The sequence below is a fragment of the Pseudomonas sp. 13B_2.1_Bac1 genome, from assembly GCF_025466155.1.
GTDB lineage: Bacteria > Pseudomonadota > Gammaproteobacteria > Pseudomonadales > Pseudomonadaceae > Aquipseudomonas > Aquipseudomonas aylmerensis.
In genome coordinates, this window is record NZ_JANLOH010000007.1 from 1 (window position 1) to 52,054 (window position 52,054).

Annotated in this window: 43 protein-coding genes; 24 read left to right on the forward strand and 19 right to left on the reverse strand. The window is 61.5% G+C overall.

Translation table 11 applies throughout. The features are described from left to right. Positions 1–77 precede the first annotated feature (77 nt). The 12 genes from NTD80_RS01770 to NTD80_RS01825 form a co-directional block, all read right to left on the reverse strand. Entirely contained in the window at positions 78–851 is a 774-nt protein-coding gene (locus NTD80_RS01770; RefSeq protein ID WP_262131890.1) for a 3-hydroxybutyrate dehydrogenase, read from the reverse strand. Positions 852–858: 7 nt separating this feature from the next. Then, positions 859–2,250 (reverse strand): GntP family permease, encoded by a 1,392-nt coding sequence (locus NTD80_RS01775; RefSeq protein ID WP_065907757.1) that lies wholly within the window; start codon positions 2,248–2,250, stop codon positions 859–861. A gap of 285 nt (positions 2,251–2,535) precedes the next feature. Further along, entirely contained in the window at positions 2,536–3,942 is a 1,407-nt protein-coding gene (locus NTD80_RS01780; protein ID WP_262131892.1) for a sigma-54 interaction domain-containing protein, read from the reverse strand. Between the two features lie 138 nt (positions 3,943–4,080). Further along, positions 4,081–5,652 (reverse strand): ABC transporter ATP-binding protein, encoded by a 1,572-nt coding sequence (locus tag NTD80_RS01785; RefSeq protein ID WP_262131893.1) that lies wholly within the window; start codon positions 5,650–5,652, stop codon positions 4,081–4,083. Positions 5,653–5,662: 10 nt separating this feature from the next. Further along, positions 5,663–6,685: an ABC transporter permease gene (locus NTD80_RS01790; protein WP_065907762.1), complete on the reverse strand. Its 1,023-nt coding sequence runs from the start codon at positions 6,683–6,685 to the stop codon at positions 5,663–5,665. Further along, entirely contained in the window at positions 6,685–7,746 is a 1,062-nt protein-coding gene (locus NTD80_RS01795; RefSeq protein ID WP_106803584.1) for a microcin C ABC transporter permease YejB, read from the reverse strand. Before NTD80_RS01795 ends, NTD80_RS01790 begins: the two co-directional genes overlap by 1 nt. Continuing rightward, on the reverse strand, positions 7,746–9,605 hold the full coding sequence (locus NTD80_RS01800; RefSeq protein ID WP_262131894.1) for an extracellular solute-binding protein: 1,860 nt from the start codon (positions 9,603–9,605) through the stop codon (positions 7,746–7,748). Before NTD80_RS01800 ends, NTD80_RS01795 begins: the two co-directional genes overlap by 1 nt. Before the next feature lie 130 nt (positions 9,606–9,735). Next, entirely contained in the window at positions 9,736–10,017 is a 282-nt protein-coding gene (locus tag NTD80_RS01805; RefSeq protein WP_065887453.1) for a peptidylprolyl isomerase, read from the reverse strand. Between the two features lie 87 nt (positions 10,018–10,104). Further along, positions 10,105–10,950, reverse strand: a complete 846-nt coding sequence (locus NTD80_RS01810; protein ID WP_262131896.1) for a helix-turn-helix domain-containing protein — start codon at positions 10,948–10,950, stop codon at positions 10,105–10,107. Between the two features lie 65 nt (positions 10,951–11,015). After that, a complete protein-coding gene (locus NTD80_RS01815; protein WP_262131898.1) occupies positions 11,016–12,434 on the reverse strand; it encodes an aminotransferase in 1,419 nt (472 codons plus the stop codon). Between the two features lie 25 nt (positions 12,435–12,459). Next, positions 12,460–13,560 (reverse strand): polyamine ABC transporter substrate-binding protein, encoded by a 1,101-nt coding sequence (locus tag NTD80_RS01820; RefSeq protein WP_262131899.1) that lies wholly within the window; start codon positions 13,558–13,560, stop codon positions 12,460–12,462. Between the two features lie 104 nt (positions 13,561–13,664). Next, positions 13,665–14,159, reverse strand: coding sequence for a DUF1543 domain-containing protein (locus NTD80_RS01825; RefSeq protein ID WP_065907782.1), 495 nt, complete (start codon positions 14,157–14,159; stop codon positions 13,665–13,667). 106 nt (positions 14,160–14,265) lie between these two features. Between NTD80_RS01825 and NTD80_RS01830 the strand changes: the two genes are divergently transcribed. Further along, positions 14,266–15,087 (forward strand): aldo/keto reductase, encoded by an 822-nt coding sequence (locus tag NTD80_RS01830; RefSeq protein WP_065907784.1) that lies wholly within the window; start codon positions 14,266–14,268, stop codon positions 15,085–15,087. Between the two features lie 52 nt (positions 15,088–15,139). Here NTD80_RS01830 and NTD80_RS01835 read toward each other — a convergent pair whose 3' ends face one another. Then, positions 15,140–15,655: an Hcp family type VI secretion system effector gene (locus NTD80_RS01835; protein WP_106803590.1), complete on the reverse strand. Its 516-nt coding sequence runs from the start codon at positions 15,653–15,655 to the stop codon at positions 15,140–15,142. 477 nt (positions 15,656–16,132) lie between these two features. Between NTD80_RS01835 and tssA the strand changes: the two genes are divergently transcribed. The 16 genes from tssA to NTD80_RS01915 are packed head-to-tail and all read left to right on the forward strand — an operon-like array spanning position 16,133 to position 35,828. Continuing rightward, positions 16,133–17,686, forward strand: a complete 1,554-nt coding sequence (gene tssA, locus NTD80_RS01840) for a type VI secretion system protein TssA (protein WP_262131935.1) — start codon at positions 16,133–16,135, stop codon at positions 17,684–17,686. A gap of 32 nt (positions 17,687–17,718) precedes the next feature. Then, the gene (gene tssB, locus NTD80_RS01845; RefSeq protein WP_262131901.1) at positions 17,719–18,216 is read left to right on the forward strand and encodes a type VI secretion system contractile sheath small subunit; all 498 of its coding nucleotides are present in this window, start codon (positions 17,719–17,721) and stop codon (positions 18,214–18,216) included. 28 nt (positions 18,217–18,244) lie between these two features. Then, positions 18,245–19,720 (forward strand): type VI secretion system contractile sheath large subunit, encoded by a 1,476-nt coding sequence (tssC, locus tag NTD80_RS01850; protein ID WP_262131903.1) that lies wholly within the window; start codon positions 18,245–18,247, stop codon positions 19,718–19,720. A gap of 14 nt (positions 19,721–19,734) precedes the next feature. Continuing rightward, on the forward strand, positions 19,735–20,136 hold the full coding sequence (gene tssE / locus NTD80_RS01855) for a type VI secretion system baseplate subunit TssE (protein WP_262131904.1): 402 nt from the start codon (positions 19,735–19,737) through the stop codon (positions 20,134–20,136). Beyond that, complete coding sequence (tssF, locus tag NTD80_RS01860) at positions 20,126–21,913, forward strand: type VI secretion system baseplate subunit TssF (protein ID WP_262131905.1); 1,788 nt, start codon at positions 20,126–20,128, stop codon at positions 21,911–21,913. The genes tssE and tssF overlap by 11 nt, the downstream gene beginning before the upstream one ends. Continuing rightward, positions 21,877–22,884 carry a type VI secretion system baseplate subunit TssG gene (gene tssG / locus NTD80_RS01865; RefSeq protein ID WP_262131906.1) on the forward strand — a complete coding sequence of 336 codons (1,008 nt, stop codon included), beginning with the start codon at positions 21,877–21,879 and terminating at the stop codon, positions 22,882–22,884. The genes tssF and tssG overlap by 37 nt, the downstream gene beginning before the upstream one ends. 12 nt (positions 22,885–22,896) lie before the next feature. Next, positions 22,897–25,329 carry an AAA family ATPase gene (locus tag NTD80_RS01870; RefSeq protein WP_262131907.1) on the forward strand — a complete coding sequence of 811 codons (2,433 nt, stop codon included), beginning with the start codon at positions 22,897–22,899 and terminating at the stop codon, positions 25,327–25,329. Beyond that, positions 25,326–26,858, forward strand: coding sequence for a sigma 54-interacting transcriptional regulator (locus NTD80_RS01875; RefSeq protein WP_262131908.1), 1,533 nt, complete (start codon positions 25,326–25,328; stop codon positions 26,856–26,858). Before NTD80_RS01870 ends, NTD80_RS01875 begins: the two co-directional genes overlap by 4 nt. A 41-nt stretch (positions 26,859–26,899) precedes the next feature. Continuing rightward, positions 26,900–27,031 (forward strand): type VI secretion protein, encoded by a 132-nt coding sequence (locus NTD80_RS01880; protein ID WP_120448844.1) that lies wholly within the window; start codon positions 26,900–26,902, stop codon positions 27,029–27,031. Between the two features lie 16 nt (positions 27,032–27,047). Then, a complete protein-coding gene (gene tagH, locus NTD80_RS01885; RefSeq protein WP_262131910.1) occupies positions 27,048–28,217 on the forward strand; it encodes a type VI secretion system-associated FHA domain protein TagH in 1,170 nt (389 codons plus the stop codon). 5 nt (positions 28,218–28,222) lie between these two features. Beyond that, positions 28,223–28,702 (forward strand): type VI secretion system lipoprotein TssJ, encoded by a 480-nt coding sequence (gene tssJ, locus NTD80_RS01890; protein ID WP_262131911.1) that lies wholly within the window; start codon positions 28,223–28,225, stop codon positions 28,700–28,702. 1 nt (position 28,703) lies between these two features. Next, entirely contained in the window at positions 28,704–30,032 is a 1,329-nt protein-coding gene (gene tssK, locus NTD80_RS01895) for a type VI secretion system baseplate subunit TssK (protein WP_262131913.1), read from the forward strand. 5 nt (positions 30,033–30,037) lie between these two features. Continuing rightward, positions 30,038–30,901 carry a type IVB secretion system protein IcmH/DotU gene (icmH, locus tag NTD80_RS01900; RefSeq protein WP_262131914.1) on the forward strand — a complete coding sequence of 288 codons (864 nt, stop codon included), beginning with the start codon at positions 30,038–30,040 and terminating at the stop codon, positions 30,899–30,901. A 15-nt stretch (positions 30,902–30,916) separates the two neighbouring features. Then, on the forward strand, positions 30,917–34,279 hold the full coding sequence (tssM, locus tag NTD80_RS01905) for a type VI secretion system membrane subunit TssM (RefSeq protein ID WP_262131915.1): 3,363 nt from the start codon (positions 30,917–30,919) through the stop codon (positions 34,277–34,279). After that, positions 34,276–34,989: a PP2C family protein-serine/threonine phosphatase gene (locus tag NTD80_RS01910; RefSeq protein WP_262131916.1), complete on the forward strand. Its 714-nt coding sequence runs from the start codon at positions 34,276–34,278 to the stop codon at positions 34,987–34,989. Before tssM ends, NTD80_RS01910 begins: the two co-directional genes overlap by 4 nt. Further along, positions 34,986–35,828, forward strand: coding sequence for a serine/threonine-protein kinase (locus tag NTD80_RS01915; RefSeq protein WP_262131919.1), 843 nt, complete (start codon positions 34,986–34,988; stop codon positions 35,826–35,828). Before NTD80_RS01910 ends, NTD80_RS01915 begins: the two co-directional genes overlap by 4 nt. 1 nt (position 35,829) lies before the next feature. On the opposite strand, the gene NTD80_RS01920 is transcribed toward NTD80_RS01915, so the two are convergent. The 3 genes from NTD80_RS01920 to NTD80_RS01930 form a co-directional block, all read right to left on the reverse strand. Beyond that, positions 35,830–36,165, reverse strand: coding sequence for a DUF6388 family protein (locus tag NTD80_RS01920; RefSeq protein ID WP_262131921.1), 336 nt, complete (start codon positions 36,163–36,165; stop codon positions 35,830–35,832). A gap of 28 nt (positions 36,166–36,193) precedes the next feature. Beyond that, positions 36,194–36,439 carry a hypothetical protein gene (locus NTD80_RS01925; RefSeq protein WP_262131922.1) on the reverse strand — a complete coding sequence of 82 codons (246 nt, stop codon included), beginning with the start codon at positions 36,437–36,439 and terminating at the stop codon, positions 36,194–36,196. A gap of 94 nt (positions 36,440–36,533) precedes the next feature. After that, positions 36,534–37,853 carry a serine hydrolase domain-containing protein gene (locus NTD80_RS01930; RefSeq protein ID WP_262131924.1) on the reverse strand — a complete coding sequence of 440 codons (1,320 nt, stop codon included), beginning with the start codon at positions 37,851–37,853 and terminating at the stop codon, positions 36,534–36,536. A gap of 247 nt (positions 37,854–38,100) precedes the next feature. On the opposite strand from NTD80_RS01930, the gene NTD80_RS01935 reads away from it, so the two are divergent. Then, entirely contained in the window at positions 38,101–40,176 is a 2,076-nt protein-coding gene (locus NTD80_RS01935; RefSeq protein WP_262131926.1) for an EAL domain-containing protein, read from the forward strand. Here the strand turns inward: NTD80_RS01935 and NTD80_RS01940 are convergent. From NTD80_RS01940 to NTD80_RS01950, 3 genes are read right to left on the reverse strand one after another with little or no spacing between them, the layout of a single operon-like run. Then, entirely contained in the window at positions 40,173–41,006 is an 834-nt protein-coding gene (locus tag NTD80_RS01940; RefSeq protein ID WP_262131928.1) for a metal-dependent hydrolase, read from the reverse strand. The genes NTD80_RS01935 and NTD80_RS01940 overlap by 4 nt on opposite strands. Before the next feature lie 15 nt (positions 41,007–41,021). Continuing rightward, positions 41,022–41,912: an SDR family NAD(P)-dependent oxidoreductase gene (locus NTD80_RS01945; RefSeq protein WP_262131929.1), complete on the reverse strand. Its 891-nt coding sequence runs from the start codon at positions 41,910–41,912 to the stop codon at positions 41,022–41,024. After that, positions 41,909–43,447 (reverse strand): flavin-containing monooxygenase, encoded by a 1,539-nt coding sequence (locus NTD80_RS01950; RefSeq protein WP_262131930.1) that lies wholly within the window; start codon positions 43,445–43,447, stop codon positions 41,909–41,911. Before NTD80_RS01950 ends, NTD80_RS01945 begins: the two co-directional genes overlap by 4 nt. A 275-nt stretch (positions 43,448–43,722) precedes the next feature. On the opposite strand from NTD80_RS01950, the gene NTD80_RS01955 reads away from it, so the two are divergent. The 6 genes from NTD80_RS01955 to NTD80_RS01980 all read left to right on the forward strand — a co-directional run bounded on the left by NTD80_RS01955 (position 43,723) and on the right by NTD80_RS01980 (position 51,961). Beyond that, positions 43,723–44,721 (forward strand): alpha/beta fold hydrolase, encoded by a 999-nt coding sequence (locus NTD80_RS01955; RefSeq protein ID WP_106803608.1) that lies wholly within the window; start codon positions 43,723–43,725, stop codon positions 44,719–44,721. 306 nt (positions 44,722–45,027) lie between these two features. Continuing rightward, a complete protein-coding gene (locus NTD80_RS01960) occupies positions 45,028–46,308 on the forward strand; it encodes an alkane 1-monooxygenase (RefSeq protein WP_262131931.1) in 1,281 nt (426 codons plus the stop codon). A gap of 133 nt (positions 46,309–46,441) precedes the next feature. Next, positions 46,442–46,936, forward strand: coding sequence for an alkane oxidation protein activator PraA (gene praA / locus NTD80_RS01965; protein ID WP_065907845.1), 495 nt, complete (start codon positions 46,442–46,444; stop codon positions 46,934–46,936). Between the two features lie 124 nt (positions 46,937–47,060). Further along, the gene (praB, locus tag NTD80_RS01970; protein ID WP_213553919.1) at positions 47,061–47,588 is read left to right on the forward strand and encodes an alkane oxidation protein activator PraB; all 528 of its coding nucleotides are present in this window, start codon (positions 47,061–47,063) and stop codon (positions 47,586–47,588) included. Positions 47,589–47,714: 126 nt separating this feature from the next. Next, complete coding sequence (locus NTD80_RS01975) at positions 47,715–49,154, forward strand: outer membrane protein transport protein (RefSeq protein WP_262131933.1); 1,440 nt, start codon at positions 47,715–47,717, stop codon at positions 49,152–49,154. Between the two features lie 281 nt (positions 49,155–49,435). Beyond that, entirely contained in the window at positions 49,436–51,961 is a 2,526-nt protein-coding gene (locus tag NTD80_RS01980) for an acyl-CoA dehydrogenase (protein ID WP_262131934.1), read from the forward strand. Positions 51,962–52,054 lie beyond the last annotated feature (93 nt).

A 52,054-nucleotide genomic window follows, 5' to 3' on the forward strand; every position in this document is an offset into this window, starting at 1 on the left:
ATAGCGTTAACGGCCAACCCCCACCCCCCCCCACCCCCGCTGCCACATTTGGACCTGTGTTTGGCGCATCGGACGGGTTACTGGGCCAGCCAGCCACCGTCGATGTTCCAGGCGGCCCCGCGGACCTGGGCACCCGCCTCACTGCACAGGAACAGCACCAGCTCACCCAGTTGTGGCGGCGTGACAAACTCCAGCGACGGCTGTTTCTCCGCGAGCAGATCATGCTGTGCCTGCTGCGGGTCGACGCCATTGGCGGCGCGGTCATCGATCTGCTTCTGCACCAGTGGCGTCAGCACCCAGCCCGGGCAAATCGCGTTGCAGGTCACGTTGCTGGTGGCGGTTTCCAGGCCGACCACCTTGGTCAGGCCGATCACGCCATGCTTGGCCGCGACATACGCGGCCTTGCCCACCGAACCGACCTGGCCGTGCACCGAGGCGATGTTGACGATGCGCCCCCAGCCCTTGGCCTTCATGCCCGGCAAGCTCAGGCGCGTGCTGTGGAACACCGAGGACAGGTTGATCGCGATGATCGAGTCCCAGCGTTCCGCCGGAAAATCTTCCACGGCCGCCACATGCTGGATGCCGGCGTTGTTGACCAGGATGTCCACGCCGCCGAACTCACGTTCGGCGTAGGTGATCATGTCGGCGATCTGCGCCGGGTCGCTGACGTCCGCCGGGTGATGGCCGACCTTGCCGCCGAACGCCTGTACCTGGGCAATCACCGCGCTGGCGTCGCCGAAACCGTTGAGGATCAGGTTGGCGCCGGCCTTGGCCAGGCTCAGTGCGATGCCCAGGCCGATGCCGCTGGTGGAGCCGGTAACCAGGGCGGTCTTGCCGTTCAATGTCGTCATGAAAACCTCACACAATGCCGGTGGCGTAGAAAGTACCGATCACCACGAACACCGCGAGGGTCTTGATGATCGTGATGCCGAAAATGTCCTTGTAGGCTTCGCGGTGGGTCAGGCCGGTGACGGCCAGCAGCGTGATCACCGCGCCGTTGTGGGGCAGGGTGTCCATGCCGCCGCTGGCCATGGCCGCGACCCGGTGCAGCACTTCAAGGGGGATATTGGCCGCATGCGCCGCCGAAATAAAGCTCTCGGACATGGCCGCCAGGGCGATGCTCATGCCGCCCGAGGCCGAACCGGTGATGCCGGCCAGCAAGGTCACGGTAATTGCTTCGTTGACCAGCGGGTTGGGAATGCCCTTGAGCCAGTCCGCGAGCACCAGAAAACCTGGCAACGAAGCGATCACCGCGCCGAAGCCGTATTCCGACGCGGTGTTCATCGCAGCCAGCAGCGCACCGCTGACCGCACTTTTACTGCCTTCGGCAAGCTTGCTCTTGATCGCCGACCAGCCAAACACCAGCACCATCAGGATCCCCACCAGCAAGGCCGCCTGCACCGCCCAGATCGCGGTGAGCTTGGCGATTTCGGTGGTCACCGGCGCACTCATGCCCGGCAGGCTGAGGCTGTGGGTCTTGCCGTACCACTGGGGGATCCAGTGGGTGAACAGCAGGTTCATCACGCCGACCAGGATCAGCGGCGACAGCGCGATCCACGGGTTCGGCAGGCTGAGGTTGTCGGCGGTTTCCGGCTCGTTGCGCAACTCGGTGCCGTAGCCTTCACCGGCGCGCTGGGCCTTGTTGCGTTGGCGCGCGAGGTACAGCATGCCGGTGCAGAACACGAAGATCGTGCCGATCAACCCCAGCCACGGCGCGGCCCAGGCGGTGGTATTGAAGAAGGTGCTGGGGATGATGTTCTGGATCTGCGGTGTGCCGGGCAGCGCGTCCATGGTGAACGAGAACGCGCCGAGGGCGATGGTCGCCGGGATCAGGCGCTTGGGGATATTGCTCTGGCGAAACATCTCCGCGGCAAACGGGTACACCGCAAACACCACCACAAACAGCGACACGCCGCCGTAGGTAAGCAGGGCACACACCAGCACGATCACCAGCATCGCCTGGCGGGTGCCGAGCAAGCGGATCGCCGCCGCCACGATGGAGCGCGAAAAGCCCGACAGCTCGATCAGCTTGCCGAATACCGCCCCGAGCAGGAACACCGGAAAATACAGTTTGATGAAGCCGACCATTTTCTCCATGAACACCCCGGTAAACGCGGGGGCAACGGCAGAAGGATCGGTGAGCAGGACAGCGCCGAGCGCGGCGATGGGGGCAAACAGGATAACGCTATAGCCACGGTAGGCAGCCAGCATCAGCAGCGCGAGGGCTGCCAGGGCAATGATCACACTCATGGTGTGTCTCCATCGGATTGTTATTTTTGTGGGTGTTGTGGTGGGGAAGGGCTATAGCGAGATGTGTGCCAAATATTTAACTAATTGAAATATAAGAATATTTTGTGTTTTGGCTAAACGTCTCGTGAAATTTATCTCTATTTTGAGACTGCGGGAGATCCCCTGTGGGAGCGGGCTTGCCCGCGAAAGCGTCGCGCCAGTGAGTTTACAAGGCACTGACACACCGCTATCGCGGGCAAGCCCGCTCCTACACTAAGGTGTCTTTGTTTGTGGAATGATGTCTCTCTATTGAGACTGGGCAATGCCCAACGCCACCATCTTCTTGTACAGCGTCGACCTGCCGAGCCCCAGCCGCTGCGCCGCGTCCACCACATTGCCTTCACACGCCGCAAGCGCCGCCCCAATCACCTGCCGATCAAAGCGCTCGCGTGCTGCGCTGAATGTTTCACCGGCTACCGCCGCCACTGCGCTGCGCTCGACCGGGGTAAAGGTGCCGATCGCCGCACGAATTTCCTCGGCATCCAACACCAGGTCATCACTCAACAACGCCGCGCGCTCCAGCACATTGCGCAGCTCGCGGATATTTCCCGGCCACGCATGCTGCGCCAACAACCCCAGGGCTTCACGGTCGAGTTCGTGCTGGCTGCGCAGCTCCTCCAGGATCGCCTCGCTCAGCGCCGGAATATCCTCCAGGCGTTCACGCAGTGGCGGCACCTGGATCGGCAGCACGTTCAGCCGGTAATACAGGTCTGCCCGAAACTCCCCGCGCTTGATCGCTGCTTCGAGGTCCATCGACGTCGCGGCGATCACCCGCACATCGCTGTGCAGCATCTCGTTGGAGCCGACCGGTTCGAATTCCTTTTCCTGCAGCACCCGCAGCAGCTTGCTTTGCAGCGGCAGTGGCATGTCGCCGATTTCATCGAGGAACAGCGTGCCGCCCTGGGCAATCTGGAATTTGCCGGGACGGCCCTTGCGGTCGGCGCCGGTAAACGCGCCGGGCGCAGTGCCGAAGAACTCAGCCTCGAGCAAATCATGCGGAATCGCCGCGCTGTTGATGCTGACAAACGCCTTGTGCGCCCGCGGCGAGGCGCCGTGGATCGCTTGCGCCAGCAGCTCCTTGCCGGTGCCGGTTTCGCCGAGCAGTAACACTGGCGACTCGGCACTCGCACTGCGCCGGGCGCGGCGCTTGACTTCAAGGCTGGCTGCGCTGGTGCCGATAAAATGCGCGAAGTTGTACTTGCTCTGGCGTTTGCGCAGCAATGAACGGGTCGAGGCCAGCTCCTGCTGCATGCTCAGGTAGCGTTCGATCAGCGGCGACAGGTTGCGCAGCTCATCGAACAGCGCAAAACCAATGGCGCCGATTACCGCGCCGGCATCGTCGTGAATGGGCAGGCGCATCACCACCAGCGGGCCTTTGGGCGTGTCTTGGATATCCAGCAGGATCGGCTGGTCATTGCGCACCACCTGGCGCAACAGGCTGTTGGAAATCACCTGTTCACACGGCTGGCCGATGGCTTCATCGGCGCTGTTCAGGCCGAAACGCTTGGCGTAGCGCTCGTTCATCCAGACGATATTCGCGTCACGGTCGACAATCACCGTGCCTTCGCTGGACTGCTCGATAATCTCGAACAACGACTGGATCGCCAGGCCACGAACCTGTTGGTAGTCCTTGAGGTTTTCGTTGATGTTCATGCTCACGCCGTCAACACAAATGGGGGATGGGCGCGATCCTGTGGCAGCGGACTTGCCCGCGAAGGCGGCGTGCCAGCCAGTAAATCCGGCACCGATACAGCGCTTTCGCGAGCGAGCCCGCTCCCACAGGAGGCGCGTTTACAAGGGAATATGCGCCGCCGCCAGCAGCTCTTTGGTGTAGGGATGCTGCGGCGCGTCGAAAACCGCATGGCTCGCGCCACGCTCCACCACCTTGCCGTCCTTCACCACGATCATGTCATGCGCCATGGCGCGCACCACGGCCAGGTCATGGCTGATGAACAGGTAGGTCAGGCCATACTTTTCCTGCAGTTCGCGCAGCAGCGCGACCACTTGTTTCTGCACCGTGCGATCGAGCGCGGAGGTCGGCTCGTCGAGCAACATCAGCGCCGGCTTGAGCACCAGCGCGCGGGCGATGGCAATGCGTTGGCGCTGCCCGCCGGAGAACTCATGCGGGTAGCGGTGGCGGCTGGCAGGGTCGAGGCCCACGTCCTTGAGCACCTGGATCACTTGCGCGTCACGCTCGGCGAGGCTGCACGGCGCATGCACTTCCAGGCCTTCGCTGATGATCTGCTGCACCGACATGCGTGGACTGAGGCTGCCGTAAGGGTCCTGGAACACCACCTGCATCTGCTTGCGCCACGGGCGCATCTGCTGGTGGTTGAGCGGATCGAGGGCGGCCCCCTGGAAGCGGATGCTGCCGGTGGAGTCCAGCAGGCGCAGGATCGCCTGGCCGAGGGTGGATTTGCCCGAGCCCGACTCGCCGACAATCCCCAGGGTCTTGCCGCGCTGCACGCTGAGGCTGATGCCGTCCACTGCACGCAGGTAAGTCTTACGCCGAAACAGCCCGCCCGTGAGGGGGAATTGCACGGTCAGGTCGTCGACCTGCAACACTGTCTCGCGCGCATCGCTGCACAGCGGTTCGCCGGCCGGCTCCGCATCCAGCAGCAGACGGCTGTAAGGGTGCTGCGGCGCGGTGAACAGGGTCTGGCAGTCGGCCTGCTCGACGATTTCTCCGGCGCGCATCACGCAGACGCGCTGGGCAATGCTGCGCACCAGGTTGAGGTCGTGACTGATCAGCAGCAGCGACATGCCCAGGCGCTGCTGCAACGACTTGAGCAGCAGCAGGATCTTGCGCTGCACGGTAACGTCGAGGGCGGTGGTAGGCTCGTCGGCGATCAGCAACTCTGGCTCGCAGGCCAGGGCCATGGCGATCATCACCCGCTGGCGCTGGCCGCCGGAGAGCTGATGCGGGTAGGCCTTGAGGCGCTCCTGGGGTTTCTGGATGCCGACCAGCTCGAGCAACTCCAGAATGCGCGCCTGCGCCGCCTTGCCGCCCAGGCCCTTGTGCAACAGCAGGGTTTCGCCGATCTGCTTTTCGATGCTGTGCAGCGGATTCAGCGAGGTCATCGGCTCCTGGAAAATCATCGCAATGCGGTTGCCACGCAATTTCTGCAGGGTGGCGGCCGAGGCGCCGACCAGTTCCTGGCCGCGATACTTCACCGAGCCGGTGGTTGCAGTACCGGCCTCGGGCAGCAATTGCAGGATCGAATGGGCCGTCACCGACTTGCCCGAGCCAGACTCGCCGACCAGCGCCAGGCACTCGCCGGGGCGCACATCCAGGCACAGGTTGCGTACCACGGTCTGGCCGCTGAAGGCGACGCTGAGGTCGCGGATCTCGATCAGGTTCATACGCAGTTACTCATGAGCGGGGGTCGAAGGCGTCACGCAACGCCTCGCCGATAAAGACCAGCAGCGACAGGATCAGCGCCAAGGTGAAAAACGCAGTCAGGCCCAGCCAGGGCGCCTGCAGGTTCTGCTTGCCCTGGGCGATCAGTTCCCCCAGCGACGCGCTGCCCGCCGGCATGCCGAAGCCGAGGAAATCCAGGGCGCTCAAGGTGGAAATCGCCCCGGTCAGAATAAACGGCAGGTAGCTCAAGGTGGCGGTCATGGCGTTGGGCAGGATATGCCGGCGAATGATCTTGCCGTCGCCCAAGCCCAAGGCCCGCGCCGCCTTGACGTACTCCAGGTTGCGGCCGCGCAGGAACTCGGCGCGCACCACGTCCACCAGGGCCAGCCAGGAGAACAGCGCCATGATCCCCAGCAGCCACCAGAAGTTGGGCTCGACAAAGCCCGACAGAATGATCAGCAGATACAGCACCGGCAGCCCGGACCACACCTCCAGGATGCGCTGGCCAAGCAAGTCCACCCAGCCGCCGTAGTATCCCTGCAATGCACCGGCGGCGATGCCGATGGCGGCACTGATCGCGGTGAGCGCCAGGGCAAACAGGATCGACACCCGCGCGCCGAAGATCACCCGCGCCAGCACGTCCCGCGACTGATCGTCGGTGCCCAGCCAGTTCACCGCCGAGGGCGGGCTGGGGGCAGGGCGGGTCAGTTCGTAGTTGGGGGTGTCCTCGCTGAACGCAATCGGCGGGAACAGCATCCAGCCACCGTCCTGCTTGATCAGCTGTTGCACGTAGTCACTGCGGTAATCGGCCTGGAACGGCAGTTGCCCGCCGAACTGCTGTTCGGTGTAGCGCTTGAACACCGGGAAATACAGTTCGTTCTTGAAGCTGAGCACCAGGGGCTTGTCATTGGCGATCAACTCGCCGCCCAGGGTCAGGATGAACAGGCCGATGAACAACCACAGTGACCACCAGCCACGACGGTTCTTCTTGAAGCGTTCGAAACGCCGACGGGCCACCGGAGACAGATTAAGCATCAGGCGTTCCTCGCGGCGAAGTCGATACGCGGGTCCACCAGCGTGTAGCAGAGGTCGCCGATGAGTTTTATCAGCAGGCCAAACAGGGTGAAGATAAACAGTGAGCCAAACACCACCGGGTAGTCACGCGACACGGCGGCTTCGTAGCTCATGCGCCCGAGCCCATCGAGGGAGAAGATCACCTCGATCAGCAGCGAACCGGCAAAAAAAACGCTGATAAACGCCTGGGGAATCCCCGAAATCACCAGCAGCATGGCATTGCGGAACACATGGCCGTACAGCACTCGCCGTTCGCTCAAGCCCTTGGCGCGCGCGGTGACCACGTACTGGCGGGTGATTTCGTTGAGAAACGAGTTTTTGGTGAGGATGGTCAAGGTGGCGAACCCGCCGATCACCAGGGCGCTGACCGGTAACACCAGGTGCCAGAAGTAGTCGGCGATCTTGCCGACTGTGCTCAGCTCTTCGAAATTCTCCGAGACCAGCCCGCGTACCGGGAACCAGTTCAGCGACGTGCCGCCGGCGAACACCACGATCAGGAACATCGCGAACAGGAACGCCGGCATCGCGTAACCGATCACGATGGCGGTGCTGCTCCACACATCAAAGCTGCTGCCATGGCGCACCGCCTTGCGAATTCCCAGGGGGATCGACACCAGGTAGGTGATCAGCGTGGCCCACAGCCCGAGAGATACGGTGACCGGCATTTTCTCCAGGATCAGGTCGGTCACCGTGGCGCCGCGAAAGAAGCTGTTGCCGAAATCCAGCTTGGCGTAGCTCTTGAGCATCAGCCACAGGCGTTCCGGCGCGGGTTTGTCGAAGCCGTACTGTTTTTCGATGTCCTTGATCAGTTTCGGGTCCAGGCCACGACTGGCGCGGGAGCCGCTGCTGATGCCCTCGCCGGATGAACCGCCGATTGCGCCGCCGCCGATGCCTTGCAGGTGGGCGATGGCTTGTTCCACCGGGCCGCCTGGCGCGGCCTGCACGATGACGAAATTGACCAGCAGGATAATCACCAGCGTCGGGATGATCAGCAGCAGGCGCCGCACGATATAGGCAAACATCAGCGCGTCCCTCCGCGTTTTTTCAGCTCGGCGTCCATTTGCTCATTGGTCAGCGGCGTCGGGCTGATCTCCCACCAGGTTTCCAGGGCTTCGTCGTTCTGCGCCTCGATGGCCGGGCGACCGAACCGGTTCCACCACGCGGCGGACGTGCCGGGCGGGTAGTAATTGGGGATCCACAGGTAATTCCATTGCAGCACGCGGTCCAGGGCATGGGCGTAGTTGAGCATCTGCGCCTGGGTATCGGCCTTGACCAGGCCCTTGATCAGCGTGTCGACGGCCGGGTCCTTGAGCACCATGTAGTTGTTGGCGCCCGAATCAAACGCGGCCGCAGAACCGAAGTAGTTGTACAGCTCCATGCCGGGCGATGTCGTCACCGGGAAGCCGGTCACGATCATGTCGTAGTCGCGCGCCATCAGCCGGTTCACGTATTGCGAGGAGTCGATGCGGCGAATATTCAAGGTGATGCCGATCTGCGCGAGGTTGCGTTTATACGGCAACAGCAAACGCTCGACGCCGTTCTGGGCATTCAGGAAGGTGAATTCCAGCGGCTCGCCCGCGGCGTTGACCAGCTTGTCGCCCTGCGGTTTCCAACCGGCCTCTTCAAGCAGGGCCAGGGCTTGCAGTTGCTTGTCGCGGATCATGCCGCTGCCGTCGGTGACCGGCGCCTTGAACACCTGGGTGAACACCTCGTCCGGCACCTGGCCGCGCAAGGGTTCGAGAATTGCCAGTTCCTCCGGGGTCGGCAACTGGGTCGCGGCCAATGGGCTGTTGGAGAAGTAGCTCTGCTGGCGGATGTACATATTGCGCATCATCTGCCGGTTGGCCCATTCGAAATCCCACAGCATCGCCAGCGCCTGGCGCACACGGCGGTCCTTGAACATCGGTTTTTGCACGTTGAACACATAACCCTGGGACGGCTGCGGCATTGCTTTGGCCAAGTGCGCGCGTTGCAGGCGGCCATCGTCGAGTGCCGGGCCGTTGTAGCCGATGGAGTAACCGGTAGCGGAGAACTCACGGTTGAAATCGTAGGCGCCGCCGCGCAGTACCTGGCGGGCCACTTCGGTGTCGCCGAAGTATTCCAGGCTCAGATGATCGAAGTTGTACAGGCCACGGCTGACGGGCAGGTCCTTGCCCCACCAGTCCGGGTCGCGGGTAAAGGTAATGGTGTTGCCCGAATCGATCTTGCTGACCTTGTACGGGCCGCTGCCCAGCGGGGCTTCGTAGCCGCCGCCGTTGGCGAAGTCGCGGGTTTTCCACCAGTGCTCGGGGAACACCGGCAGGGTGGCGATATCCAGCGGCAGCGTGCGGTTCTCGTTGCTGGAAAAATCGAAGCGCACCTGGCGCGGGCCTTCGACCTCGACGTGCTTGACGTCGGCGAACAGCGTGCGAAAGCGCAGGCTGCCCTGGGTCATCAGCAGGTCGAAGCTGTAGCGCACGTCTTCGGCGGTGATCGGCTTGCCATCGGCAAAACGCGCCTTGGGGTTGAGGTAGAAACGCAGCGACAGGCCGTCGTCGGCGCGTTCCATCTTCTCGGCCACCAGGCCATACACCGTGTAGGGTTCATCCAAGGAGCGCTGGGCGAGGGGGGCATACAGCCAGCCGTCGACCTGGGACACGCCGATGCCTTTGTCGATATACGGCAACACGTGGTCGAAACGCCCGATTTCCAGGGCCGAGCGCCGCAGCGTGCCGCCCTTGGGCGCATTCGGGTTGGCGTAGTCGAAATGGGTAAAGCCGGCAGAATATTTGGCCGGTTCGCCGTACACCGTCAGGTAGGTTTGCGGGGCCGCGATCACGGCCGTGCTGGCCATCAGCAAGGCCAGGGTGGAACTCAGCAGAGATGAAAAAGCCAATCGCATTGTCAGCCTTGAACGCCGGGTGAAGAAGATTAGGGATTTGTACGCTAACGGCATCAACGTCGCCAGTCACCACATGCACAACGGCCCACCAAAAGGCGGGCCGTTGTTTGTAGCATCAGCGCAGACTGGATCAGTCCTGGCGGCTGGTCACTTCCAGCAGGTGGTAGCCAAACTGGGTTTTCACCGGGCCTTGCACGGTGTTGACCGGGGCGCTGAACACGACGCTGTCGAATTCCTTGACCATCTGGCCTGGACCGAACGAACCCAGGTCACCGCCTTGGCGGCTGGATGGGCAGCTGGAGTTGGCTTTGGCAACTTCTGCGAAATCAGCGCCGCCTTCGATTTGGGCCTTGAGTTCGTTGCACTTGTCTTCAGTGGAAACGAGGATGTGACGGGCGGTGGCTTTGGCCATGGGGATTAACTCCTTGAGTAAAAACGGTGAGCGTACCGGATTCAGGCGGTTATTTCCTGGCAAAGTTCCCGGTAAATGCCCAGTGGCTCACGCGCGTGCCATGGCGCCGCTGCGGGTCAACCATTCGATAAACAACGCAAACAGCTCGGCCTGGGAATTGATCGCGAGCTTGGTGTACAGGTTCTTGCGGTGCATGCGCACGGTTTCCGGCGAGATCCCCAGCACCTGGGCCGTGGATTTCACCGAGTGGCCGCGCAGGATCAAGTGCGCGATCTCGCGCTCGCGCACGGTCAGCACGCCACTGGCAAACCCCATGAACGCCGCCTCGATTTGCTGGTGCGCCTGGGTCTGGGTAAACCCTTCATCACGGATCACCTTGGCCAGGCCCCCGGTGGTGCCAAAGCGGCGCAGCAATTCGCGGACCATGGCCTGGGTGGCCTGCTGCAACGCCAGTTGCGCGTCGCTGAACTGCCCGGCGCTGAGGCCCTGGAACATGCACAGCGAGATCTTGCTCTGTGGCCCCAGGTCGACAATGTAGTAACTCTCCTGAGCACCGCCGCTGCGCAGGTAGTAGGTCTTGTAGTACTCGCTGTTGAAAAAATCGTCCGGGGCGATCTGGGCCAAGTGATAGAAGCCCTCGGCCAGGCCCTTGTCGACTGCCAGGCAGAACGGGTCCAGCAGGTAGCCGCGCGAGAAGTAGCGGTGGATGATTTCGTCCTGATAGGCGCGGGGAATACCCTGCTGATAGAGCAAGTGCGGGGCCAGGCCCTGGCGCTCCAGGCTGATCATCATCGATTCGATGGGCGTGAGCACACACAGCGCGCTGGCCAGGTGTTCGAGGAAGCACGCCTCGTCCACATGGATCAGTGCCTGGGCCAGGGCGCGGTGCCAGGCTTCCAGTTGCTGCAGGGTCGGGTCGGAGGCTGTCGTCATGCTGGCCAGTCTACCCGCAGGCCAACCCCCAGGCAAAAACGCCGAGACAGGCTCGGCGTTGAGGTTCATTGGCCCCGGTACTCGCCTGTCTGGCGCAGTTCGGCGGCGGTGTCGAGGATGCATTGGCGCAGGGTCTCGACCACCTCGTCGACCTGCGCATGGGTGATGATCAGCGGCGGTGACATCACATTCAAGTGACCGATGGGGCGTACCAACAAGCCCTTGGCCTGGGCGCGAAGATGGATTTTTTCGCCGATATTGACCGCGTCCGGCAGCAGCGCCTTGGTGCGTTTGTCGGCGACAAACTCGATGCAGGCCATCAGGCGCTGGCAGCGGATATCGCCCACCAGTGGCAAATCGACCAGGGTTTGCAGGCGTTGCTCCAGGTAAACCCCGACATCTTCCACATGCGCCAGCAGGTTTTCGCGCTCGATGATCTCGATATTCTTCAGTGCCGCCACGCAACTGACCGGGTGGCCGCTGTAGGTGAAACCGTGGGTAAAGCAACGGCCCTTGCCCGGCTCGCCGATCACCTGCCAGATGCGCTCGGAGAAAATGCACGCGCCCAATGGCAGGTAGCCGGAAGTCAGGCCCTTGGCGGTGGTGATGATGTCCGGCTGCATGCCAAACACGTCCTCGGAGGCAAAAAACGCACCGAGGCGTCCGAAGGACGTCACCACCTCATCGGCCACGTACAGCAAGTCGTAGCGCTGACAGATCTCCCACATGCGCCGGTGGTAGCCCTTGGGCGGAATGATCACGCCACCCGACCCCATGATCGGCTCGGCAAAGAACGCTGCGACGTTGTCCGCGCCCAGGGTAAGGATCTTGTCTTCGAACTCGTTGACCAGGCTGTCGAGAAACTCCGCCTCGCTCATCCCCTGTGGCGCCCGGTAGTAATTGGGGCAGGCGATGTGGTGGAACAGGTCGCTCATGAAATCGAATTCCGGCGCGCGGTCGGCGGCCTTGTTGCCGATCGACATGGTCAGGAACGTGCTGCCGTGGTATGCGCTGAAACGCGAAATGATGTGTTTCTTGGCCGGCTTGCCACGGCTGTTCTGGTAGAACTGCACCAACCGGTAGGCGGTGTCCACCGCCGTTGAACCGCCGGTGGTGAGAAACACATGGTCGAGGTCGCCGGGGGCCAGGCTGGCAAGCTTGGCGCACAGCTCGATGGCGGTGACATTGGCCATGTCGCAGAACGGGTTGGAATAAGCCAGCTGACGCACCTGATTGGCGATGGCCTCGGCCATTTCCTCCCGGCCCAGGCCGATATTCGTACACCACATGCCTCCGACTGCATCCAGGTAGCGATTGCCCTGGGTGTCGTAGATGTAGGCCCCGTCGCCGGCGGCAATATTCAGCGAGCCCTGTTCACGGTGCTCGTCGAACATATGGAAACCGTGCATGTAGTGAGCTTTGTCGGCGGCGTCCAGCTTGGCATTGTCGAACTGGGCGAAGAAAGCAGGATTTGGCAGAGTCATGGCATTTACCTTCAATGGCTGGTTTTCACTTGCCGGTCTTCACGGCATTCCAGGTGCGGGTGATCAGGCGCACGGCGGCCGGTGGCTGGCTTTTTTGCGTGAACAGGCGCTGCAGGGTCGCGGCGTCAGGGTAGATCGCCGGGTTGTCGCGGATATCGGCATTCACCAGCGGCTTGGACGCCAGGTTGCTGTTGGCGTAATGGATGGTGTTGCTCACGCCGGCCATGGTCGCGGGCTGCAGGAGAAATTCGATGAATTTGTGGGCATTGGCGACATGCGGCGCATCCGCCGGGATATAGAAGTTATCGAACCAGATCAGCGAGCCTTCCTGGGGAATGAAGTAGTCCAGGTTGATCTTCGCCCCGGCCTCCGTCGCGCGCGCCTGGGAGGTGGCGTAATCGCCGGACCAGGTGGTGGCCAGGCACAGATCGCCGTTGGCCAGGCCGTTGATGAAACCGCTGGAGTCGAATTTGCGAATGTACGGTCGCACGGCCATCAACACCGCCTGGGCCGCCTTGAGGTCTTTGGGCGCGACACTGTTCGGGTCCAGGTGCAGATAGGTCAGGGCCAGCGGGATCATGTCAGTGGGCGAATCCATGAAGGTGATGCCGCAGTCGGCAAATCGCGACACGATCTTCGGATCGAAAATCATCGCCAGCGAACCGATGGGCGCATCCGGCATGCGTGCCTTGATCATGTCGACGTTATAGGTCACGCCATTGCTGCCCCAGGTATACGGCGCGGAATAGGTGACACCCGGGTCATGGGCTTCCAGGTGCTTGAGTACCAGCGGGTCGAGGTTTTTCCAGTCGGGCAGTTGCGTTTTGTCCAGTGGCTGGAACACCTTGCCCTGGATCAGCAGCGGCACCAGCGAGGCGTTGAGCAAGGCCAGGTCATAACCGGAACGTCCGGAGAGCAACTTGCCCTGCACGGTCTCGTAGGAATCGTAGGTGTCGTAGATCACCTTGATCCCCGTGGCCTTCTCGAAGTCGGCCAGGGTGGTCTCGCCGATATAATCCGCCCAGTTGTAGATACGCAGGGTGTTATCCGCGGCGTCTGCGGCCCGGCTCAGGGCCGGCAAGGCCAGCAATACGGCGCTGAACAGGGCGATAAAGGCTTTATGCATGGGGACCCACCTTGTGTTGTGCTGTTATCAGGCGAAGGGACTGATGGCACTGTCAGGCAGGTGGCGGGCAGGGCGCCATACCCCGTTCGGGTAGGGCGCCGGATTCAGGGCAGGACGATATAGTCGTTGCGCTGGATGATCGGTCGGTGCGGGCCCTGCACCAGGTGCAGGTAGCGGCCGTCCACGAGGTCGATGGGCAGGCAGTCGTCGATATCCAGCACGCCGTCGGTGTGGGCCTGGGACCAATGGCGCAACATCTGCTGCTTGCCCTGGCGGGTGGCGTCCTGTTTGTTGCGCGCGACTACCAGCAGGTAATGATGGGCCTCGCCGAAGCTGTTGGCTTCATAACCGCCGAGGTTGATGAAATACAGGTGGTGCGCTCCCGCCTCGGGAGCCAGGTGGCTGAGTTCGACCTTCCAGCCGTCGACGCCATCCACTGCCATCCACGAATCGATATGCACGCCCTTGGGGCTGCCGAACCAGCCGTCGCGCAGTTGCGGGTAGGTGGCTTCCAGCGTGTCCGCCGCAGCGAACACCACATCGTGCACTTCAATTTTCGCCCTGGGGTGCTTGCCCCCGAGCATCACGACAAACAGCATTGCAGGTCCTTCCTGGCGACTTGGCAGAGCGCAACCATACTTCGATTGAACCCTTTTGTCCGGCCAATGCCACACTGTTAATCCGCACACTCATCAGGAGATTGTCATGCGTACCATTGATCTGGCGGGCGTTCCCGTCCCTGTCGTCGGCCAGGGCACCTGGCGCATGGGCGAGGATCCGGACCAGCACCGCGCTGAAGTCGCGGCGTTGCAACTGGGCATCGACGAGGGCCTGACCCTGATCGATACCGCCGAAATGTACGGCGAGGGCGGCGCCGAAACGGTGGTCGGCGAGGCCATCCGCGGCCGGCGTGACCAGGTGTTCCTGGTGAGCAAGGTCTACCCGCACAATGCCAGCCAGAAGGGTATCCCGCGTGCGTGCGAAGCCAGTCTCGCGCGCCTGGGCACCGACTATATCGATCTGTATCTGTTGCACTGGCGTGGCCAGTACCCGCTTGAAGAAACCGTCGAGGCCTTCGAACGTTTGCGCGAGGCGGGCAAGATCGGCCGCTGGGGTGTCTCCAATTTCGATGTGGCCGACCTGCAGGAACTTGCATCCCCGGCCTGCGCGACCAACCAGGTGCTCTACAACATCGAAGAGCGTGGTATCGAATTCGACCTGCTGCCGTGGTGGCAACAACATCACTTGCCGTTGATGGCGTACTGTCCGATTGCCCAAGGCGGAGCGTTGTTGTCCAGCACGACCCTCAAGCAGATTGCGCGCCGTCATGAGGTCTCACCCGCCCAGGTCGCCCTGGCCTGGGTGTTGCGCCAGGACGGCGTGATCGCCATCCCCAAGGCGGTCAACCCTGAGCACGTGCGGCTCAACGCCGCTGCGGCCAAGCTGGTGCTGGACGAGCATGACCTTGACGCCATCGACCGCGTGTTCGGCGCCCCCAAGCGCAAGCACCCGTTGGCCATGGTCTAGCCACCTGGCCGCAACGGCGCCGTCCCTGGCTGCCGTTGCGGCACGGGTTGCCTCAGCCCGCTACCGGGCTGCGCCAGTCATCCGATCCGGACGTGCCAGAGACTTCGTGCGTCCAGACGATCTTGCGATAGGTGAAGTACACCTCCTCAAGATGAGTGAAGTGGGCATTGTCCGGGTCCTGGCAATTGGGCATGCGTGACTGGATATCGACGATGGTCGCGCCTTCAAGCTCGATGGTGAAGTAATGCTCCTGGGTGCCGGCCGAGGACGTGCGCAGCCATTCCAGCCGGCACTTGACCTCCTCGCCACTGGTCAACGCGCTGAACAGCAGTGGCGAGGACTTATCGAACACCTTGCTGATCATCAGGGGCTTGTGGACCCTCTGGCCCGTTGGCTGGCCGGACTGCGGATCACGGGGAATGATCACCTGATGGGAAAAAGCCTGCACCAGGATCTGGTCCTCATGGCCTTCCTGATAAATATTGCCTACCGAGTCCTGGGTGAATGTACCTGCCGTTATCAAACCTTGCTTGACGCCGGTGATGGAAAGATACGCGGGTGTTGGCATGACGGTTTCCTTGCCTGATTGATGAGGTAGTTCCAACGGGCAAGTGTGCCGGTCGGAGACATACCCTTAACAAGAAGCGTGCCGGAAAGTGCCATGGCCAATGAAAGTAATGGTCTGGCAGGTTCTTGATCGAACTATTGAGTCAGTAGGGGTGTTTTCAAGCGGTTTTAAGTGAGGAGTGTTGCGCATAAGTGCGCAATTAGTTGCTCATAGGCTTTGTATAAGCTGTATTTGGGGTAGGGGCGTAAGTTACGGCTTGGATGCTTGTTTACCTGTGCAGTCTGCTGCGCACGCCTCAATTTACAAGGGTTGTAGGAAATTCCTTAAGTGCACTTCCCTTGCTTGCTGGATGTTCAATGCATGGCTAAGGTTTGCGAACTTCGTTGTGAGTCGAGCGAAGGTCAGGTGGCATTCTGATGCACAATTTAATGTGCTTAGTTGGCCTTTGCTGTCTTTGGTAGTTGTGCGCGGTGCTCAATGTCTTATTCGGACAAGTTGTGTGATCATTATCTTGAAGTCGCAAAAATGCCTTGCTCGCAAACAAGTTTTGCTGGCAGCGACATGCGTTTTTCGAATGAGTATGACGCGCTCGAGACCGAGTTGGAGAAGGCGCAATCGCTGCACGGCAGCGGCCAGCCCGATTGGCACAAGGTCCTCGAAATCAGTGAGTCGCTGTTGTGTCGCCAGTCCAAGGATCTGCGCGTAGGCGTCTGGTTGACCTGGGCATTGCATCAGCGTGACTCCTTCCCCGGATTGCTGGCCGGCCTCGGGTTGTTGCGCTATCTCTGCGAGCAGCATTGGGCGGCGCTCTATCCTGCAAAGCTGCGCACCCGGAGCGCAGCGCTGCGTTGGTTGGTATTACGGCTTGAGCCGTTGTTTGCGCAGAGTGTATCGGTACAGAGCCAGCAGCCGTTGTTTCACTGCGTACTCGAACAATTGGTGCGGCTCGATGAACTGTGGACCGAAGACCTGGGAGATGACGCGCCGCTGTTGCTGCCGATTCGCCGACAACTGACGCAGCGATTGGAACGCGTTGCACACGATGAGCCGCCGTCTGCCGGGTTGAGCGGTGCGATTGCGCAGGTCAAACAGGCCACCACTCAACTGCTGAAGCCCGAGACAGTGGTGGAGAACGAAAAACAAGCACACAGAGTGTTGCGCACCTTGCAGGAGCAAGCTCGTCCCTTGTGTGCCTGGTGGTTGCGACAGAGCGCCACCGACCTGCGGGCATTACGCCTGAATCGAACCTTGGCATGGCTGGCGCTGGTCAGTTATCCGGACGCCGACAACCAGCACGTCACCTCATTGCGCGGACTGGCCCCCGACAAACTCACACGATTCCAGGAGCGTTTTGCCCAAGGGCATCACGCCGACCTGATGCTCGAGCTTGAGGCCAGCCTCGCCGGTGCCATGTTCTGGTTCGACGGGCTGCATAGGCTCTGGCAATGCCTGGAGGCGCTGCAGGCGGATCAGGCCATGACCGAGCTGGAAGTGTCTTTTGCCTTGTTGCTGCAGCGCTTGCCCAACCTGCCCGAGTATCGCTTTCACGACGGCACACCGTTCGCCGACACGGCAACCCGCGATTGGATCGCGCTGCAGGTAACCCGTCACCTGCGCAGGCCTGAGTCACCGGCAGTCGCGGCCGATGTCGATGCCGAACCTTGGGAGAAGGCGTTGCAGGAGGCTGTGCCAAGGCTGCGCAAGGACGGCCTCAAGAGTGTCATCCCTGTGTTCAAGCAGGGCATGCACGGCGCCCACAGTGATCGTGCCCGGTTTCATTGGCGTCTCGCACAGGCCCGCGTGTGTGTACACGCGGGCAAGCATGAGCTGGCAAAGATCCAGCTCGAATACCTCGATCACGAGCTGCAACGGTCGGCGCTTGAGCGCTGGGAGCCGCAATTGGCACTGCAGGTGGCCCAGCTCCTGCACCGTTGCTGCGACCTGATGCCACAAAACCACGCCGTGCGCGAGCGCAAGGAAGACACCCATCGCAGGCTGTGCCTCTTCGATCTTGAAGCGGTACTTGAATAGGCTTTCGAGCCACATGAAAACGGAGCAGCACCATGGCCAAAGACGGTTCGGTAGCACCCAAGGAACGTATCAATATCACCTTCAAGCCAGCTATCGGTGGGGCGCAGGAAGAGGTTGAGCTGCCGCTCAAGCTGCTGGTCCTCGGTGATTTCACCCAGCGTGAAGACCTGCGCAAGCTTGAAGACCGCAAGCCCGTCGCACTCGACAAGAACACGCTCGACGAGGTGCTGGCCAAGCAGGCACTGAGCCTGACGCTGAATGTACCCAACCGGCTCCAGGAAGGCGACGACGCCGCCGAGTTGGCCATCCAGGTGCGTATCAACACCATGAAGGATTTCAACCCTGCGAACCTGGTCGAGCAGATTCCCCAGCTGCAGAAGTTGATGGCATTGCGTGAGGCGCTCATGGCGCTCAAGGGACCGCTGGGCAATACACCCAGCTTTCGCAAAGCCATCGAGCAGGCCCTGGCCGATGACGTTTCCCGCGCAAGGGTATTGGCAGAGCTAGGGCTGAACAGCCCCACCGCCTGACATTCTCAGTTAAAAGGACACTGACAGCATGACCACCCAACAGAACGCGATGCCTGCACACGCCGTGGATGAATACAGCATCCTCGACAACATCATTGCCCAGACTTTGCTCGGCGCCGACGACGAAGCGTACGGGATTGCCAAGCGGGGCGTCTCGGCGTTTATCGAAGAACTGATCAAGCCGCAGAACAGCGGCGAGCCGGTCAAGAAACGTTTGGTCGACCGAATGATCGCCGAGATCGACACGAAGCTCAGCCAGCAAATGGACGAGATCCTGCACCACCCGGATTTTCAGGCGCTGGAAGCCGCCTGGCGCGGCTTGCAGTTACTGGTCGAACGCACCGACTTCCGTGAAAACATCAAGATCGAACTGCTGAACGTCTCGCGGCAGGACCTGCTGGATGATTTCGAAGACTCACCGGAAGTCACCCAGTCGGGGTTGTACAAGCATATCTACAGCGCTGAATACGGCCAGTTTGGTGGTCAACCGGTGGGCGCGGTGATCGCCAACTACTTTCTTTCCCCCAGTGCGCCCGACGTGAAGTTGATGCAATACGCTTCCAGTGTGGCCTGCATGGCCCACGCGCCTTTTATCGCTGCCGCCGGGCCGGGCTTTTTTGGCCTGGAAAGCTTCACAGGCCTGCCTGACCTCAAGGATCTCAAAGACCATTTCGAAGGTCCGCAGTTTGCCAAATGGCAAAGTTTTCGCCAGAGCGAAGACTCGCGCTACATCGGGTTGACGGTGCCGCGCTTTCTGCTGCGCACGCCTTACGATCCCCTTGAATGCCCGGTCAAGACCTTCGCCTACCAGGAAAATGTGGTGAATAGCCACGAGCACTATCTGTGGGGCAATACGGCCTATGCCTTCGCCACCCGGTTGACCGACAGCTTCGCGCGCTTTCGCTGGTGCCCGAATATCATCGGGCCGCAAAGCGGAGGGACCGTGGAAGACTTGCCGTTGCATCACTTCCACAGCATGGGTGAAATCGAAACCAAGATTCCCACCGAAGTATTGGTGTCTGACCGGCGTGAATACGAGCTGGCGCAAGAGGGCTTCATTGCCCTGACGATGCGCAAGGGCAGCGACAACGCCGCGTTCTTCTCCGCCAGCTCGGTGCAGAAACCCAAGCAGTTCGGTATCAGCGCCGAGGGCAAGGACGCCGAGCTGAATTATCGCCTGGGTACCCAACTGCCCTACATGATGGTGGTCAACCGCCTGGCCCATTACCTGAAGGTCTTGCAGCGTGAGCAACTGGGTTCGTGGAAGGAGCGCACCGACCTGGAACTGGAGCTCAATAAGTGGATTCGCCAGTACGTCGCCGACCAGGAAAACCCCAGTGCCGAAGTGCGTGGGCGACGTCCATTGCGGGCGGCACGCATCGTTGTCAGTGACGTCGACGGTGAGCCTGGCTGGTATCGCGTGAACCTCAGCGTGCGACCGCACTTCAAGTATATGGGGGCGGATTTCACCCTGTCGCTTGTTGGCAAGCTCGATAAAGCATGAGCAGGGGGCAGGGGATGACCCACAACCAAAGCCTGTTCGAACGCCTTGATCGCCCGGCAACTGCGCCCGTCTGCGGCGTGACGTCTGTAGCAGCCCATCTGGGGAAAATGCTCAGCATCCGCGCGGGCAGCGTTCAGACACTGGCGGACTATGGGTTGCCCGACCTCAATGATATGAACCAGAGCCTGCATGAGTCATTGAGCCAGTCGCGCCTGCTGATCGAGCGGTTTATCCGCGCTTATGAGCCGCGGTTAAGGGATGTGCGGGTCATCGCGCTGCCACGGGATCACGACCCGTTGGCACTCGCATTTGTCATTGAGGCGGTGATGACGGGCCCTGGGGGCAAGCAACCGGTGGTTTTTACCGCGCGGCTGCGTGATGCCGGGCAGGTCGAGGTCTTGCCGGATGTCCTTTAATCGCTATTACCAGAGCGAGCTCAGTGCGCTGCGTCAACTGGGGCGACGTTTCTCCGAACGCAATCCGGCGCTCGCACCGTTTCTTGCCGAGCCCGGCCAGGATCCGGATGTCGAGCGGTTGCTGGAGGGTTTTGCGTTTCTCACGGGGCGCCTGCGACAGAAACTGGACGACGAGTTGCCGGAGCTGACCCATTCCCTCATGCACCTGTTGTGGCCCAACTACATGCGGCCGATGCCTGCTTTCAGCATCCTGCAGTTTGATCCGTTGAAGCATGCGGGGCCGGGTGTGAATGTTGCGCGGGATACACCGGTCGAAAGTGCGGCCATCGACGGCGAGCGCTGTCGCTTCCGTACCTGTTACGCCACACAGGTCCTGCCGCTGCAACTGAGCGCTGTGGACTACAGCGTACAGGGCCAGCAGGGCCGGTTGAGCCTGCGCCTGGAGATGAGTGCCGAAGGCAATTTCAGTGAGTGGACCTTCGATCAATTGCGCCTGCACCTGGCCGGCGATCGCTATCTCGGCCAAGGGTTGTACCTGGACCTGTTGCGCCATCTCGAAGGTATCGAGGTGTTGCCCTTCGGCCAGGATGGCTTGCCGGTCTGCGGCATTGATGGCCAGGCGCTCGCGCTGCGGCTCGGTGCCGACCAGGTGAGCCCGGTGGGATTCAACGAGGAGCACGCGTTGATTCCCTACCCGATGAATACCTTTCGCGGGTATCGCCATTTGCAGGAGTACTTCGCCTTTCCTGACAAATACCTGTTTGTCGATGTCGGCGGGCTGAATGCGCTGCGCAGCTTGCCGCCAGAGCAGCTCAGACAGGTGCGTGGGGTGGTGATGCGTTTCGAGTTGCGCAATCCGTGCCATGGGCCCCGGCAGCCCACGTTGGAGAATGTGAAGCTGTACTGCACGCCGATCGTCAACCTGTTCAAGCATGACGCGGTGCCCATCCGCCTGGACGGCAAACAGGACGAGTACCTGCTGATTCCGGGGGAATATTCGCGCGAACACGCCTGTGTGTTTTCCGTGGACAGCATCACCGGTTGGCAGCCCGGCGGGCAGGGGTACCGGACCTACGTACCGTTCGAGTCCTTCGAGCATGACGGCGCGACCGAGGCATCCAAGGCGCCGCCCAGCTACAGCATCCGCCAACGCCCATCCGCACAGCACGCCGGGCTCGATACCTGGTTGGGGTTCGACAGGGCGCCGGAGCACGATCAGGAAACGCTGTCTATCGAGTTGACCTGTACCAACCACAACCTGCCCAGGTTGCTTCAGATCGGGATGATCAACCAGCCATGCGAGCAGACACCACAAGGGTTGTCGTTTCGGAATATCAGTGCACCGACGGCGAGTTTCTCACCGCCCCTGGACCAGGACTTTCTCTGGCGGCTTATCAGCAACCTGTCGCTCAACTACTTGTCACTGAGCGACATCAATGCCCTGAGGGTCATCCTCGAAACCTATGACTTGCCGCGCTACCACGACCGGCAAGCGCAGAAGGTCAGCGAGAGACGGCTGGGCGCATTGCACTCCGTCAGGCATGTGGCCGTCGACCGATTGCAGCGTGGCCTGCCGTTTCGAGGGTTACGCATCGACCTGACGATCGATCCGCAAGGCTTTCTCGGCCAGGGCGAAGTGTTTGTGTTCGCGTCGGTACTCAATGAGTTCTTCGCACTCTACGCCAGCCTGAATGCCTTCCACGAACTACGAGTCATCAGCACACAAGGAGACGTGTATCTATGGCCACCCCGGATGGGCCAGCAACCCCTGCTTTGACGGCGCTGTCCTGCGTCATCCGTGAGTACTCGCTGTTCCAGGCGGTTCTGCAGGTGATCAAGCGTCTGCGTGTTGCCCATCCGACCTTGGGTGACGACGCGCTGTATGACCAGTTGGAGTTTCAGGCCAACCCGGGCCTGGGGTTTCCCGGTCACGATATTGACCGGGTGGAGTTTTTCGTTGAGCGCGGCATGCTGCGAGCGCGGATGCGCCTTAACGTGCTGGGCCTGTGCGGTGCCGGTTCGCCACTGCCTGCGTTTTATGGCGAGCAGGCGTTTGCCGATGGTGTAGGCGGCAACACGACGCGCGAATTTCTCGACCTGTTTCACCATCGCCTGCAGCGACTGATGCTGCCTATCTGGCGCAAATATCGTTATCGGGCGTGTTTCCAGGCGGGGGCGCGAGATGCTTTTTCCGAGCAGATGTTTGCCTTGATCGGCTTGCGGGGGCCGCGGATCCGCAACGCTGTGCCATTGAACTGCAAGCGGCTGCTGCCCTACCTGGGCCTGCTCAGCCTGCGCGCGCATTCGGCAGCCTTGATCGAAACGGTGCTGCGCTACTACTTCAAGCACCGTCGCGTGCACATCGAGCAATGGGTTGAACGCACGGTGGTGATTGCCGATTCACAGCGAAATCGCCTGGGTACTGCCAACAGTGTGCTGGGTGTGGACCAAGTGCTGGGAAGTCGGGTTGCCGATCGCAGCGGCAAGTTCAGGGTGCACGTGCAAGGTCTCGACTGGCAGCGCTTTCACGGGTTTTTACCCACGGGCACGGACTATCCATTGATGTGTTCATTGGTGCGGCTGACCGCACGGGACCCATTGGAATATGACCTGCGCCTGGTGCTGGCCAAGGAGTCGATAAGGCCATTGCACCTGGGCGAACAGAACGTTTGCCACCTCGGTTGGACCAGTTGGCTGACGCATGAATGCGCTGACGGTGTGGTCATTGTGGCCAGCAACGCTAATTAGGGATTAATCATCATGATGAATGTGGACCTGCAGCACCTGATCCAGACCTTGACCGCCCAAGCGCGCCAGGACCTTGCCCGTTCAGCCGAGCGTTGTGTGGCTCGCGGCGGCACGCAGGTGCTGGTGGAAGACTTGCTGTTGGCCTTGCTGGACGATCACGAAGGCCTTCTGATGCAAGCGTTGGCGGATGCAGGGATCGACGCCGGCGAGCTGCGAGCCACCTTGCAACCCAAGGGAGAATCGAGCGCGTCACGCAATCCGGTATTTGCCGTGGCGCTTGTGCAATGGCTGCAACAAGCCTGGATGGTTGCCCACCTGGAGCTCAAACACACCGAAGTTGATCATGGCGCCCTGTTGCTGGCGCTGTTGCGCCATCCGTTGGAGCACGCAGGCAGTGGCTATCAGGCGGTGCTGAGCCGATTGGACACGCGGCGTGTGCAGGATTTTCTGATGGCCCAGGCACCTCGGCGTCCCTGCGCACCGAATGGCGAATCCTTGCTGGAACGCTTTACCCATGACCTGACGCGGCAGGCCCAGGATGGGCGTATCGACCCGGTATTGTGTCGCGATGCCGAGATCCGGCAACTGATCGACATCCTGGTGCGCCGGCGCAAGAACAACCCGATTCTCGTCGGCGAAGCCGGAGTGGGGAAAACCGCAGTTGTCGAAGGCCTCGCCTTGCGCGTGGTCAGCTCGCAGGTGCCCGAACCTCTCAAGGGTGTACGAGTGCTGACGCTGGACCTGGGCTTGCTCCAGGCGGGTGCCAGTATCAAGGGTGAGTTCGAACGGCGCCTCAAGGGTGTGATCGATGAGATCAACGCGTCGGCGCAACCGGTGATCCTGTTTATCGACGAGGCTCATACGTTGGTCGGGGCGGGCGCCCAGGCGGGCTCCTCGGACGCGGCCAATCTGCTCAAGCCGGCCCTGGCGCGTGGGGAGTTGCGCACCATCGCCGCGACCACGTGGAGGGAATACAAACAGTACTTTGAAAAGGATCCAGCGCTGGCACGGCGTTTTCAGCCGGTGCTCATCGATGAGCCGAGTGTCGACCAGGCGGTTTCGATCCTGCGCGGATTGGTGCCGGTGTATGAGCGCAGCCATGGGGTCTACGTTCGTGACGATGCCGTCGTTGCGGCTGCACAGTTGAGCGCCCGTTACCTGGCAGGGCGTCAGTTGCCGGACAAGGCGGTGGATGTGCTGGACACCGCCTGTGCACGCTTGCGCACCAGCCGGGACAGCGCGCCTGAAGTGTTGCAACGCCTGTATGCCGAACAGGCGGCAGGTGCGCTGCAGCACCAGGCGTTGAGCCGTGACAGGGACACCGGGCTTGTCGTCGATGAACAGGCCTTGCAGGCGTTGAACCTGCGCATGGCGGCAGTGGAATGCGAGCGGCAGCCGCTGGAGCAACAGTGGCTGGAGCGGCAAGCGTCTGCGCAACACGTGTGCCCGCGCCTGGTCGCGCAGGTCATCAGCGCCTGGACCGGCATCCCCGTTGAACAGCTGGCCCTTGAGACCAATGAGCGGGTTATGGGGTTTGCCGACGCGTTGCGTTCGCGCCTCCTTGGCCAGGAGCAAGCCGTACAGGCCCTTGATCGCAACCTGCGCGCGGTTGCCGCCGGGCTCAATAAGGTCGACGCACCCGTCGGGGTGTTCCTGCTGGTGGGCCCGAGTGGCGTGGGTAAGACCGAGACGGCCCTGGCGCTTGGTGATCTGCTGTACGGCGGCGAGCGTTTCGTCACCACGCTCAACATGACCGAGTATCAGGAAAAACATGCGCTGTCGCGGCTGATTGGCGCACCACCCGGCTATATCGGCTATGGCGAGGGCGGGGTGCTCACGCAAGCCGTGCGCCAACGTCCGTATTCAGTGGTGCTGCTCGATGAGGTGGAGAAAGCCGACCCGGACGTGTTGAACCTGTTCTATCAGATTTTCGACAAGGGGCTGGCCAATGACGGCGAAGGGCGGGAGGTGGATTTTCGCAACACATTGTTCCTGATGACCTCCAACCTCGGCAGTGAGGCCGTCGGCGACTTGTGCGCGGATGGCCGGCGCCCGGATGTGCAAGTGTTGCAAGACGCGCTTGAACCGCTGCTGCGTGCCCACTTCAAGCCTGCACTGCTGGCGCGGATGCGGGTGGTGCCGTACTACCCGCTCACCGGTGAGCTGCTGCATGAAATGGCTCGGCTCAAGTTGGAGCGCCTCGGGCAAAGGCTGCAACTGCGCAAGCTCGCCTTCAGCTACACGCCTGAGCTGGTAGCGCACATGGCTGAGCGGTGTACCCATGGTGACAGCGGTGCCCGGTATATCGATCAATGGATCGAGATCCACTTGCTGCCACAGATGGTGGATAGGTTGCTGGAGGCCATGGCCAGTGGCGAGCCCCTGTCGCGGGTGCATGCCGGCCTGGGCAGCCGTGGCGAGCCCAGCTGCGAGTTCAGCCAATGACGGATGACCGCTTGAACCCGCTGACCCATCCCGTGGCTTACGCCGAGGCGTTGCTGGCCTGGTTCGCCCGCTTGGGCATCGATGGCGACGAGACGACGTTGGCGGGTCTGTGTGTCGAGGCGGCCGCGCAACTGAGTCAGTGCGAACTCAGCCAATTGTATTGGCGCGACGAGACAACCGGCGGACTGGGCCTGATTGCCGAGCATTTGCCTGCGGGGCTGCCGGCCGCCGGGCCGGTTTTAAACGCGGACTCCCAGGGTGAGCAAGTGCTGCAGCATGTGCTCAGTCAGCGAAAGGGCCTTTGCATTGATGACCTGCCGACCAGCGTCTACGACACCGGGTTCTTGCCCGCGATGGCGACGCCTTGGCATTCATTGTTGTGCGTGCCGCTGTTCAACCGGCAGAAGACCCTCGCGGGCGTATTGCTGTGTGCGAGCCACCACTCGAAACCGTTGCAGGACTACAGCGTTTCCCTCGGCCATCTGGCCAGCTTTGCCTTGATGCAACTGGCGTTGCTGCGACGGATGCGCACTGCGCAAAGTGTCGCGCAGCCGCAGGACTGTGCGCCCGTTCCTCGCGCGGCGTTGGGCTTGATCGGCAAGAGCACGGCCATGGATGCCACCTGTCGACTGATCGCCAAGGTGATGGGGACCCCATACACGGTGCTGCTGCGCGGCGAAACCGGTACCGGCAAAGAGGTGGTGGCACGCGCCATCCATGCCGCCGGGCCGCGCAGCAGCAAGGCTTTTGTGGTGCAAAACTGCGCGGCCGTTCCGGAAGGCCTGCTGGAAAGCGAACTGTTCGGTTACCGCAAGGGCGCCTTCACAGGCGCCGAACGCAACCACGCTGGGCTGTTTGATACGGCGCACGGCGGCACTTTGCTCCTGGACGAGATCGGCGATATGCCGCTGTCGCTGCAGGCCAAACTGTTGCGGGTATTGCAGGAAGGTGAAATTCGCCCATTGGGGTCCACAGCGGCGCATAAAGTCGATGTACGCATCATTGCCGCGACCCATCGAGACCTCGCCGCGATGGTGGCGCTGGGGACCTTTCGTGAAGACCTGTACTACCGGCTGGCGCAATTTCCGATTGAACTGCCGCCCCTGCGTGAGCGCGATGGCGATGTACTGCTGCTGGCGCGTGATTTCACGCAACAGGCCTGTACTGCCCTAGGGCGCGCGCCCGTGGAGTGGTCGAGTGCTGCGCTGGATCAGCTCTCAAGGCATGGTTTTCCCGGCAATGTGCGCGAACTCAAATGCCTGGTGGAGCGCGCGGTGCTGCTCTGTGACGACAGCGTGATCCTGCCGGAGCACCTGTCCTTGTCAGCGTTGACCACCGATGAACCCGTCGACACCACCTTGCGCCAACGCCTGGAGCGGGTGGAGCGCGTATTCCTGATCGACTGCCTGCACAAGAACCGTGGCAATCGCACGCGTACCGCTCGCGAGCTGGGCGTCGCGCGCCGCACGCTGCTCTATCGGCTGGCGCGCCTGAAGATTCCCATGGGCGATGCCCGCGAGGAGGGCTGAATGAGTGCGTGCGCATACCTGATTTTCCTGGGAGGAACCTGATGCCTTTTCGTTCGTGGCAAGCCGTGGTGCTTGTGTTGTGTTTGCTGGGTGGCTGCAACGCCAATTATGTCTTTGATGATGCTGACTATCGTCCGTTGGGTGATCCCCAGGCGGCCCGTCGCGGCCATTGAACAGGGAGGTCCTGCAATGCAATTAGTGCTTGAAGTGTGTGAAGCCGCGAGGGGTGAGTTGCCGGCGCGCAAAACGTTTGACGGCATCGGCGGCGTTATCGGTCGTGGCAAGGCGTGTGACTGGATCATTCCGGACTCCGCGCGTTTGATTTCCAGTCACCATGGCCTGGTCAGCTACCGTGACGGTGGCTATTTCCTCACCGATATCAGCAGCAACGGTATCGGTGTGTCCGGCAGCGTGGAGCGCCTCTGCAAGGGGCAGGCGCGGTTGATCAACGAGGGCGATGTGTACCAACTGGGCGCGACGCAGATTCGAGCCCGGCTGATCGGTCATCAGCGCCATCCAGGCGTCCAGGGGCAACCCATTCCCGACGATGCATTCCTGGGGTTGGACCCGCTCCAAGCGCTGGAGCGTGAACAACGCTGTGGCGAATCATCGCCGGAGCTGGACGCGTTGGACACATGCACAGACGCGGTCGGTCACTCGATGGATCACCGGGCTGTGGACCATGACCACCTGGTCGTGCCTCAGTGGGCTGAGCCGGTCAGGGAGATTGAGTCGCCACCACCCGACAGGATTGCCCCGGCAACCACAGAGACCTTCTGGGCGCAGTTCGGCGGTGCGTTGGGCATGCAGTTGGATATGCTCGATATTCCCGGGCGCGAAGCCCTGGCGATCAAGGCCGCCGGGTTGCTCAGGCAAACCATCGATGGTTTGCAGCAAGGCCTGCGAACCCGCGACGAGCTGTACACCGAGATGGGCCTGGATGGCTGCACTCCGGTGATGCGTCAGAACCCCTTGAAAGACTGCGGCGATCCCCAGACGGCCCTCGCGTCGCTGTTGGGCGGCGGCGATCCGCGCCAATGCCAGGCCGAGCGCGCGGTCGTCCAAGCGTGGCAGGAATTGCAAGTGCATCAACTGGCCCTGGTCGTGGCTTGTCGTACCGCCGTGCGCAGCGCATTCGCGCGCTTTGCGCCAGGCCATCTGCTCCTGTGTTTCGAACGCGAGGGTAAGCCGCGCCGTTTGCTCACCGATGGCGCGCACTGGCGCGCTTACCAACGCCACTACTGTCGGTTGAGCGACGAGGCCTGTCCGGAGGAGCCGCTATTGCGCATTGATTTTTCCAAAGCCTACACAGAGCAGGTGCGCCTGATCTCCACCCTGCACGCGGCGTACCCGGGATGATGTTCATGTATCGATTTGCATCAATGGTGGTAGCGCTGGGCCTGTTGGTCGGTTGCAGCAGCGTGTCGCCTTTTTCGACCCTGACCAAGCTGGACCTGACGTTGACGGCCAGCGACGAGGTCAACCCCGATCTTCATGGCCGTCCTTCGCCGGTGGTCGTGCATTTGCTCGAGCTGCGGCATCCCGTGGCATTCGAGCATGCCGACTTTTTCAGCCTGTATGGCCGGGCCGAACAGTCCCTCCCCAAAGACTGGGTCAGCAGCGAAGAACTGACACTGCGGCCCGGGGAGCGGTTGGCGCTCAAGCTTGGCGTTGGGTCGCACAGTCGTTACGTCGGCATCCTGGCGGCCTATCGTGATTTGCCCCATGTGCAATGGCGGCTGGTGTTGCCGGTCATGCCTGCGCACCTGACGCGTGCCGACCTGGTGCTGGACCAGACCGGTATTCGTTTCGCCGTCCCGCACACCGACAGGCAGGAGGATTGAAATGCAGGTGCATAACGTTATCTGGCGCGAAGGCATGCTGCTCAAGCCCCAGCATTTGCAGCACAACGATCGCTACTACCATCAGCAGCTCAACCGCACACGGTTACTGGCCGGTGATGCCTGGGGGTTCCTCACGCTGGAAGTCGACTTGCAATACCTCAATCTGGGCAAGGTGGTGGTCAACCAGGCCAGCGGTGTATTGCCGGACGGCAGCCTGTTCGAGCTGAGCGGCGCGATGCAACCCCTGGTTTTGCAGGTGCCCGCCGACGCTGGCCCGCAAGCCGTGTACCTGGCCTTGCCCTTGGTGACCTTGAATCAGATTGAAGTGCGCAACCCTGAGCAGGTCGATGTGCTGGCGCGCTATGTGGCCTGTGAAACCGAGATTGGCGATTCCAACGCTGGCGTCGACTCGCGCTGCCAGATCAACTGTGCACGCCCGGACCTGCGCCTGATCCTGGGGGAGCAGGCCAGTGACCCGTGCTACGTGAAACTGCAGGTCGCCCAGTTGCTGGACTCGAGCCGCGAAGGCGGGGTGCGGCTGGACACGGATTTTGTCCCGACGTTCATCTATCTCCACGAGGCCGGCTATGTGTCGTCGTGCGTCAAGGAGGTGATCAGTCTCCTTGCAAGCCGTGGCGATGCGATCGCCGCGCGCGTCCAGGGTAATGGCACCTCCGCAGGCGCACAGGTCGGCGACTTTCTGATGCTGCAACTGATCAATCGCGCCGAATTGATTGTGCGTCACTACCTGGGCCAGACCCAGGTTCGTCCAGAGGCGGTGTACCGCGAGTTGCTCTCGATACTCGGCGAGCTATCGACGTTTGCGACCGATAGCAAGCGTGCGCAATGGGACGTGCATTACCGGCACGCCGACCAGGGTGCGAGCTTTCGCGGCTTGATGGTCGGCTTGCGCACCGTGCTGTCGTCGGTGCTCGAACAGCATGCCATTGAGCTGGTGTTGCAACCGCGCCAGTACGGGGTGCTGGTCTGCCCGGTGAGTGATCTCAAGTTACTCGGGACGGCGACGTTTATTCTGGCGGCAGCCGCGCAGTGTGATGCGCAAGAGCTGCGCCATCGATTGCCCGCCCACCTGAAGATCGGCCCTGTGGAGCGCATCCGCGAACTGGTCAACCTGCATCTCGCCGGTATCAAGGTCAAGCCACTGCCGGTGGCGCCGCGACAGATTCCGTTTCACGCCAACAAGACCTATTTCATGCTCGAACTCAGTGCCCGTGACATCACGCAGTTGGAGCAGTCGGGTGGTTTTGCCTTCCATGCCAGCGGCGAGTTCGCCGAGCTGGAACTCAACTTCTGGGCCATCAGGAACTGACTGCCATGAACAGGGAAAGTGAATACGCGCAGGATGAGAAAACCGTGCTGCTTGATCGCGACGGGCTCGGACCGGCGCAGGGGCCGTTGACGGACGCTCCCTCGCCACCGCGCTTCGAGCAACTGGAAGACCGGATGATCTACACCGCCCGCCTGCAGGAGGCCCAGCGCTTCAATATGGGCCCCAATGTGTTGTTGGCGGCGGCGTGGGAACTGTTGTCGCAGGTGGTACAGCTCAAGGCCAGCGCCGGGCGTGAAAACCTGCAGGCCCTCAATGAGCGGCTGTCATCCGGCGTGGCGATGTTTGAGGCGCATGCCTTGCAACAGGGCGGCGAGGCGGGCCAGGTGATGTCGGCGCGTTATGTGTTGTGCAGTGTGATTGACGAGGCGGTGGTCACCACGGCGTGGGGCAGTCGCAGTGAGTGGCCGCGGATAAGCCTGTTGAGTCGTTTTCACAATGAAACGTTTGGTGGCGAGAAATTTTTCCAGCTGCTCGAGCGGCTGTCGCGTGATCCCTTCAAGCACGTGGCGATGCTGGAGTTGATGTACCTCTGCCTGTCGATCGGCTTTGAAGGCAAATACCGTGTCATGGAGCGAGGCGGGGCCCAGCTCGATTCGGTAAGGGATGCCTTGTACCGACAGATCAAGCATGTGCGGGGCGATCGTCCCTCGATGGCGACACCGTCCGGTGCAGCGCAGGGCCGCCATTCTCGAATACGCATGCTCTCTACCCCTGCGGTCTTGGCCGTAGGGTTGGCCGCTGTGCTGGCGATGTACCTGGGTTTTGCCTGGGTGCTGGGCAAGGAGCGCATGACGGTGCTGCAACCTCTTCAACTGTTGGCGTCGGCTCAGGCTCGAACGCCCTTGTAACGCTGGGAGCAAGGAATGAACGCATTCTTCAAGGGCGCGGGCAGGGTGCTGCGCAAAATCTGGGTCTGGAGCCTGTTGCTGGTGTTCGCCGGCGCACTGCTGGTGTGGTGCTTCGGGCCATTGCTGGCCGTCGATGACTATCGTTTCTGGCACAGTGCGACGGCGCGCCTGCTGACCATCAGTGGCTTGTTCCTGCTGTGGGGGCTGGCAATGGTGTTGGTGGATGCACGCCGCTCGGCGCGGCTCAACCAGCCGGAACACCAGGCGAAGCATCAGCACCAAGGGCTGATCAGCAATGAACGCCAGCAGGTGCGAGGACGCTTCAAGGAGGCGCTGCAGACACTGAAAAGCACCCGCCGCTACGGTGAGCGCAGCGAGCGTTGGCGCAGCGAGTTGCCCTGGTATTTGCTGATCGGGCAACAGGGCAGCGGCAAGACTCACTTGCTGGCCGCCAGTGGCCGGCAAGGTCCGCTTGATCGAACCGGGCCCGCCCCTCTGGGGGCGACCTCCTGCTGTGATTGGTATTTCGCCGACGAAGCGGTGCTGGTGGAGACTGCCGGCCGCTACCTGACTCAGCCTGACCCTTCAGTGGATGCGGCCGGATGGTCGACATTGCTGGGTCTGCTGAAGGCACGGCGCAGGGCGCGGCCGCTCAATGGCGTGGTGGTGACGTTGTCGGTGGACACCTTGCTGGGCAGTACTGAGCATGATCTGGAAATGCAGGCGCGTCATGTGCATAGCCGCCTGCAGGACATCCAGCAAAGTTTGCATGTGGATGTGCCGGTTTACCTGGTGTTGACCCAGGCCGACCGGTTGGCGGGCTTTGCCGAATTCTTTGATGTGCTGCAAGGCGACGGCCCGGAGGACGTCTTTGGCGGGCGCCTGGAGACCGACGGGGCTGGCGTGGAGATCGCCCAGGTGAGAGCCGCGTTCGAGGCACTGTTGCAACGCCTTGGGGCGGAGTTGATCCCGCGTTTGCACCAGGAGCGCAACATCGAGCGACGTGGCCTGATTCTCGATTTCCCACGGCAGGCTGCCCGTCTCGGCGAGCGCTTGTGCCTGTTCGTCGAGGCGGCGTTTTCCGCTCATCGCTACCAGCGTATCAATGGGTTGCACGGGTTCTACCTGACGTGTGCGAAGACGAGCGAGGTACGTGCGCATTTTGTCCAAGCCCTGTTCAATCGCGTGATTTTTGCCGGCGCCGACCTTGCCGGGCTGCAGGCTCCGGAACGGCATCGCCTGCGACGACGCCAAGGATTGCTGGCGTTGACGGCAGCGTTGGTCCTCGGCGCTGCGGCGGTGTTGTGGGGGCACAGTTATTCGTTCAACCATCAACGCCTGGCGCAACTGCCGGAGCTGCTCAAGCCTGCGCCACCCACGCCACCCGGTGCAGACGAGACCCTGGTATTGCTGGCGCTGCTGGACAATCGCCTGGCAGCGACGCGGGTGTTTGCCCCGTTGGCAGAGGTGCGCTGGGTGGATCGGGCCGGGTTGTACCAGGGGCAGGTGAGTCGGCCGGTGTTGGCCAACGCCTATGAGCAAACCCTGCTTCAGCAACTGCTGCCGCAGGTGAGCCGCCTGCTGGAGGATCAGTTGCAGAACAGCCTTGGCGAGCGTGAACGACTGCTGGAAACCCTGCGCGCGTACCTGATGCTCAATCTGCGCGAGCGGCGCGACACCCGCTGGTTGACCGAGCATCTGGCTGGCCTGTGGTCTGCGCGTTATGCCGGAGATATGTCAGTGCAGACGCGGTTGAATGAGCACTTTGCGCGGTTGCTGGAGCAATCGTTCGCAGTGCCCGTGAACGAGGCGCTCGTGGCCCAGGCGCGGCAGGTATTGCGCGGTGAGTCGCTGGCAGACGTGGTCTACCGGACATTGCGCGAGCAGGCCAGCAACCTCGAACCTTACCGGTTGGCCGAGAGTCAGGTGTTCTTCTCGCTGGAGCCGCCCATCCCCGGCTTCTACACCAAGAGATACCTGCAGTATTTCGAGAAGCAGGGCCCCCGACTGGTGAATGCAATCGCCCAGGACAACTGGGTGCTCGGAGAGGGCACCGACCTCAGTCCCATGGATTTGCGCAGCTTGATGCTGGCGTTGGAGCAGCGCTACTTCAGTGAGTATGCCGATGCCTGGAGCCAGGCCCTCAGCCGCATCCGGCTGCAGGAAAGCGACGACCTGAGGCAAACGGCCGACCAGCTTGCAAGCCTCACATCAGCCCAGTCTGCATGGGTCCAGCTGTTGCAGCAGGTCCGTGAAAACACTCAACTGTTGCCGATCCATGAACGCCTTGAGGCGATCGGCCAGCAGGCGGGCGCAGCAGGTGTGGCAGTGCCTGGCGCCTTGCTCGCGCAGGTCGTCCCCGATGCCGCCCGGCGCGCGCTACAGCGTCGCTTCGAGCCTTTGCATCAACTGCTTGATGAAGCGCAAAACCCAGGAGCCAAGCTCACACAGGCATTGCGCCTGCTCGATGAGTTACACCTGCAACTGTCGGCGCTGAACCGGGAAAGCTCGCCGGAGCAGGCCGCGTTCAAACTGGTCAAGCAACGCATGGAGGGGCAGCAGCCGCTGTTGGGCAACCTGCGCGATGCCGCTACGCGCTTGCCGTTGCCGCTCAAGGGCTGGGTCGAAGGCATTGCTGACCAGACCTGGCGTCACCTGCTCGATGACGCGTATCGGCACGTGAACCAGCGTTACCACAGTGAGGTTTACGCTTTTTACGCCAAGGCGATCCAGCGTCGATACCCGTTCAATGCGCATGCCGGCAGTGATGTTGCCTTGGGCGATTTCCAGGAGTTTTTCAAACCGCGGGGGGCTATGGCGCGCTTCCATGAGGGCTACCTGCGGCCTTTCGTCAGCGTCGAGGGTCCGCGTTTCCGCTTGCGAAGCGTGGATGGGCGCAGCCTGCCGATGTCGCGTTCACTGCTGGAGCAACTCAACAAGGCCCAGATCATTCGCCAGGGTTTTTTCACCGAGGAGCAGGGGGAGTGGGCGGTTCGATTCACCCTGGCGCCCTATAGCCTGGACCAGGCGGTGAGCCGGGCGATCCTGCAGGTGGGTGATCAGCAGTTGGAATACCGTCATGGTCCGATCGTGCCGATGGCCTTTCATTGGCCTGGCGAGGCGGACAACCGGCGCAGCAGCCTGGTGCTGGAGCGCGGTGCGCAACGGCCACTGGGGATTGAAAAGAACAATGGGGACTGGTCGCTGTTTCGCCTGTTCGATCTGATGCAGAGTGAGCCGGCCAGCGGCAGGGAAGCGCAGATCATCAAGGCCGACCTTGCCGGCCTGCGCGCCAATTACCTGCTGACCAGCCAGCGCAATCCCAGCCCGTTCCAGATGGCGGCCTGGCGCACCTTTCGCTTGCCGGAGCAATTGTGAGCCAACGACCGGCCTGGCGCAGCGCCGGGCGTACGCTGCAAGGCAAGGCGCGCCCGCGCAACGAGGACGCGTTTCTCGATGCACCGCAGGCCGGTTGTTGGGCGGTGGCGGATGGAATGGGCGGCCACCAGTCGGGCGACGTGGCCAGCCAGCGGGTGATCAGTAGCCTGGCGGCGTTGCCTGAGGGTGGCTCTTTCGAGCAACGCATCGAGGCGGTCCGGGTTTGCCTGCGCGGGCTCGACAGTCAGTTGGGCCAGGCGCTTGCGCAACCGGGCATCGTTGGCAGTACGGTGGTCGCCTTGCTGCTTGAAGCCAGCCGTGCGGCCTGCATCTGGGCCGGGGACAGCCGCTGCTACCTGTGGCGTGGGCAGCGCCTGTACCAATTGTCGCGTGACCACTCGCTGCAACAGCAACTGATGGACACGCAGCAACTGAGCCTGGAACAGGCCCAGGCCCATCCGAGCGCCAGGGCCTTGACCCGTGCAATTGGCGCGCGCCGACCGCTGAGCCTGGAGGTCCTGGAACTGCGCACGCGCCCAGGCGATGTGTTTTTGTTGTGCAGCGATGGGCTCTACCAAGGACTCAGCCATGGTCAACTCGGCAGCGCCATGAGCCTGGACGCACCCTGGCAAGTGGTGGAGCGCTTGTTCACCGACGTGTTGCGCGGGCCGGCGCGGGATGACCTCACCGCTGTGGTGATCCAGCCGTGAGCGTCGCTGCAGCCTTGCCGAATCTGTTGGCGGGGCGTTATCAACTGGAGCGCATACTCGGCAGTGGGGGCATGGGCGTGGTCTATCGTGCCCGCGACCTGCTGCATGAGGCGTTTGGCGAGCCCAGCGCCGGCATCGCGCTGAAGGTGCTGGGCGAGACATTGTCCGCGTCTTCCGATGCCCATGTGTTGCTCTACAGCGAATTCGCCCTGACCCGCAGCGTGCGGCATGACCACGTGGTACGGGCGTTCGCTTTCGAGGTCGATACGGTCCATCAGCTGGCATTCTTTACTATGGAGCTGATGCAGGGCATGACCCTGGATCGTGTGCTCAAGGGCTGCTCGCAAGGATTGCCGTGGCATGAACTGCAGCCCCTGGCCTTGCAACTGCTCGACGCGCTCGCCTGCAGCCATCGGCAAGGCATCCTGCATGGCGATGTGAAACCCGCCAATATCATGCTGGGAGAGCAGGGGCTGCGCCTGTTCGATTTCGGCCTGGGTTACGCCGAAGCGCAGGAAGCGGCGGGGCTGCCGGGCTTGAGCCGGGGCCGCTTGAACGCCTGGACACCAGCGTATGCGGCGCCGGAACTGATGGCCGGTGGCGCACTGTCGACCCGTACCGATCTGTATGGCGCTGCGTGTGTGCTGTATGACTTGGCCCAGGGGCAGCGCCTCGGCGGGCGGCAGCTTGATCAGCAGCTGCCACGGCCACGACGTTTGCCCAGGCACTGTTGGCCGGCGCTGCGTTCAGCCCTTGCGGCCGATCCGGAGCAGCGGAACGTGAGCATCGCCGAGTTGCGCGAGGCGCTGGCTGGCCCTCGGCGGCGCTGGTTTCTCTAGTTCAAGGCTCCGGTGGAAAGTCATGCAATTGGCAGTACTCGTGCCAACTCAGCCCGGCCATCTGCGCGACCTCCTTGTGCACTTCGCGGCGCTGGGCTTCAAAGACCTCGCTGGAGTCGCTGGTGAGTTTGAGGGTCAGCTCCCAGGCGAACAGGCCTTGGTTTTCGGCTTCTGCTTCGAACGCTTCATGCAGCCGTTCGGCTCGGTACTGTGCCAGGGTTTCGCCCTTGGCCTGGGCGGCCAAGGGGTTGAGGGTGTCCAGTTGCATGGCCACGTCCGGGTGTTCGCTCAAGAATCTGTCCAGTGCAAGCTGGTGGTTATCGCCGGGTGGTGACAAAGGTGTACTCCTGTGGGACTGGTAGTGTTTAGTGCGTGTGACGACGGGCTCGGCGCTGTACGCGTTTTCGCATGTGGCGGCTGATGCGGCAGCGTATCGGTTCCAGCAAAAACAGTAGCACGTAGGCGACCAGCACCAGGGCAAGGTCCAGCAAGCCATCGTCGATAGGGGCGTTGAACCGTCCGATGATGTCCCTGACCGTGAACAATAGTGTGATCCCGCACAGCCAGAGCACGGCGTTGAACAGTAACGGGCGCAAAAGTTTGTCTTGCATATGAGCGAACCTCCTTGATGTCGGACTCCCGCTCCTTCGGGAGGAACAGCACGTCGAGTGTAGCGCCGACTCCGCAGCCCTGAACTGGCGCAGATCAAGCCCCCGGCTGTGCCAACAGATAACGCGCCATGGCCTCGTACGCCGGCAACGTGACGGCGTCATTGGCCGCATTGGCCGCGATCGGATGGGAGGCGAACCGCACAATCACCATCTCGGCCGCAGGATCGATATAGATACTCTGGCCATGGACCCCGCGCGCCATGAAGGCGCCATCCGGGTTGTGGGTGATCCACCACATGGCGCGGTAGCTCCAGCCTTTCAATTGACTATAGCCTGCCTGGGCAAAAGCCTGTTTGTCGCCGCCCTGGCGAATCGTTTTCAGCACCGCCTCGGGCACGATTTGCTCGCCGTTGTAGCGCCCGTTGTTACGCAGCATCTCGCCAAAGCGCGCCATGTCGCGCAGCCCGGCGTTCAAGCCACCACCGGCGAACGGTGTGCCGATGGAGTCGACGGTGAAATAGGCATCCTGTTCACTGCCCAGGCGGCTCCAGATGCGTTCGCTGAGCAGTTGGGCAACGTTGCGGCCGGTGGCACGCGCGATCACCCAACCGAGCACGTCGGTGTTGACGGTCTTGTAGCCGAACGCCTGTCCATGTTCGCCGCGCTGCCTGACGGTTTGCAGAAACTCGAAGTAGCTGCGCGGCCCGACGTAGTCCTTGGGCTTGGGCAGCGGATTGCCGGCCTGGGCATGGGCCCAGACCTCTGCCGTGGGGTCGGCATAGTCTTCGCTGTAGTCCAGCGCCGTAGTCATGTTCAGCACCTGCTCCAGCGTGGCACTGCCGAACGCGGAGTTCGCCAATTCAGGCACATAAGTCGCGACCTTTGCCTGCGCATCGAGGGTGCCTTCGGCGACGAGCATGGCGCCCAGTGTGCCGATCACCGATTTGGTCACAGACATTGCCGCATGTTGCCCGTCTTCTTTCAACACGTCGAAATAGCGCTCGTACACCACGGCCCCGCGGTGCAGTACAACAATGCCATCAGTGTAGGTGGCATCCAGGCTCTGGCGCCAGGTCAACGCTTGGCTGGCGCCATTGGGGATGATGCGCAGTTCGTCGATGCGCGGGTCGAGACGCCGGGGCAACGCTGTGCTCGCACCGAGCCCACGGGACACATTGATCGTGGGCATCAATTGACGAAAGTTCGCCACGCTCCAGCGCATGGCCGGGAAGCGAAAATAGCTGCCATCTTCAAACCGCAGGGTTCGCTCCGGCGGTGGCGGAGCACCGACCATCCACTGGAGGCGGGCCGGGTCACTGGCTTGGGCGTCGGGAAAGCTGGCTTCGGCAGCGTTGGCCACGGTGGTTGAAAGACCCAGCAGCGCGCCGGTCATGAGGGGCAGGATTCGTCGCATCAACAGGCACCTTGATGGCGGGTAAGACACACGGAGCAAGGCCTGGGCTCGAGTCCGTTCGAGATTGACACGGCAAAGGATGGGCTAACTGACCGTACCCGACAAGCGCCAACGGACAGCGTGAGCGGGGAATGTTGCGTGTGCCGCGGCAAAAGCCTTTCGCTCCCGGCATCAGGACGTGTAGCGTTACGCAGGGTTTTCCGGCCTGCCAACCACGGGCAGGGTGCGATGGGCAGAGGGACGGGTCATGGCGCAAACGCTGTTCAAACTTTTCTTTACCCAACGTCTGGCCGCCTTGGCCAGTACCGAGTCGCTGCGCGCGATCCGCGAAGGGTTGTTGTGGATCCTGCCGTGCCTGCTGGTCTCGGCAGCTTTTCTGATCCTGTCCGAGTTCGCCCGTGTGCTGGGCTTCGACCCACAAGTGGTGGCGTTCCTGGCTGCGCTGCACAACCAGATCAGTTCGGTGATTCCGCTGCTGGTCGGTGCGTCCATCGGCTACATGTTGGCGATCCAGCATCGGCTGCCCCAATTGCCGGTGGCATTCCTGTGCCTCGCCCATGTGGTGGTGGCGACGTTTATCCTGCGCGAATACCCCCGGGCCTCGGCGACGTTCGTGCTGTTTATCGCCATCGCCTCGCCGCTGCTCAATGTGCCGGCCATTGCCTGGCTGCACCGGTACCGCTGGACACGCCTGGTCAACGAAGACCTGGTCGGGCACAACCTCAGGGGCACGATCAATATGGTGCTGCCCGGGGCGATCACGGCCTTGGCGCTGGTGGTGGTGCTGTCCTTGTTGTTGCAGGTTCCTTACGTCGCGCAGATCCAGGGGCCGCAAGTGCTGGATGCGCTGGAGTCGCCCTACGGCAGTGGTTTATTCGTGACCCTGATGAACTCGCTGTTGTGGTTTTTCGGGATTCACGGCGTGTACGCGATGCAGCCGCTGTTCAATGTGCTCGACCAGGCGGTGGCCCTCAACGGTGCGGCGTTGGCGGCGGGCGAGCCGATCAAGTATGTGCTGAACGGTGGCTTGCTGGGCTGTTTTGCGTTTATCGGCGGCTCCGGTGGCGCGTTGTGCCTGCTGGTGGCGATCCTGCTGTTTTCCAAGAGCCAGTCCATGCGTCTGGTGGCGATGGCGAGTGTGCCGCTGTCGCTGTTCAACGTCAGCGAGGTGCTGCTGTTCGGCTTGCCGATCATTCTCAACCCACGCCTGTTCATACCCTTTTTGATTGTGCCCGCGCTGAATGCGACGGTGGCGCTGACGGTGGTGCAAATGGGTTGGGTGTCGCCGGCTGTGGCGAGCGTGCCGTTCACTGCACCGGTGCTGCTCAACGCCTACCTCAGCACCCACGGCGATGTCGCGGCCGTCGCGCTGCAAATCGCGCTGCTGGGCTTGGGCACGCTGGTGTACGCGCCGTATGTCCGGGCGATTCATCGCCAGGCCACCGAAGGCGGCACGGTCTACCTCAAGTCCCTGGACATGACCTTCCGTGGCCTGGAGGAAAAAGGCCGGCTGCGCGAACTGGACCCGGTATTGGCGTCCCACCGGACCCTGGCGCGCCAGGCCAGCGAGCTGAGCCATATCCAGCAGATCAGCGACTATGAGTTCTACCTCGAATTCCAGCCCCAGGTCTCGACCCGGACCGGGCTGTGCACCGGTTGCGAGGCGTTGATGCGCGCGCGCGATGCCCAGGGCACCGTGCATTCGCCGTGGGAGTTCCTGCAATGGCTGGCGCAGGCGCGGCTGATGCCGGACGTGGATATGTGGGTGGCGTCCCAGGCGGTGCGCCAATACCAGAAGTGGCAGAAGCTGGGCTTCGGGTTGCCGATGACCATCAATATTTCCAGCGCCACCCTGACCGACGCCGCCTATGGCGAGCGTCTGGTGGAGATCCTGGCCCAGGCCCATGGCCAGGTCTCGGTGGAGATCACCGAAGACGCGCTGGTCTCGGACATCCAGGCTACCCGCCAGATCATCCAGAAGCTGCAGGCCATTGGCGCCAAGGTGTATATCGACGACTTTGGCACCGGGTTTTCGGCGTTGAGCTACCTGCACCAGTTCCCGGTGGACTTTATCAAGATCGACCGCAGCTTCGTGGTCGCCCAGCACGACCCCAAGGGCGCCCAGGTGATGACCGGCATGCTGCGCTTTTGCGAGGCGCTGAACCTGGGCGTGGTGGTGGAGGGGGTGGAAACCGCCGAGCAGTTGGCTTTCCTGAACGGCGGCACCGAATTGATTATCCAGGGCTGGTATTTCAGCAAGGCGCTGCCCGGCGATCAGTTGCAAGGCTTTGTACGCGAGCGCGCGGACCTGGCGAAGGTTTAATAGCTGCGCCGGGTCTGTTCGATGTCCTCGACCAGGCCGTCGATCGCCGCCAGGCGCGCGCGGTTGTCGTGGTCCCAGGGATGGAAGCCGGGTTTGAAGTAGTGCAGCCAGGGCACCAGCATCCGTGGAAAAACCCCCTTGGGTCCGTAGAGAAACTTCAGCATGCGCCAGGACCCCTTGAGGAATCCGACGGACTGGCGGTCGGCAATCAGCAGGCGCACGTGGAAATCCAGCACCACCAGCCAGAAGAACACCGTGGTGGTCAGCATGGTGCCGGTGCGCAGCAGGTAGCGTTTGGGGCCGGGCTTGATCACGCGGTTCCACACATCGAAGGCCACGGCCTTGTGCTCGGTTTCTTCCAGCGCGTGCCAGTACCACATCTGTCGGTAGCCCTTGAGCGAGTCGCCAAAGCGTGACGGGTCGCTCAGCAGGATTTCCGCGAGCATCGCCGTGTAGTGTTCAAGCGCGATGGTGATCGCCAGGTTGAACGACGGCGCGAAGTGTTTCTTTTGCAGGTCGAGGATGAATTTCAGGCGCCGGTCCAGGGTGTGGGCGGGCAGGCCTGCCGCTTGCAACAAGTCGTTGTAGGCCACGTGTTCACGGCTGTGCATGGCCTCCTGGCCGATAAATCCCTGGATCTCTTTCTTCAGTTGCGGATCATCGATGCGCTGGCGGTAATGGCGCACGCTGTCCATGAAAAACAGCTCGCCCTGAGGAAACAGCAGCGACAGGGCGTTGAAGAAATGCGTGATGAACGGGCCCTGTTCGTGCCAGTTGGTGATGCGCTCGGCAGGCAGGTCGAAATGAATATCGCGACGGATCGGCAACATGGTGCGTGCTCCTGTTCAGAGTCTGGGCTCGTCGTTGGTTTCAAACACTGGCGTGCGCGGCTTGGGCGCCATGCGCCGGCTGGCCAACACCACGAGCGCCTGGTACGCCGCCGGCAGGCAGCGGGCGAGCAGGTCGAGAAAGTACGCGTCGCGGCCAATCAGCACGCGGCGTTTGTTTTTGCGCACGCCGTGCAGGATCACCTTGGCGGCCTGGTCGGCGTCAGTGATGAAGAGTTTTTCGAAGTCGGCGCGGGCCTGCTGTTCGCTGTGGATCAGAAAGCCGGTCATGTTCGCGTCGATTCGGCTGCTGCGGCAGATATCGGTACGAATGCCGCCCGGGTGCACGCAGGTGGCCGAGACGCCGCAGCGCTGCAGGTCGAGCTCCTGGCGCAGGGACTCGGTAAAGCCGCGCACCGCAAACTTGGTGGCGTTGTAGCCGCTCATGCCGGGCTGCGCGAACAGGCCGAACACGCTGGACGTGTTGATCACGTGGCCCTCGCCGGACGCTTTTAAATACGGCAGGAACGCCTTGGTGCCATGGACCACGCCCCAGAAATTGATGCCGACGATCCACTCCAGGTCGGCGTAGTCCACGCCTTCGACAGTGCTCGACAAGGCCACCCCGGCATTGTTGAACACCAGGTTGACCTGGCCGTGTTCGGCCACACAGCGCGCGGCCCAATCCTGCATGGCCTGGCGGTCGGCAACATCCAGTACCTGCAGGGTGATGTGTACGGGTGAGAGGGTCGAGGCCTTGATCATCTCCAGCGTCTGTTCCAGCCCTTGGCTGTTCTTGTCCGACAGCGCCAGGTGGCAGCCTTCTCGTGCGAGGGCCAAGGCCAGGGCACGGCCCATGCCGGACGCGGCGCCAGTAATTGCCGCCACGCGGCCATTGAAGGTCTTCATGACAGGCTCCCTTCTGCAGTGGAGTGAGGCGCTTGGACGGCACGCGCCGGCGTATTGATCGGCACCAGGCTGGCCACGTAGTCCTTGAGCGCAAACTGGCGGGTCACCTGCTTGAAGCGCCAGGTCGAACCCGGCCACAAGGTGGTGTTCTTGCCGGTGCGCGGGTCGAGGTACCAGCTGCGGCATCCGCCGGTGTTCCAGATGGTGCGCTTGAGCTTGTCCTGCAGTTGCTGGTTGTAGGCGCTTTCCACCGCCAGCTTGACGTCCACACTGGCGATGCGATGGCGTTGCATCTGCCGAAGCGCGTCGAGGATGTAAGTGACCTGGGCCTCGATCATCAGGATCATCGAGTTGTGCCCCAGGCCGGTATTGGGCCCGACAATCAGGAACAGGTTGGGATAGCCCGGCACGGTGGTGCCTTTGTAGGCGTGGGCGCCGTCCTGCCAGGTGTCCATCAGGTCCACGCCGTTACGCCCAATGATGCAGTCGCGGGGCAGGGGATCGGTGGCCTGGAAGCCGGTGCCGAAAATCAGGCAATCGGCCGGGTGCTTGATGCCGTCGGCAGTGATCACGCCGTCGGCTTCGATGCGTGCCACGGCGTCGGTCACCACTTCGACATTGCTGCGCGACAACGCCGGATAGTAGTCATTGGAGATCAGCACGCGCTTGCAGCCGATGGTGTAGTCAGGCGTCAACGTCTTGCGCAGGGAAGGGCGGGCGACTTGTTTGTGCAGGTGGCGCAGGGCGATTTTCTGCACCATTTTCATCAGCCGCGGATGCAGCGCAAAGCCGACCACGCGGCCTTCCAGGGCCCAGTAAAACGCACCGCGCACCAGGCGCTGGGTGAAAGGCAGGTGCTTGAACAGCCAGCGTTCGGACGGCGTAATTGCGCGGTCAGGCTTGGGCATGATCCACGGCGGCGTGCGCTGGAACAGGTCCAGGTGAGCCACCTGTGGCGCGATCTGCGGCACAAACTGAATGGCACTGGCGCCGGTGCCGATCACCGCCACGCGCTTGCCTTTCAGCGAGTAGTCGTGGTCCCACTGCTGGGAATGGAAGCGCTTGCCCTTGAAGTTCTCCAGCCCTGGAATATCCGGCAATGCCGGGCGCGACAAGCCGCCCATCCCCGACACCAGCACCCGCGCACTCACCTGGCGACCACCATTGAAGCTCAGTTGCCAGCGTTGCTCCTGTTCATCGAAGACCGCGCGTGTCAGGCCCATGCCGAAGCGCAGGTAGGGCTTGAGCTCGAAGCGCGTGGCGCAGCGTTCGAGGTAAGCACGGATTTCCGCTTGGGGCGCGAATTGCCGCGTCCAGTCCGGGTTGGGCGCAAACGAAAACGAATACACGTGCGACTGCACATCACAGGCGCAGCCCGGGTAGTGGTTGTCTCGCCAGGTGCCGCCGAGGGTCTCGGCCTGCTCGGCGATAAAGAAGTCGGTGAAGCCGGCTTCCTTGAGCTTGATGGCCATGCACAGGCCGGCAAAGCCTGAGCCGATGATGGCGATATCGATCAAATCACTGTGGGCATTCATAGGCAGGCCCTCGTAGGCATCGGATGTGCTCCTGTTTTTGTTTTGTCTTTTAGATAGAACACCATTGCAAAGGAAAATTGAATTATTTATTTTAAAAAAGATTTTAAATAATCTACCTGAAAATATCGCCTACGCTAGTCACTGGCTCCTCATGTGCGACTTGTCCGACGGACGAGCAGGGTCTGCACGTAGTTTAGGTCCAGGGTTGGACGATAGGCCGAGGCCTGATCAATTCCGGTCAGGTTCCCGGCAGCAGGGAAGCAGAGGACCGAGCTATGGCTGTCGAATGGATGATTGCTGCGGCGGTGTTTATCGGCGTGAGCGCGCTGTTGTGGGGCGTCAGTGCCTGGATGACACGGCGTATTGAAGCCGCTGTTCCGATCAACGGGCGCTTCGTGGAGGTCAACGGCGAGCGCTTTCATTATGTAGAAGAGGGTAAAGGCCCGCCGCTGGTGATGATTCACGGGCTGATGGGCAGCAGTCGCAACTTGACCTATGCCTTGTCCGGGCAGTTGCGGGAGCAGTTCCGGGTGATCACCCTCGATCGTCCGGGGTCAGGTTATTCCACCCGACATGCCGGCACTGCTGCCGACCTGCCGGCCCAGGCGCGACAAGTTGCGGCGTTTATCAACACGCTGGGCCTGGATAAACCCCTGGTGCTGGGACATTCCCTCGGCGGGGCGATTTCCCTGGCGCTGGCCCTCGACCATCCCGACGCCGTATCGGGCCTGGTCCTGGTCGCACCGCTGACCCATCCCCAACCGACCTTGCCGCTGGTGTTCTGGTCGCTGGCAGTACGCCCTGCCTGGCTGCGTCGCTGGGTGTCGCACACCCTCACCGTGCCGATGGGCCTGCTGACCCGCCGTGCAGTGGTCAAGGGCGTGTTCGCGCCCGATCCGGCCCCGGAGGATTTCGCCACCCGTGGCGGCGGGCTGCTGGGCATGCGCCCGGACAACTTCTACGCCGCCTCCAGCGAGATTGCGCTGGTCAATGATTACCTGCCAGGCATGGTCAAGCGCTACCCGCAGCTGACGCTGCCCATCAGCCTGATCTACGGGGCCCGGGACAAGGTGCTGGACTTTCGTCAGCACGGCCAGGCACTCGCCGACAAGGTGCCGGGCTTGAAGATGCAGGTGGTGGAGGGGCGCGGCCATATGCTGCCGATCACTGCCACGGCGCGTGTGGTCGAAGCGGTGCAGCACCTGGCCAAGCGCATGCGACCCGGCGAAACCGCGACGATTCTGCAGCCGTCCTTTGCGTTGGCGAGCAAATAGTCATGCCTCACGTTGCGGGTTCGAACGTCCGGAATGCCTGCTCTAGAGACCTGACCAAACGGCTGAAAAAGAGACTGCTCAGTCACGTAAAAAAGGCCTCGAAAAAGTAGTTGACGACCTATCGATTCCGCGCTATTTATTTAAAAAAATATTTCAATATTTATTTTGAAATGATTTTTGAAATGCCTAAGAGCGAATAAAAATGAAAAAAACGTCTTTTATCGCATGGTTGAATTCCCGGAGCATCCATCGCTCCCTGAACCAGTTTTTTGTAACCCTGCCAACCCGCCTCATCCGGAGGCTGCCATGAATCAGACACTGGCAGCCCCAAGCGTATGGACCGACGGCAAGCGTCACCTGTGGTGGCTGGGGATCATGCCGCTGGCCACTCCGCTGTTGTCTGGCGCCCTGGCGATCACCACCGGTATCCAGCAACTGTGGTGGGTCGGCGTGCTGGTGATCTTCGGCCTGATCCCACTGATCGACGGCCTGCTCGGTGAAGACGTCAGCAACCCGCCCGAATCAGCCGTCAGCAGCCTGGAGTCCCAGAGCTATTACCGCTGGATCGTCTACACCGGCGTGCTGTTTGTGATTTCGTCGGTGGTGGTCACCGGCTGGCTGGCTGCAGGCGGTATCGAGTGGATCATCCAGGGTGGTCTGGTACAGGCCGCCGCGAGCCTGGAGCCGACCGGCTGGCTGTCGCAGGCTGCCCACTACATCACCGCACGCACTCAGTTGCATGGCGAGCCGAGTTGGTTCACCTATCTAGGCATGGCGATGTCGACCGGCGCCGCCACCGGTATTGCAATCAACACCGCCCATGAACTGGGGCACAAGCCCAACGCGCTTGAAGTGTTTCTCGCCAAGGTCACCCTGGCGCCGACCTTCTACGGGCACTTCTACACCGAACACAACCGTGGCCATCACGTGCGTGTCGCCACACCGGAAGACCCGGCCAGTTCGCGACTGGGTGAAAGCTTCTGGGCTTTCCTGCCGCGCTCGGTGTGGTTCAGCGCACGCTCGGCCTGGAACCTGGAGCGCGAGCGCCTGCGCAAACTCGGCCTGCCGGCCTGGCACTGGAAGAACGCTGTGCTCAGTGCCTGGATGTACAGCGTGGTGTTGTGGGGGGCGATGATCTACTGGCTCGGGGCGGCGGTGATTCCCTTCCTGATCATCCAGGGCATCTACGGCTTCTCCCTGCTGGAAGTGGTGAACTACGTGGAACACTACGGCCTTAAACGCCAGAAGTTGCCCAATGGCCGGTATGAACGTTGTTCGCCTCGGCACTCCTGGAACAGTAACCGTATTGTCACCAATATCTTCCTGTTCCAACTTCAGCGGCACTCTGATCACCATGCCAACCCGACACGCAGTTACCAGTCGTTGCGACACTTTGATGAGTCACCGCAACTTCCCTATGGGTATGCGAGCATGATTGTCTGGGCGTATGTGCCGTACTTGTGGCGCCGTCGCATGGACCACCGCGTACTTAATCATTACGCCGGGGATATTTTCCTGACCAACCTTCAGCCCTCACAACGGTTGAAGTACCTGGAGAAGTACAGCAACAGCGCTACACCGTTCTAAGTGTAAGTAACATGTTGTTGGCGTACTCGGGGCCTGCGTGCCGCGCAGGCCTCTATCGCCCGAGTTTTTTCAGATCAGTTGCACGTAAGTTGTTTGACCCGAACAAAAATAATTAAAGGGAAGGACGTACACCATGCAATCACCTGCCAAGTTCACCACCCACATCGTATTGGCTGCGCTGGGGCTTATCGCCTATCACCAGGCCCAGGCCGCCCGCATCGAACCGGCCGGCAGTGCCTTTACCGCCCAAGGCCCGATCAGTTTTTCCAAGGGCGCGTTGATCAGCGCCGATTGCACCATCAAGGTGGCCGGCAAAGTTGCGGCCGATGGGTCATCGGTGGATGTTGAGAAAGTTGAATTCGATGGCGGCCTCAAGTGCAGCCGTGTCGAAGCCACCAACTTGCCCTGGGTGTTGATTGCCAAAGACACCAAGAGTGGCTCCATGTCGAAGATCAGCGTAGATGTCCACGCCTTCGGCCTGGGCGGCAAGTGCGGCCCTTCCACGGCCGATGGCACCTGGGATAACGCTACCGGCAAGTTGGAGGCGGCCAATGTACCGATTGGCGAAGACTGCAAGATCAAGACGGTGTCGATCAAGATGCCGCCGAACTTCAAAGTTGTTGAATAACGTGCTGCGGTAATTGAATTGAGATTTGGCTGGAAAGGGAAGTTCCGCTTTGTTTCACCGTGACCTCTCGTTCATGGCCATTACCCCTGGCGAAATGACTCGCCATAACATGTGAGGAAAAACAATGAAAAGTTTGAAAACCCTCGTGTCGTTGTCTGCTTTGGCTGTTTGCATGGGTGCTGCTTCGATGGCCAATGCTGTGAGTATCGCTCCGATCAGCAGTAATTTTTCCGCGTCCGGTTCACTTACTGTGAAGTCACCCTCTTCTTTTCAGTTGCCCATTACGTGTGACGTGAAGTTTGATGGTTCTGTAAACGATGTGGGAATTGCGAGTATCACCAAAGTCACCGTGTCGGGTAGCAACAGCCTGTGCAAGCTGCCTCAAATCACGGGTGTGCCATGGACACTGACGGCTACATCCCTGAGTGGTACTTCAGGCGGCGGGAATGTCACCAACGTCGGTTACACCATTCCTGCCACCGTGTTGTATCCAGCGTCCAACTGCGGTCCATCGACCGTTACGGTGGCCTACAACAACAGCACTGGCGTGTTGACCACCAGCCCGACAAGCCAGCCTCTCGGTTCGTCCTGCACCCTTCAAAGCCTGAGTGTAACGGTGACCACATCGCCGCTGCTGCAGATCGTTCCTTAATCGTCCCGCAGAGCACTCTGGGCTGATCACCCACGGCAAAGACAGGTGCCTCGCAAGAGGCATCTGTTGCGACAAACCATCGGTATTTACCCGCTGGGGCGGTATAAAAACAATAAGGAGTGGAGCATGAATAATAAGAAACAACAGGCACAAACATTCCTGAGCCTGGCATTGCTCAGTGGATTCATGGTGGCTGCCGGTTCGGCCCAGGCGGGAGCGTTCATGACGCCGACGACAAACGCCGCCGGCTGGGGGCGCGCATTTGGTGGTGGTTCGTTGTTCAAGAACGACCCGTCATCGGCCTATAACAACCCCGCTGCCATGGCATTTATCGACAAGAACATTTCCCAGTTCACGCTCAACTACGCAAATATCGATATCAAATATAAGGGTAACGCGTACGACTACTCTGGTCGGCCTACGTCGGCCACGGTTTTGGATCCCGACTTCAATCCGATCTACAGCACTAGAACGGGAGATGGGGGCCAGGCGGGTTTTGAGGCATGGGTGCCTACCGGCTTCATGGTCATGCCAATTAATGATCGCCTGAACTTCGGTCTGAGTCAGGTCGTCCCGATGGGGGCGAGGACAAGCTACGACAATGATTGGAAAGGCAGGGACTTCGCGGTTGATACGAAGATCGAGACGGTTGCACTGACTGGCTCGCTGTCGTTTAAAGTCACAGACGAGTTCTCCGTTGGGGGCGGTGCAATTCTTCAGCACACCTCTGGTTTTGTAAGCCAGAACGTCGACTTGTATGCCGCAGCGGCACAGTCTGCGGACTTCGGTTTTACGCCCTTTGCTGCGGGTCAGGGCTTTTCGTTGATGCGCGTCAAAGTCGACAATACATCGCTGGGCTGGTTCGCCGGTATCGCCTGGAAGCCGACCAGTCAGGACACGCTGGGCCTGAATTACCACGCGAAAATAAAGAATAAATTAGAGGGCAAATACAACATCTACGCCGACGAACAATCTCGGTTGCTCATGACCACGCCTGTTCTTGACGGTAAAACCCTGGTGGAAATGGCCTACCCAGGCCTGCACCTCTACCCCGATGGAGCCAAGGCCTCTACCCAATTGGATATCCCGGCTACCGCATCCTTCGATTGGGTACATCAATTCAATGATCGTTGGGGTGTTGGCTTCAGCGCGACCTGGACGGATTGGTCATCATTCAAAGCGCTGACCCTCAAGTCCGAAGGCAGCACCATCGTTTCGATTCCCTATCGCTACAAAGATGCATGGCAATTCTCATACGGCACCGACTACAAACTGACTGACGACTTTACCGTGCGTGGCGGTATTTCTTTTGACCAGACGCCTACGCCGGACGCCACCCGTGACCCGCGTATTCCGGACGGTGACCGCACGTTCGTGTCCCTGGGCTTGGGCTACAAAGTCCGTGCAATACCAGGCTTGAGCGTCGACGGTGCTTATTCCCATCAATTCGTGGAGACCGTCAAGCTGAGGACTAAAAACGTGGATCGCCTTGGAGGGGCCAGCCTCGATGGCAAGTCAGAGGCGCGTGGTGATGTGGTTAGCGTATCTGCAACTTACGAGTTTTGATCCGGCCACATTCATATTTGCCAGCAGTTAGCGCATCTTTCTGTTGTGCTGCATATGGATGACGCATCGACGGGTTGCCCACGCGACCCGTTCCGATTTTCTGATCCCATCAACCCATCAGGCTGACCCATTCAGCCGCCAATTTTTTCGCCCAAGCATTAAATAAAAATTTCAAAACAAAATTTGAATTTAGCTTTCCAAGTTTGTAGTGTGGCTTTACGCCGCAGGTCAATCCGACCTTCCGCACGTAAACCACGCCCTGAATCGAGTCGAGGTATCCCATGGTTATCTGGTTATTGGTGGGTTTCGCAGCTGCGATTGCCCTGGCGTATCGACAAGCCGCTGCCACCCTGTGGTTGGGCGCTGGCCTGGTCTGGTTGGCGATTGGTTACCTTTTCAACGTGGTGGCGGCGTTCGGCGCTACCGTCGCGGCGGTGCTGGTGGTGTTACCGGCGTTGCTGATGACCCTCAAACCGCTACGCCGCACGCTGTTGACCAGCAAGGCCCTCGGCCTGTTTCGTACGATCATGCCGGCGATGTCCGACACCGAACGCGCGGCTATCGAGTCCGGCACCGTGTGGTGGGACGCCGAGCTGTTCAGCGGCAAGCCCAACTGGCAGCGCCTGCTGCAAGCTGCGCCGGCCAGCCTGAGCGCGGAGGAGCAAGCCTTCCTCGACAATGAGGTGGAAACCCTCTGTGACATCGCCAACGACTGGGAAACCACCCAGGTCTGGCAGGACATGTCGCCCGAAGGCTGGCAGTACACCAAGGACGCCGGCTTCCTCGGCATGATCATTCCCAAGCAGTACGGTGGCAAAGGCTTCTCCCACTATGCGCATTCGCAGGTGGTGATGAAGCTGTCGACGCGCTGCTCGGCGGCCGCGATCTCGGTGATGGTGCCCAACTCCCTCGGTCCGGCCGAGCTGCTGTTGCACTACGGCACCGATGCCCAACGCAATTACTACCTGCCGCGCCTGGCGCGGGGTGAAGACATCCCGTGCTTTGCCCTGACCAGCCCGTATGCGGGCTCGGACGCCGGGGCGATTCCCGACCTGGGCATCGTCTGCAAAGGCACGCATGAAGGCCAGGAAGTACTGGGTTTCCGCGTGACCTGGGACAAGCGCTACATCACCCTGGGCCCGATCGCCACGGTGCTTGGCCTGGCGTTTCGCGCCGAAGACCCGGAAGGCCTGTTAGGCGCTCCCGGTTCGCTCGGCATCACCTGTGCGCTGATCCCGACGTCGCACCCAGGCGTCAATAGTGGCCGTCGCCACTGGCCGCTCAACGCGGTGTTCCAGAATGGTCCTACCACCGGCAAGGATGTTTTCATCCCACTGGAATGGGTGATCGGTGGCCGCGAGCAAGTCGGTAACGGCTGGCGCATGTTGATGGAATGCCTGGCCGCCGGCCGCGCGATCTCCCTGCCTTCGGCCAACGTCGGCCTGGGCAAGGTCGCAGTGCGCGGCACCACCGCCTACGCGGCGATGCGCAAGCAGTTCGGCCTGCCCATCGGCAAGTTCGAAGGCGTGCAGGCGCCGCTGGCGCGCATGGCCGGGCACTTGTATGCCTGCGATGCGGTGCGCAAGGTCTCGGTGGCGTCCCTGGACGCCGGTGAGAAACCGTCGGTGATCTCGGCCATCGCCAAGTACCACGTCACCGAACGGGCGCGGATTATCGTCAACGACGGCATGGACATCGTCGCCGGCAAGGGCATCTGCATGGGGCCCAATAACTTCCTGGCGCGCGCCTACCAGCAGAGCCCCATCGCCATCACGGTGGAAGGCGCGAACATCATGACGCGCTGCCTGATCATCTTTGGCCAGGGCCTTATCCGCTGCCATCCTTATGTGTTCCGCGAGATGGAAGCGGCGCGCCACCCGGACCGGCGCAAGGCCCTGGAAGATTTCGACAGCGCGATGTTCGGCCATATCAGCTTTGTGTTGGCCAATACCGTGCGTGCGGCGGTGCATGCCCTGACGGGCGGGCGGCTGATTTCCGCCCCGGCCAAGACCGACCCGGCGTTGGCGTCCTACTATCGCCAGGCCAATCGCCTGTCGGTGGTCCTGGCGCTGATCTCGGATATTTCCATGGGCGTGCTGGGCGGTGCCCTCAAGCGCAAGGAAAGTATTACCGGGCGCCTGGGCGATATTCTCTCGCAGCTGTACATCCTGTCCTGCGTACTCAAGCGCTTCGAGGACGACGGTCGGCCCCAGGCGGATTTACCGTTGGTGCATTGGGCAGCGCAGGACGCGTTGTTGCGCGCCCACGAAGCGCTGGCCGAAGTGCTCGACAACTACCCGTCGAAAGCCGCCGCCGCAGTGGTGCGAGGCTTGAGTTTCCCGTTCGGCATTCCCCTGCACAAGCCCTCGGATCGCCTGCTGGCCCAGGTGGCCGATGTGGTGCAGACCCCCGGCGAAACCCGCGACCGTCTGCTGGCCAATTCCTACATCCCGCGTCCGGAAATCGACAAGCTGGCCTACGGCGAACTCGGTTTCCGCCTGTTGCCGCAAGTCGAGCTGATCGATGCTCGCCTCAAGCCTGCGGTCAAGCAGGGGCTGATCGAGCCGATGCCGATCTCCGCCACGGCCTTCACCGCCTGGCGCGTCAAGGCGCGGGCGCTGGACCTGATCAGCGACGACGAAGACAGCTTGCTGGGGCGCTACGTGGAATACGCCGATCACGGCATCCAGGTGGACGATTTCCCGCAGGACTTTGGCTTGCTGGAGGCGTTGCAACAGCGCAAGCAAGCGCTGGAACCGCCGGCAAAGCGCAAGTCCAGCCAGGGTGAAAACGCCTCGGTCAATTGAGTGGTACTGAATGAACACGCTCAGTGTGGGAGCTGGCTTGCCTGCGATGGCAGCGGCTCGGCTTGACTGTTTGAACCCCGAGGCCCCCACCCC

Excerpts from the sequence above, each read along its gene's own strand:
- icmH (WP_262131914.1), top strand. The coding sequence starts at position 30,038 with ATGAACAGGGAAAGTGAATACGCGCAGGATGAGAAAACCGTGCTGCTT.
- NTD80_RS01880 (WP_120448844.1), top strand. The coding sequence starts at position 26,900 with ATGCCTTTTCGTTCGTGGCAAGCCGTGGTGCTTGTGTTGTGTTTGCTG.
- tssA (WP_262131935.1), top strand. The coding sequence starts at position 16,133 with ATGTCTTATTCGGACAAGTTGTGTGATCATTATCTTGAAGTCGCAAAA.
- praB (WP_213553919.1), top strand. The coding sequence starts at position 47,061 with ATGAAAAGTTTGAAAACCCTCGTGTCGTTGTCTGCTTTGGCTGTTTGC.
- NTD80_RS01835 (WP_106803590.1), bottom strand. The coding sequence starts at position 15,655 with ATGCCAACACCCGCGTATCTTTCCATCACCGGCGTCAAGCAAGGTTTG.
- NTD80_RS01770 (WP_262131890.1), bottom strand. The coding sequence starts at position 851 with ATGACGACATTGAACGGCAAGACCGCCCTGGTTACCGGCTCCACCAGC.
- NTD80_RS01830 (WP_065907784.1), top strand. The coding sequence starts at position 14,266 with ATGCGTACCATTGATCTGGCGGGCGTTCCCGTCCCTGTCGTCGGCCAG.
- NTD80_RS01795 (WP_106803584.1), bottom strand. The coding sequence starts at position 7,746 with ATGTTTGCCTATATCGTGCGGCGCCTGCTGCTGATCATCCCGACGCTG.
- NTD80_RS01955 (WP_106803608.1), top strand. The coding sequence starts at position 43,723 with ATGGCTGTCGAATGGATGATTGCTGCGGCGGTGTTTATCGGCGTGAGC.
- NTD80_RS01975 (WP_262131933.1), top strand. The coding sequence starts at position 47,715 with ATGAATAATAAGAAACAACAGGCACAAACATTCCTGAGCCTGGCATTG.
- NTD80_RS01870 (WP_262131907.1), top strand. The coding sequence starts at position 22,897 with ATGATGAATGTGGACCTGCAGCACCTGATCCAGACCTTGACCGCCCAA.
- NTD80_RS01940 (WP_262131928.1), bottom strand. The coding sequence starts at position 41,006 with ATGTTGCCGATCCGTCGCGATATTCATTTCGACCTGCCTGCCGAGCGC.
- NTD80_RS01820 (WP_262131899.1), bottom strand. The coding sequence starts at position 13,560 with ATGCATAAAGCCTTTATCGCCCTGTTCAGCGCCGTATTGCTGGCCTTG.
- NTD80_RS01935 (WP_262131926.1), top strand. The coding sequence starts at position 38,101 with ATGGCGCAAACGCTGTTCAAACTTTTCTTTACCCAACGTCTGGCCGCC.
- tagH (WP_262131910.1), top strand. The coding sequence starts at position 27,048 with ATGCAATTAGTGCTTGAAGTGTGTGAAGCCGCGAGGGGTGAGTTGCCG.
- NTD80_RS01950 (WP_262131930.1), bottom strand. The coding sequence starts at position 43,447 with ATGAATGCCCACAGTGATTTGATCGATATCGCCATCATCGGCTCAGGC.
- NTD80_RS01785 (WP_262131893.1), bottom strand. The coding sequence starts at position 5,652 with ATGAACCTGATCGAGATCCGCGACCTCAGCGTCGCCTTCAGCGGCCAG.
- tssK (WP_262131913.1), top strand. The coding sequence starts at position 28,704 with ATGCAGGTGCATAACGTTATCTGGCGCGAAGGCATGCTGCTCAAGCCC.
- NTD80_RS01790 (WP_065907762.1), bottom strand. The coding sequence starts at position 6,685 with ATGCTTAATCTGTCTCCGGTGGCCCGTCGGCGTTTCGAACGCTTCAAG.
- NTD80_RS01980 (WP_262131934.1), top strand. The coding sequence starts at position 49,436 with ATGGTTATCTGGTTATTGGTGGGTTTCGCAGCTGCGATTGCCCTGGCG.
- NTD80_RS01815 (WP_262131898.1), bottom strand. The coding sequence starts at position 12,434 with ATGACTCTGCCAAATCCTGCTTTCTTCGCCCAGTTCGACAATGCCAAG.
- NTD80_RS01805 (WP_065887453.1), bottom strand. The coding sequence starts at position 10,017 with ATGGCCAAAGCCACCGCCCGTCACATCCTCGTTTCCACTGAAGACAAG.
- NTD80_RS01825 (WP_065907782.1), bottom strand. The coding sequence starts at position 14,159 with ATGCTGTTTGTCGTGATGCTCGGGGGCAAGCACCCCAGGGCGAAAATT.
- tssG (WP_262131906.1), top strand. The coding sequence starts at position 21,877 with ATGGCCACCCCGGATGGGCCAGCAACCCCTGCTTTGACGGCGCTGTCC.
- NTD80_RS01945 (WP_262131929.1), bottom strand. The coding sequence starts at position 41,912 with ATGAAGACCTTCAATGGCCGCGTGGCGGCAATTACTGGCGCCGCGTCC.
- tssC (WP_262131903.1), top strand. The coding sequence starts at position 18,245 with ATGACCACCCAACAGAACGCGATGCCTGCACACGCCGTGGATGAATAC.
- NTD80_RS01810 (WP_262131896.1), bottom strand. The coding sequence starts at position 10,950 with ATGACGACAGCCTCCGACCCGACCCTGCAGCAACTGGAAGCCTGGCAC.
- tssJ (WP_262131911.1), top strand. The coding sequence starts at position 28,223 with ATGTATCGATTTGCATCAATGGTGGTAGCGCTGGGCCTGTTGGTCGGT.
- NTD80_RS01925 (WP_262131922.1), bottom strand. The coding sequence starts at position 36,439 with ATGCAAGACAAACTTTTGCGCCCGTTACTGTTCAACGCCGTGCTCTGG.
- tssM (WP_262131915.1), top strand. The coding sequence starts at position 30,917 with ATGAACGCATTCTTCAAGGGCGCGGGCAGGGTGCTGCGCAAAATCTGG.
- NTD80_RS01800 (WP_262131894.1), bottom strand. The coding sequence starts at position 9,605 with ATGCGATTGGCTTTTTCATCTCTGCTGAGTTCCACCCTGGCCTTGCTG.
- NTD80_RS01930 (WP_262131924.1), bottom strand. The coding sequence starts at position 37,853 with ATGCGACGAATCCTGCCCCTCATGACCGGCGCGCTGCTGGGTCTTTCA.
- tssB (WP_262131901.1), top strand. The coding sequence starts at position 17,719 with ATGGCCAAAGACGGTTCGGTAGCACCCAAGGAACGTATCAATATCACC.
- tssF (WP_262131905.1), top strand. The coding sequence starts at position 20,126 with ATGTCCTTTAATCGCTATTACCAGAGCGAGCTCAGTGCGCTGCGTCAA.
- tssE (WP_262131904.1), top strand. The coding sequence starts at position 19,735 with ATGACCCACAACCAAAGCCTGTTCGAACGCCTTGATCGCCCGGCAACT.
- NTD80_RS01875 (WP_262131908.1), top strand. The coding sequence starts at position 25,326 with ATGACGGATGACCGCTTGAACCCGCTGACCCATCCCGTGGCTTACGCC.
- NTD80_RS01775 (WP_065907757.1), bottom strand. The coding sequence starts at position 2,250 with ATGAGTGTGATCATTGCCCTGGCAGCCCTCGCGCTGCTGATGCTGGCT.
- NTD80_RS01780 (WP_262131892.1), bottom strand. The coding sequence starts at position 3,942 with ATGAACATCAACGAAAACCTCAAGGACTACCAACAGGTTCGTGGCCTG.
- praA (WP_065907845.1), top strand. The coding sequence starts at position 46,442 with ATGCAATCACCTGCCAAGTTCACCACCCACATCGTATTGGCTGCGCTG.
- NTD80_RS01960 (WP_262131931.1), top strand. The coding sequence starts at position 45,028 with ATGAATCAGACACTGGCAGCCCCAAGCGTATGGACCGACGGCAAGCGT.